Origin of the sequence: Streptomyces sp. NBC_01549, assembly GCF_026339955.1 — a bacterium.
In the GTDB taxonomy this organism is placed as follows: domain Bacteria; phylum Actinomycetota; class Actinomycetes; order Streptomycetales; family Streptomycetaceae; genus Streptomyces.
The window spans coordinates 2,105,907-2,161,616 of sequence record NZ_JAPEPW010000002.1 but is presented as its reverse complement, the minus strand read 5'-3'; the positions used below and the strand labels follow the sequence as shown (position 1 = coordinate 2,161,616).

At 70.0% G+C, this 55,710-nt stretch carries 55 protein-coding genes and 3 pseudogenes (2 of these 58 running past the window's edge); 30 read left to right on the top strand and 28 right to left on the bottom strand.

Features of this window, described 5'->3' with window-relative positions; genetic code table 11:
- The 6 genes from OG819_RS45060 to OG819_RS45035 all read left to right on the top strand — a co-directional run.
- Positions 1-174, top strand: the 3' end of a protein-coding gene (locus OG819_RS45060) for an aspartate aminotransferase family protein (protein WP_266587729.1). Its footprint begins 1,110 nt before the window's first position; only the last 174 of its 1,284 coding nucleotides appear in the window; the start codon falls outside the window, past its left edge; its stop codon occupies positions 172-174.
- A gap of 25 nt (positions 175-199) precedes the next feature.
- Entirely contained in the window at positions 200-1,762 is a 1,563-nt protein-coding gene (locus OG819_RS45055) for a PucR family transcriptional regulator (RefSeq protein ID WP_266630629.1), read from the top strand.
- Positions 1,763-1,907: 145 nt separating this feature from the next.
- Complete coding sequence (locus OG819_RS45050) at positions 1,908-2,750, top strand: nitrilase-related carbon-nitrogen hydrolase (RefSeq protein ID WP_266428731.1); 843 nt, start codon at positions 1,908-1,910, stop codon at positions 2,748-2,750.
- Between the two features lie 142 nt (positions 2,751-2,892).
- The gene (hydA, locus tag OG819_RS45045; protein WP_266428728.1) at positions 2,893-4,296 is read left to right on the top strand and encodes a dihydropyrimidinase; all 1,404 of its coding nucleotides are present in this window, start codon (positions 2,893-2,895) and stop codon (positions 4,294-4,296) included.
- A gap of 18 nt (positions 4,297-4,314) precedes the next feature.
- Positions 4,315-5,334, top strand: coding sequence for a TIGR03842 family LLM class F420-dependent oxidoreductase (locus OG819_RS45040; RefSeq protein WP_266587734.1), 1,020 nt, complete (start codon positions 4,315-4,317; stop codon positions 5,332-5,334).
- A 193-nt stretch (positions 5,335-5,527) separates the two neighbouring features.
- Positions 5,528-7,054, top strand: a complete 1,527-nt coding sequence (locus tag OG819_RS45035; protein ID WP_266630632.1) for an NCS1 family nucleobase:cation symporter-1 — start codon at positions 5,528-5,530, stop codon at positions 7,052-7,054.
- A 76-nt stretch (positions 7,055-7,130) separates the two neighbouring features.
- On the opposite strand, the gene OG819_RS45030 is transcribed toward OG819_RS45035, so the two are convergent.
- The 3 genes from OG819_RS45030 to OG819_RS45020 form a co-directional block, all read right to left on the bottom strand.
- Positions 7,131-7,799 (bottom strand): hypothetical protein, encoded by a 669-nt coding sequence (locus tag OG819_RS45030; RefSeq protein ID WP_266630634.1) that lies wholly within the window; start codon positions 7,797-7,799, stop codon positions 7,131-7,133.
- 122 nt (positions 7,800-7,921) lie between these two features.
- A complete protein-coding gene (locus OG819_RS45025; RefSeq protein WP_266630636.1) occupies positions 7,922-8,755 on the bottom strand; it encodes a class I SAM-dependent methyltransferase in 834 nt (277 codons plus the stop codon).
- Complete coding sequence (locus tag OG819_RS45020; protein WP_266630637.1) at positions 8,752-9,753, bottom strand: carboxymuconolactone decarboxylase family protein; 1,002 nt, start codon at positions 9,751-9,753, stop codon at positions 8,752-8,754. The genes OG819_RS45025 and OG819_RS45020 overlap by 4 nt, the downstream gene beginning before the upstream one ends.
- A 215-nt stretch (positions 9,754-9,968) precedes the next feature.
- On the opposite strand from OG819_RS45020, the gene OG819_RS45015 reads away from it, so the two are divergent.
- The 3 genes from OG819_RS45015 to OG819_RS45005 all read left to right on the top strand — a co-directional run bounded on the left by OG819_RS45015 (position 9,969) and on the right by OG819_RS45005 (position 12,369).
- Positions 9,969-11,081, top strand: a complete 1,113-nt coding sequence (locus OG819_RS45015) for a sensor histidine kinase (RefSeq protein ID WP_266630639.1) — start codon at positions 9,969-9,971, stop codon at positions 11,079-11,081.
- The gene (locus OG819_RS45010) at positions 11,078-11,746 is read left to right on the top strand and encodes a response regulator transcription factor (protein ID WP_266630641.1); all 669 of its coding nucleotides are present in this window, start codon (positions 11,078-11,080) and stop codon (positions 11,744-11,746) included. Before OG819_RS45015 ends, OG819_RS45010 begins: the two co-directional genes overlap by 4 nt.
- Positions 11,747-11,808: 62 nt before the next feature.
- On the top strand, positions 11,809-12,369 hold the full coding sequence (locus tag OG819_RS45005) for a DUF4232 domain-containing protein (RefSeq protein ID WP_266655167.1): 561 nt from the start codon (positions 11,809-11,811) through the stop codon (positions 12,367-12,369).
- A 2-nt stretch (positions 12,370-12,371) separates the two neighbouring features.
- On the opposite strand, the pseudogene OG819_RS45000 reads toward OG819_RS45005, so the two are convergent.
- The 12 genes and pseudogenes from OG819_RS45000 to OG819_RS44950 form a co-directional block, all read right to left on the bottom strand.
- Positions 12,372-12,515, bottom strand: a pseudogene (locus OG819_RS45000) (DUF4442 domain-containing protein); the annotation flags it as partial.
- Positions 12,515-12,893: pseudogene (locus tag OG819_RS44995) on the bottom strand (serine/threonine protein kinase); the annotation flags it as partial. The pseudogenes OG819_RS45000 and OG819_RS44995, both read right to left, overlap by 1 nt.
- Positions 12,893-13,153, bottom strand: a complete 261-nt coding sequence (locus OG819_RS44990) for a hypothetical protein (protein ID WP_266655637.1) — start codon at positions 13,151-13,153, stop codon at positions 12,893-12,895. The pseudogene OG819_RS44995 and the gene OG819_RS44990, both read right to left, overlap by 1 nt.
- Positions 13,154-13,901: 748 nt before the next feature.
- On the bottom strand, positions 13,902-15,305 hold the full coding sequence (locus OG819_RS44985; protein WP_266630645.1) for an FAD-binding oxidoreductase: 1,404 nt from the start codon (positions 15,303-15,305) through the stop codon (positions 13,902-13,904).
- A gap of 137 nt (positions 15,306-15,442) precedes the next feature.
- A complete protein-coding gene (locus OG819_RS44980; RefSeq protein WP_266630647.1) occupies positions 15,443-16,297 on the bottom strand; it encodes a hypothetical protein in 855 nt (284 codons plus the stop codon).
- 33 nt (positions 16,298-16,330) lie between these two features.
- Positions 16,331-17,749 carry an arylsulfotransferase family protein gene (locus OG819_RS44975; protein ID WP_266655165.1) on the bottom strand — a complete coding sequence of 473 codons (1,419 nt, stop codon included), beginning with the start codon at positions 17,747-17,749 and terminating at the stop codon, positions 16,331-16,333.
- A gap of 697 nt (positions 17,750-18,446) precedes the next feature.
- The gene (locus OG819_RS44970) at positions 18,447-19,406 is read right to left on the bottom strand and encodes a D-2-hydroxyacid dehydrogenase family protein (protein WP_266630651.1); all 960 of its coding nucleotides are present in this window, start codon (positions 19,404-19,406) and stop codon (positions 18,447-18,449) included.
- A gap of 484 nt (positions 19,407-19,890) precedes the next feature.
- Complete coding sequence (fmdA, locus tag OG819_RS44965; RefSeq protein ID WP_266630654.1) at positions 19,891-21,141, bottom strand: formamidase; 1,251 nt, start codon at positions 21,139-21,141, stop codon at positions 19,891-19,893.
- Positions 21,142-21,166: 25 nt separating this feature from the next.
- The gene (locus OG819_RS44960; protein ID WP_266630656.1) at positions 21,167-21,802 is read right to left on the bottom strand and encodes an AmiS/UreI family transporter; all 636 of its coding nucleotides are present in this window, start codon (positions 21,800-21,802) and stop codon (positions 21,167-21,169) included.
- Positions 21,803-21,994: 192 nt separating this feature from the next.
- Positions 21,995-22,273 (bottom strand): FmdB family zinc ribbon protein, encoded by a 279-nt coding sequence (locus OG819_RS59250; protein WP_353963264.1) that lies wholly within the window; start codon positions 22,271-22,273, stop codon positions 21,995-21,997.
- Positions 22,274-22,418: 145 nt separating this feature from the next.
- Positions 22,419-22,787 carry a fluoride efflux transporter CrcB gene (crcB, locus tag OG819_RS44955; RefSeq protein ID WP_266655163.1) on the bottom strand — a complete coding sequence of 123 codons (369 nt, stop codon included), beginning with the start codon at positions 22,785-22,787 and terminating at the stop codon, positions 22,419-22,421.
- Positions 22,784-23,215: a CrcB family protein gene (locus tag OG819_RS44950; protein WP_266634822.1), complete on the bottom strand. Its 432-nt coding sequence runs from the start codon at positions 23,213-23,215 to the stop codon at positions 22,784-22,786. The genes crcB and OG819_RS44950 overlap by 4 nt, the downstream gene beginning before the upstream one ends.
- Before the next feature lie 325 nt (positions 23,216-23,540).
- On the opposite strand from OG819_RS44950, the gene OG819_RS44945 reads away from it, so the two are divergent.
- Both OG819_RS44945 and OG819_RS44940 read left to right on the top strand, forming a co-directional pair.
- Positions 23,541-24,704: an NAD-dependent formate dehydrogenase gene (locus tag OG819_RS44945; protein ID WP_266630660.1), complete on the top strand. Its 1,164-nt coding sequence runs from the start codon at positions 23,541-23,543 to the stop codon at positions 24,702-24,704.
- 368 nt (positions 24,705-25,072) lie between these two features.
- The gene (locus OG819_RS44940) at positions 25,073-25,495 is read left to right on the top strand and encodes a hypothetical protein (RefSeq protein WP_266431847.1); all 423 of its coding nucleotides are present in this window, start codon (positions 25,073-25,075) and stop codon (positions 25,493-25,495) included.
- A 131-nt stretch (positions 25,496-25,626) separates the two neighbouring features.
- Here OG819_RS44940 and OG819_RS44935 read toward each other — a convergent pair whose 3' ends face one another.
- Positions 25,627-26,484 carry a hypothetical protein gene (locus OG819_RS44935; RefSeq protein WP_266655161.1) on the bottom strand — a complete coding sequence of 286 codons (858 nt, stop codon included), beginning with the start codon at positions 26,482-26,484 and terminating at the stop codon, positions 25,627-25,629.
- A 323-nt stretch (positions 26,485-26,807) separates the two neighbouring features.
- Here OG819_RS44935 and OG819_RS44930 point away from each other — a divergent pair, with 323 nt between their 5' ends.
- The 5 genes from OG819_RS44930 (at position 26,808) to OG819_RS44910 (ending at position 33,475) form a co-directional block, all read left to right on the top strand.
- Positions 26,808-28,628, top strand: coding sequence for a gamma-glutamyltransferase family protein (locus OG819_RS44930; protein ID WP_266630664.1), 1,821 nt, complete (start codon positions 26,808-26,810; stop codon positions 28,626-28,628).
- Between the two features lie 87 nt (positions 28,629-28,715).
- A complete protein-coding gene (locus OG819_RS44925; RefSeq protein ID WP_266630666.1) occupies positions 28,716-29,561 on the top strand; it encodes an inositol monophosphatase family protein in 846 nt (281 codons plus the stop codon).
- A gap of 265 nt (positions 29,562-29,826) precedes the next feature.
- Positions 29,827-31,236, top strand: a complete 1,410-nt coding sequence (locus OG819_RS44920; protein WP_266630668.1) for an NAD(P)/FAD-dependent oxidoreductase — start codon at positions 29,827-29,829, stop codon at positions 31,234-31,236.
- Positions 31,237-31,415: 179 nt separating this feature from the next.
- Positions 31,416-32,888 (top strand): beta-1,6-galactanase, encoded by a 1,473-nt coding sequence (locus tag OG819_RS44915; protein WP_266655159.1) that lies wholly within the window; start codon positions 31,416-31,418, stop codon positions 32,886-32,888.
- Positions 32,889-32,965: 77 nt separating this feature from the next.
- Complete coding sequence (locus OG819_RS44910; RefSeq protein ID WP_266630672.1) at positions 32,966-33,475, top strand: O-acetyl-ADP-ribose deacetylase; 510 nt, start codon at positions 32,966-32,968, stop codon at positions 33,473-33,475.
- A gap of 100 nt (positions 33,476-33,575) precedes the next feature.
- Here the strand turns inward: OG819_RS44910 and OG819_RS44905 are convergent, their stop codons facing one another.
- Positions 33,576-34,709 carry a DUF3103 family protein gene (locus OG819_RS44905; protein ID WP_266655157.1) on the bottom strand — a complete coding sequence of 378 codons (1,134 nt, stop codon included), beginning with the start codon at positions 34,707-34,709 and terminating at the stop codon, positions 33,576-33,578.
- Between the two features lie 303 nt (positions 34,710-35,012).
- On the opposite strand from OG819_RS44905, the pseudogene OG819_RS44900 reads away from it, so the two are divergent.
- Positions 35,013-35,150 (top strand): annotated as a pseudogene (locus OG819_RS44900) (macro domain-containing protein); the annotation flags it as partial.
- A gap of 19 nt (positions 35,151-35,169) precedes the next feature.
- Positions 35,170-35,688, top strand: coding sequence for an adenylate kinase (locus tag OG819_RS44895; protein WP_266655155.1), 519 nt, complete (start codon positions 35,170-35,172; stop codon positions 35,686-35,688).
- 38 nt (positions 35,689-35,726) lie between these two features.
- Here OG819_RS44895 and OG819_RS44890 read toward each other — a convergent pair whose 3' ends face one another.
- The 3 genes from OG819_RS44890 to OG819_RS44880 all read right to left on the bottom strand — a co-directional run bounded on the left by OG819_RS44890 (position 35,727) and on the right by OG819_RS44880 (position 37,982).
- Positions 35,727-36,098 (bottom strand): SgcJ/EcaC family oxidoreductase, encoded by a 372-nt coding sequence (locus tag OG819_RS44890; RefSeq protein ID WP_266630678.1) that lies wholly within the window; start codon positions 36,096-36,098, stop codon positions 35,727-35,729.
- A 38-nt stretch (positions 36,099-36,136) separates the two neighbouring features.
- The gene (locus OG819_RS44885) at positions 36,137-36,850 is read right to left on the bottom strand and encodes an SDR family oxidoreductase (RefSeq protein WP_266655153.1); all 714 of its coding nucleotides are present in this window, start codon (positions 36,848-36,850) and stop codon (positions 36,137-36,139) included.
- Between the two features lie 211 nt (positions 36,851-37,061).
- The gene (locus OG819_RS44880; RefSeq protein ID WP_323139431.1) at positions 37,062-37,982 is read right to left on the bottom strand and encodes a LysR family transcriptional regulator; all 921 of its coding nucleotides are present in this window, start codon (positions 37,980-37,982) and stop codon (positions 37,062-37,064) included.
- 258 nt (positions 37,983-38,240) lie between these two features.
- Between OG819_RS44880 and OG819_RS44875 the strand changes: the two genes are divergently transcribed.
- The 4 genes from OG819_RS44875 to OG819_RS44860 all read left to right on the top strand — a co-directional run bounded on the left by OG819_RS44875 (position 38,241) and on the right by OG819_RS44860 (position 41,785).
- Positions 38,241-38,543, top strand: coding sequence for a muconolactone Delta-isomerase family protein (locus OG819_RS44875; RefSeq protein WP_266428637.1), 303 nt, complete (start codon positions 38,241-38,243; stop codon positions 38,541-38,543).
- A 258-nt stretch (positions 38,544-38,801) separates the two neighbouring features.
- Positions 38,802-40,031: a YbfB/YjiJ family MFS transporter gene (locus OG819_RS44870; RefSeq protein ID WP_266655581.1), complete on the top strand. Its 1,230-nt coding sequence runs from the start codon at positions 38,802-38,804 to the stop codon at positions 40,029-40,031.
- A 19-nt stretch (positions 40,032-40,050) separates the two neighbouring features.
- Positions 40,051-40,665 carry a GPP34 family phosphoprotein gene (locus OG819_RS44865; RefSeq protein ID WP_266655151.1) on the top strand — a complete coding sequence of 205 codons (615 nt, stop codon included), beginning with the start codon at positions 40,051-40,053 and terminating at the stop codon, positions 40,663-40,665.
- 10 nt (positions 40,666-40,675) lie between these two features.
- Positions 40,676-41,785: an alpha/beta fold hydrolase gene (locus OG819_RS44860; protein ID WP_266655149.1), complete on the top strand. Its 1,110-nt coding sequence runs from the start codon at positions 40,676-40,678 to the stop codon at positions 41,783-41,785.
- An 18-nt stretch (positions 41,786-41,803) separates the two neighbouring features.
- Here OG819_RS44860 and OG819_RS44855 read toward each other — a convergent pair whose 3' ends face one another.
- On the bottom strand, positions 41,804-42,424 hold the full coding sequence (locus tag OG819_RS44855) for a TetR/AcrR family transcriptional regulator (RefSeq protein ID WP_266630686.1): 621 nt from the start codon (positions 42,422-42,424) through the stop codon (positions 41,804-41,806).
- A 225-nt stretch (positions 42,425-42,649) separates the two neighbouring features.
- On the opposite strand from OG819_RS44855, the gene OG819_RS44850 reads away from it, so the two are divergent.
- Positions 42,650-43,501, top strand: a complete 852-nt coding sequence (locus tag OG819_RS44850) for a hypothetical protein (RefSeq protein ID WP_266630688.1) — start codon at positions 42,650-42,652, stop codon at positions 43,499-43,501.
- Positions 43,502-43,518: 17 nt separating this feature from the next.
- On the opposite strand, the gene OG819_RS44845 is transcribed toward OG819_RS44850, so the two are convergent.
- Both OG819_RS44845 and OG819_RS44840 read right to left on the bottom strand, forming a co-directional pair.
- Positions 43,519-44,433 carry a M56 family metallopeptidase gene (locus OG819_RS44845; protein ID WP_266655147.1) on the bottom strand — a complete coding sequence of 305 codons (915 nt, stop codon included), beginning with the start codon at positions 44,431-44,433 and terminating at the stop codon, positions 43,519-43,521.
- On the bottom strand, positions 44,430-44,813 hold the full coding sequence (locus OG819_RS44840) for a BlaI/MecI/CopY family transcriptional regulator (protein ID WP_266630692.1): 384 nt from the start codon (positions 44,811-44,813) through the stop codon (positions 44,430-44,432). Before OG819_RS44840 ends, OG819_RS44845 begins: the two co-directional genes overlap by 4 nt.
- Positions 44,814-45,012: 199 nt before the next feature.
- Here OG819_RS44840 and OG819_RS44835 point away from each other — a divergent pair, with 199 nt between their 5' ends.
- The 3 genes from OG819_RS44835 (at position 45,013) to OG819_RS44825 (ending at position 48,370) form a co-directional block, all read left to right on the top strand.
- Positions 45,013-46,518 (top strand): hypothetical protein, encoded by a 1,506-nt coding sequence (locus OG819_RS44835; protein WP_266630694.1) that lies wholly within the window; start codon positions 45,013-45,015, stop codon positions 46,516-46,518.
- On the top strand, positions 46,515-47,453 hold the full coding sequence (locus OG819_RS44830) for a lysylphosphatidylglycerol synthase domain-containing protein (RefSeq protein WP_266630696.1): 939 nt from the start codon (positions 46,515-46,517) through the stop codon (positions 47,451-47,453). Before OG819_RS44835 ends, OG819_RS44830 begins: the two co-directional genes overlap by 4 nt.
- An 83-nt stretch (positions 47,454-47,536) precedes the next feature.
- Positions 47,537-48,370 (top strand): hypothetical protein, encoded by an 834-nt coding sequence (locus tag OG819_RS44825; protein WP_266655145.1) that lies wholly within the window; start codon positions 47,537-47,539, stop codon positions 48,368-48,370.
- Here the strand turns inward: OG819_RS44825 and OG819_RS44820 are convergent.
- From OG819_RS44820 to OG819_RS44805, 4 genes are all read right to left on the bottom strand, one after another.
- Positions 48,351-49,724: a HAMP domain-containing sensor histidine kinase gene (locus OG819_RS44820; protein WP_266630700.1), complete on the bottom strand. Its 1,374-nt coding sequence runs from the start codon at positions 49,722-49,724 to the stop codon at positions 48,351-48,353. The genes OG819_RS44825 and OG819_RS44820 overlap by 20 nt on opposite strands.
- Positions 49,725-49,800: 76 nt before the next feature.
- Entirely contained in the window at positions 49,801-50,463 is a 663-nt protein-coding gene (locus OG819_RS44815; RefSeq protein ID WP_266630702.1) for a response regulator transcription factor, read from the bottom strand.
- 61 nt (positions 50,464-50,524) lie between these two features.
- A complete protein-coding gene (locus OG819_RS44810; RefSeq protein ID WP_266630704.1) occupies positions 50,525-51,130 on the bottom strand; it encodes a phosphatase PAP2 family protein in 606 nt (201 codons plus the stop codon).
- Positions 51,127-51,828: a DedA family protein gene (locus OG819_RS44805; protein WP_266630706.1), complete on the bottom strand. Its 702-nt coding sequence runs from the start codon at positions 51,826-51,828 to the stop codon at positions 51,127-51,129. Before OG819_RS44805 ends, OG819_RS44810 begins: the two co-directional genes overlap by 4 nt.
- A gap of 116 nt (positions 51,829-51,944) precedes the next feature.
- On the opposite strand from OG819_RS44805, the gene OG819_RS44800 reads away from it, so the two are divergent.
- The 4 genes from OG819_RS44800 to OG819_RS44785 all read left to right on the top strand — a co-directional run bounded on the left by OG819_RS44800 (position 51,945) and on the right by OG819_RS44785 (position 55,374).
- Positions 51,945-52,334 (top strand): BlaI/MecI/CopY family transcriptional regulator, encoded by a 390-nt coding sequence (locus tag OG819_RS44800; RefSeq protein ID WP_266428600.1) that lies wholly within the window; start codon positions 51,945-51,947, stop codon positions 52,332-52,334.
- Complete coding sequence (locus OG819_RS44795) at positions 52,331-53,272, top strand: M48 family metalloprotease (protein WP_266630708.1); 942 nt, start codon at positions 52,331-52,333, stop codon at positions 53,270-53,272. The genes OG819_RS44800 and OG819_RS44795 overlap by 4 nt, the downstream gene beginning before the upstream one ends.
- 87 nt (positions 53,273-53,359) lie before the next feature.
- Complete coding sequence (locus OG819_RS44790) at positions 53,360-54,841, top strand: AlkA N-terminal domain-containing protein (protein WP_323138181.1); 1,482 nt, start codon at positions 53,360-53,362, stop codon at positions 54,839-54,841.
- 50 nt (positions 54,842-54,891) lie between these two features.
- Entirely contained in the window at positions 54,892-55,374 is a 483-nt protein-coding gene (locus OG819_RS44785; protein ID WP_266655143.1) for a methylated-DNA--[protein]-cysteine S-methyltransferase, read from the top strand.
- A 15-nt stretch (positions 55,375-55,389) separates the two neighbouring features.
- Here the strand turns inward: OG819_RS44785 and OG819_RS44780 are convergent, their stop codons facing one another.
- Positions 55,390-55,710, bottom strand: partial view of a Sir2 family NAD-dependent protein deacetylase gene (locus OG819_RS44780; protein ID WP_266630713.1) — the 3' portion only. 411 nt of this gene lie beyond the right edge of the window; only the last 321 of its 732 coding nucleotides appear in the window; its start codon lies beyond the right edge, outside the window; it ends in the stop codon at positions 55,390-55,392.

Below are 55,710 nucleotides of genomic sequence, written 5' to 3'. Positions count from 1 at the left end.
CCCGAAGGTGCCGCCGCCGTGCTCGAAGCGGCCCGCCAGGAAGGCCTGTTGATCGGCAAGGGCGGCGGTCACAACACCAGCGTGCTGCGCCTCGCACCGCCGCTCTCCCTCACCGTCGCGGAGGCGGAGGAGGGCGCGGCGATCCTCGAGCACGCGCTGAGGTGTCTCCAGTAAGAAGTTCTGAGCAAGGGAACGTGTCATGACCACCGCCACCGCCTTGGAACCCGCCCTGTCGGTACGCCAGGTCCTCGCCCTGGACCGGGTGCTCGCCGGAGAGCCCGAGGTGGTGGCCGGTGCGGGCCACCTCGACCGGTCCGTGCGCTGGGTGCACGTCGCCGAGGCCGCCGACGTGGGTGTGATGCTCAGCGGCGGCGAGATGGTGCTCACCACCGGGGTCCTGCTCGCCGGCGACCCGGACGCGCAGGCCGAGTACATCCGTTCGCTGCACCGCGCGGAGGCGGCGGCCGTGGTCCTCGGACTCGGCCGGGCCTTCCCGACCCCGCCGGACGTGATGCGCCGGGCCGCCGAGCGCTGCGGACTGCCCATGGTGGTGCTCCACCGGCCGTTCCCCTTCGCCGAGCTGACGGAGGAGGTCCAGTCCCGGCTGGTCAGCAGCAAGTTCGCGGCCGTGAGCCTCTCCGAGGCCGTACGGACCGCGCTCACCGGGCTCATCACCACGGGCGCGCCCCTGCAGCGGATGCTCGACGAGATCGCCGTGCACGCCGCCTGCCCGGTCGTCGTCACCAACCTCGCCCATCGCGTCCTCGCCACGGCGGGGGAGCGGTCCGCGGTCGACGACGTGCTGCGTGACTGGGAGCGCATCGCCCGGCAGGCGGGCGGCAGCGAGGGCGACGGCTGGATCCGCGCCGAACTGGGCGGGCGCGGCGAGCGATGGGGCCGCATCGTGCTGTGCGGCTACCGGGGCGACGCCGCCACCGGGCGGCTGCTCGCCGACCGCGCCGCCGAGGCCCTGGTCCTGCACCGGATGCTCGGCGGCTCGGTGCACACCTGGGAGGAGGAGTCCGCGCAGAGCCTGCTGACCGACCTGGTGAGCGGGGTCGTACCAGCGCGCCAGCTGCTCCCGCGGGCCAGGGCGGCCGGGCTGCCCGTCAACCGGCGGGCCTTCGTGCCGCTGGTGGTGCGGGACGGCGAACCGAGCCAACTCGATCGTGTACTACGTCTGTTGGGGCTCCCCGGACTGGTCGCCGAGCTCGCCGACGGGGCCACCGCCGTGCTGCTCAGCCTCGCCCGCGACCAGGACGCGGAGGCGCTGGCTGCCCACTTCGCCCTGCGGCTGCGCCATGAGACCGGCACCCGTGCGACCGTGGCCGCGGCCTCGCCCCGTACCGCCTGGGACGACGTCCCCGGCGGCCTGCGCGAGGCCCTGCACGTCGCCGAGGCCGCCGCCGACGCACCCGCCGACCAGGACCAGCCGGTGCTCGTACGGCTGCGTGACGTCCATCTGCGGGGCCTGATACGGCTGTTGCGCGACGACCCGAACGTCCAGTCCTTCGCCGAACGGGAGCTGGACGGACTGCTGTGCGGAGCCGACGCCGAGTCGGAGCTGCTGCCCGTGCTGCGGACCTATCTCGCGACCGGCCGCAACAAGTCCCGCACCGCACAGCTCCACCACGTCAGCAGGCCCGCGCTCTACCGCCGGCTGGAGGCCATAGAGGCCCGGCTCGGCGTCGACCTCGACGACTTCGAGCAGGCCGCCTCCGTACACATCGCACTGCTCGCACACGACGCGCAACAACGGTGAAACACGGGACGACTCAGGTGAAACATGCGACAACGCGGGGGTGACACCGTGGAACGGCACAGCGCCTCAGACGTGACACGGTGCAACTCAATGCGGCCGTCCGGGCTTCCTAGGCTCCTCGCACACCGAGCGACCGGAGGTCCCGATGAGCAGAGTGATCCGCGCCGCCGTCTTCCAGACTGCCTGGACCGGCGACAAGGAGTCGATGATCCAGGTGCACGAGCAGGCGGCCCGCGACGCGGCCGCGCAGGGCGCACAGGTGCTGTGCTTCCAGGAGCTCTTCTACGGGCCCTATTTCTGCCAGGTCCAGGACAAGGCGTTCTACGAGTACGCCGAGCAGATCCCCGAAGGTCCGATCGTCCGGCGCTTCCAGGCGCTCGCCAAGGAACTCGGCATCGTCCTCGTGCTGCCGATGTACGAGGAGGAGCAGCCCGGCGTCCTCTACAACACGGCCGCCGTGATCGACGCGGACGGCTCGTACCTCGGCAAGTACCGCAAGCACCACATCCCGCAGGTCGAGGGCTTCTGGGAGAAGTTCTACTTCCGTCCCGGCAACGCCGACTGGCCGGTCTTCGACACCGCCGTCGGCAAGATCGGCGTCTACATCTGCTACGACCGGCACTTCCCGGAGGGCTGGCGTGCGCTGGGCCTCGCGGGCGCCGAGATCGTGTTCAACCCGTCGGCCACCTCGCGCGGACTGTCCTCCTACATCTGGCAGTTGGAGCAGCCGGCGGCGGCCGTCGCCAACGAGTACTTCGTGGGCGCCATCAACCGCGTGGGCGTGGAGGAGCTGGGCGACAACGACTTCTACGGAACGTCGTACTTCGTCGACCCGGAGGCCCAGTTCGTCGGGGAGGTGGCCAGCGACAAGGAGACCGAACTCGTCGTCCGCGACCTCGACATGGCCAAGCTGCGAGAGGTACGCGACCGCTGGCAGTTCTACCGGGACCGCCGTCCCGACGCGTACGAGCCGCTGACCGCGCCGTAGCCCGGCGGCGCCCTGGGGTCCGCCGGGGTTCCCGCGCCCCCGAAGGGGCGCGGGGCCGTGGCATCGCGCCGCTTCGCCGCGTGGGCGCGACCGGCCACGAGTGACCCGCAGTTTTCAGCGCACGGCAGGAGAGAGAGGGAGCATGAGCAGCCGTACCGTCATCCGTAATGGCCTCGTCATCACCGCGTCCGACGAGATCCACGCCGACGTCCTGATCGAGGACGGCCGGGTCGTCGCCCTCGCCGCGACCGGCACCCCGGCGGCCGAGTCGTGGACGGCCGAGAAGACCATCGACGCCACCGGCAAGTACGTCATCCCGGGCGGCGTCGACGCCCACACCCACATGGAGCTGCCCTTCGGCGGCACCTTCGCCTCGGACACCTTCGAGACGGGCACCCGGGCCGCGGCCTGGGGCGGCACCACCACCATCGTCGACTTCGCGGTGCAGAGCGTCGGCCACTCGCTGCGCGAGGGCCTCGACACCTGGAACGCCAAGGCCGACGGCAACTGCGCCATCGACTACGCCTTTCACATGATCGTCTCCGACGTCAACCAGGAGACGCTCAAGGAGATGGATCTGCTGGTCCAGGAGGGCGTCACCTCCTTCAAGCAGTTCATGGCCTACCCCGGCGTCTTCTACAGCGACGACGGCCAGATCCTGCGCGCCATGCAGCGCTCCGCCGAGAACGGCGGCCTGATCATGATGCACGCGGAGAACGGCATCGCGATCGACGTCCTCGTGGAACAGGCGCTGGCGCGCGGCGAGACCGACCCGCGCTTCCACGGCGAGGTGCGCAAGGCGCTCCTGGAGGCCGAGGCCACCCACCGGGCCATCAAGCTCGCCCAGGTCGCGGGTGCCCCGCTGTACGTCGTGCACGTCTCGGCGCAGGAGGCGGTCGCCGAGATCGCACGGGCGCGTGACGAGGGCCTGAACGTCTTCGGCGAGACCTGCCCGCAGTACCTTTTCCTGTCGACCGACAACCTCGCGGAACCGGACTTCGAGGGCTCGAAGTACGTGTGCAGCACACCCCTTCGGCCCAAGGAGCACCAGGCCGCCCTGTGGCGGGGCCTGCGCACCAACGACCTCCAGGTCGTGTCGACGGACCACTGCCCCTTCTGCTTCGTGGGCCAGAAGGAGCTGGGCCGGGGCGACTTCTCGAAGATCCCCAACGGCCTCCCGGGCGTCGAGAACCGCATGGACCTGCTCCACCAGGCCGTCGTCGACGGGCACATCTCGCGTCGCCGCTGGATCGAGATCGCCTGCGCCACCCCGGCCCGGATGTTCGGCCTGTACCCGAAGAAGGGCACCATCGCGCCGGGCGCCGACGCCGACATCGTCATCTACGACCCGCACGCCGAGCAGGTCATGTCGGTCGAGACCCACCACATGAACGTCGACTACTCGGCGTACGAGGGCAAGCGCGTCACCGGGCAGGTCGAGACCGTGCTCTCGCGCGGCGAACCGGTCATCACCGAGCGGGAGTTCACCGGACGCGCGGGTCACGGCGTCTACACCCCCCGCTCCACCTGTCAGTACCTTCTCTGAGCGACTAGGAGTGGCGCCATGGACTTCGGACTCGTCCTGCAGACCGACCCCCCGGCCTCCCGCGTCATCGACCTGATGAAGCGCGCCGAGGGCAACGGCTTCACGTACGGCTGGACCTTCGACTCGGCCGTGCTGTGGCAGGAACCCTTCGTGATCTACAGTCAGATCCTCGCGAACACCGAGAAGTTGACGGTCGGACCGATGGTCACCAACCCGGGCACCCGCACCTGGGAGGTCACCGCCTCCACCTTCGCGACGCTCAACGACATGTACGGCAACCGCACGGTGTGCGGCATCGGGCGCGGCGACTCGGCGATGCGCGTCGCCGGGCGCAAGCCCAACACCCTCGCCCGGATCAGCGGTGCGATGAAGGTCATCCGCGCCCTCGGCCGTGGCGACGAGGCCGACCTCGGCGGCACCGTCGTCAAGTTCCCCTGGGTCAAGCCGGGCGCCGAACTCCCGGTCTGGATGGCCGCGTACGGCCCCAAGGCCCTGAAGATGACCGGTGAGGAGGCCGACGGGTTCATCCTCCAGCTCGCCGACCTCTACCTCACCGAGTACATGGTCAAAGCCGTGAAGGACGCGGCCGTCGAGGCGGGGCGCGACCCCTCCGAGGTGAAGATCTGCGTGGCCGCGCCCGCGTACATCACCGAGGACGACTCGCCGGAGGCGCTCGCCCACGCGCGCGAGCAGTGCCGCTGGTTCGGCGGCATGGTCGGCAACCACGTCGCCGACCTGGTCTCCAAGTACGGCGAGCACTCCGCCGCCGTGCCCGAGGAACTCACCGACTACATCAAGGCCCGCGAGGGCTACGACTACTCCCACCACGGGCGCAGCGACAACCCCGACACCAAGTTCGTGCCGGACGAGATCGTCGACCGGTTCTGTCTGATCGGCACGGCCGAGCGGCACATCGAGAAGCTGAAGGCGCTGCGCGCGCTGGGCGTGGACCAGTTCGCGGTGTACGACATGCACGACGCGCAGGAGGCCGTGATCGACGCGTACGGGTCGAAGGTCATCCCGGCCGTCAACGGCTGACAGCGCCGCCCCGGGCGGCCGACCCCCGGCCGCCCACCGCACCACCGGCCGCACCCAGGCCTCCGCTCCCCCTCCCCATACGTCCCCTTCCCCCCGTCCGGGGAGGGGGATCACCGCACCACCGCACCCGCACAACCCCCCACGGCGTCACCCGCACGGCCTCTCCGTCACTCCTCACTTGATTGGCCTGCCCATGACCGAGACCGTCCCCAGCGAGGGCCCGCCCGTCGCTCAAGTCACGCTCGCCGACGGCCGGGTGGAGATCGCGCCCGACACGCCCGCGCCCACTGGCCCCTACGCCAACGAGGACCTGCTGCCGGTCCCGGTCGAGAAGCGCACGTGGACCACGTACAACTTCTCGGCGCTCTGGGTCGGCATGGCCCACAACACCGCTTCCTGGACCCTGGCTTCCGGCCTGATAGCCGTCGGCATGGACTGGAAGCAGGCCGTGCTCACCATCGCCCTGGCCAACCTGATCGTGCTGGTCCCGATGCTGCTCACCGGGCACGCCGGACCCAAGTACGGCATACCCTTCCCGGTCTTCGCCCGCGCCTCCTTCGGTGTGCGCGGGGCCAACCTGCCCGCTGTCGTACGGGCGTTGGTGGCCTGCGGCTGGTTCGGCATCCAGACCTGGATCGGCGGCGAGGCGATCTACTTCCTCGCCGGGAAGCTCTTCGGTGACGGCTGGAAGGACGCCTCGCACATCGGCGGCTACGCGTGGACCATGTGGCTGTCGTTCGCGATCTTCTGGGTGCTCCAGGTCGCCATCATCTACCGGGGCATGGAGACGATCCGCCGCTTCGAGAACTGGGCGGCGCCCTTCGTGCTCCTGGGCGCCGGCGTGATGCTGTGGTGGATGAGCGGCAAGGCGGGCGGCTTCGGCCCGCTGCTCGACCAGCCTTCGAAGCTCGGCTGGGGCGGCGACTTCTGGAAGCTGTTCTGGCCCTCGCTCATGGGCATGATCGGCTTCTGGTCCACGCTGTCGCTGAACATCCCGGACTTCACCCGGTACGGCAAGAGCCAGAAGGCGCAGACCTGGGGTCAGGCGCTCGGTCTGCCCACCACGATGACGCTCTTCGCGTTCCTGTCCGTCATGGTCACCTCGGGCTCGCAGGCCGTGTACGGCGAGGCCATCTGGGACCCGGTCCAGCTGGCCGCCAAGACCGACAACGTCTTCGGCCTCCTCTACGCGCTGGTCACCGTGCTGGTCGCGACCCTGTCCGTGAACATCGCGGCCAACCTGGTCTCGCCGGCCTTCGACTTCTCCAACCTCGCACCACGGAAGATCAACTTCCGTACCGGCGCACTCGCCACCTGCGTCCTCGGCGTGCTGATCTTCCCCTGGAAGCTGTACTCCGACCCGCAGGGCTACATCTTCACCTGGCTCGGCCTCGTCGGCGGTCTGCTCGGCACCGTCGCCGGCATCCTCATCGCCGACTACTGGATCCTGCGCCGCACCAAGCTCGACCTCGCCGACCTGTACCGCACGGGCGGCCGCTACTGGTACGACGGCGGCTGGAACTGGCGGGCCGTCGTCGCCTTCCTCACCGGCGGCGTCCTGGCGGTCGGCGGCGCCGACTTCCACCCGCTGATCGACGGGCGGCCCATCCCGGCGCTGAAGTCGCTGGCCGACTACGGCTGGGCGGTCGGACTCGGTACGTCGATGGTGCTGTACCTGGTGCTGATGCTGCTGCGAGGCAAGGAGAAGACCGCCGTCTGACCCGTGCGGCAGGACAGCCGTCGGACAACGGCGGATCGACAGCGGCCGCCGGAGCGGCGCGGCGGTGGGAGAACGGTCAGCCCTTCTGGCCGTTCTCCAGCGTCGCCACCACGTCCTTGGCGGCCTTGATGGCGCCCTTGTTGATCTCGTCCGTACTGGGCGCCTTCTTCGTCTCGAAGTCGCTGCCGTTGTACGTGACGACCACCAGCGCGTTGGACGCGCGGACGATCACCACCCCCTCGCGGGTCTGCTGCTTGTCCGTGGTGGTGAGGTTCACGACGGAGTAGGCCGAGTCGCCGAGGCCGGGAACCACCCCTCCGCCGCTCTTGTCCGCGACGCGCCCTGTATAGGACTTCTGTGCCGCTTCGGCTGAATCCTTGATCTCGTACGAGACGTCCAGCCAGTGGTAGTCGAAGCCCTTGAGCGCGTTCCAGGAGCAGGTGCGGCGTACCGACTTGTCCGTCGACGGAATCTCCTGACCGGCCGTCTTGGCGCCCGGGACAAGGGCCTTGACCGTCTTCTCCGTCACGCCGGTGCAGGGCGCGGGAGCCACGGTGTACTTCCTCGCGACCGCCGTCGCCGAGGGTCCTGAGGTGGCCTCCTGCGTCTTCTGCGGCGACTTGGGGGCGGTGGCGGCCGGCGTCGTCGTCGAGGGACCGGACGACATGGCCCAGCCCGTGCAGGCGAGCACCGCGACCGGCAACAGGCGTGCGGTGAGAGCGAGTGGCAGAGGAAGAGAATGCACGGCGCACTTCTCGTGGGGGACGGTGGGGAGCGAGTCCACACTGTGGACGGAACGCCAGTGTCACATGACTCCCTGTGGGGCGGAAGTGCCAACTCGCTCCGTGGCTGTGCGGTGACAGTGGCTCACCGGTGAGGGCCCCCGCCCCACTTCGCCGTCACCAGCCACACCGCCGCCCGGAGCCGAACACCGCGATCCGTCTCATAAGGACGCAAGGTGTCCTCCAGGGCCGCGCGCGTGGCGGCGTCGGCCGTCCGGCCGGGCGTGCGGGAGAGGACGAAGCCGACGGCGTCCGCGGCGTCGCGCCCCCATGTCGTCTCCGCCGCGACCGCGGCCACCGTCACGTCGTCCCACCCGTGCAGCACCTCGCGGATGCGCGCCGGGTCGGACAGGGATGCCATGGCGGCCTGGACGGCGACCGTCGCGGCGTCGGGTTCGTCCAGGAGTTGTCCGAAAAGACTCAGGGCGCGTGACTCCTCCCCCTCGGGACCGGCGGGCTGCGGACAGACGAACGCGAGCCGCCCGCCCGGCCGCAGCGACCGTGCCAGGTTCCGGAACGCCGCCACGTGGTCCGCGAAGAACATCACCCCGCCGCGGCTGATCAGGACGTCGTATCCGGCGGGCGGGAAGGGGTGGGTCTGGGCGTCGGCGAACTCGTACGCGACGTTGGTGACCCCCTCCACGGTGGTCGTGGCCCGGGCCAGGTCGAGCAGGGGCGCCGAGATGTCGACCCCGACGGCGTGCCCGTGCGCCGCCAGTCGGCCCGCGATCCGGGTCGTCGCACCGGCCCCGCAACCGACGTCCAGGACCCGCTCGCCCGCGGTGATCGCCGCCGCGTCGAAGAGCGCGGCGTTCAGACCCGACACGAGCGTGTCATAGCGCTCGCGATGGCTCGCCCAGTGGTTGCCGACAGCGCCGTTCCAGGCCCGTGCCTGATCAAAGTTGGCGATCTGTGTCATGAGGTCTCCTCGGTCGTGCGGACGGGCAGCGCGCTCTCGATCCGGTCGACGGCGGCGAACGCGCCGTACGCCACGAGATGCACCAGGCAGTGATCGGTATGCATGGGTTTGCGCCAGGCCGTCACGTCCTCGTCCGTGATCCGGTACGGGGCCAGCGCGGCCAGCAGCGCGAGACGTGCCCCGGGCCGCGAATGGCCGGGGAGCCCGTCCCACGCGAGCGGCGGGTGCGAGCCGTCCCAGTCCCGGAGCGTCTCCCGTACGAGGAAGCGGTCGGCCTCGTCGAGAAGACCCTCCCCCTCGGTGGCGGCGGCCCGCAGCGCGGCGTAGGCCGGTCCGACGGTGGTCCCGCGCGCCCAGTGCGGACCGGGCCCGGCGTCGTCGAGGAGTTCCAGGCCCGCACCCGGCGCGGGGCGCCGGCGCACCGTCCGGGCGACGGACCGTCCGGCCAGACTTCGCACCGCCCGGAACCGTTGCATGTTGCCGGGCAGCAGATTCTCGGTGAGCAGCGCCGACACCACACGGTTGATGAAGTGGAAGGACAGGGCGGTGCCGATGTAGGCGGGGGCGTGCGCGACGGGGAAGGGGTACGGCGTCAACTCCGGCGCCCCCGGACTCCGGGTCGCCCCGCCCCACGCCAGCACGCGCGCGTGCTCCTCGTCGGCGGGCGTCTCACCGCGCGCCGCCGTCTCCGCGAGCCGGTGGTCCCCGGTCGCGTGCAGCAACATCGTGTGCGCGTCCACGCAGAACGGGCACCGATTGGCGACGGACACCCCGAGCGCCGCGAGTTCCTTCCCCGTCCGGCTTCCCTCGCCCGCGATCAGCGACTCGCGCATCAACGCCCAGGCGGAGGCCATGAGATCGGGTGCAGACGAGAGCACGACGAAGGTCACCGCGCGCTCGATGCCGAAGTCGTCGGCGAGCTGGGCGTAGACGCCCGCGACCCGGCCGGTGGCCGACTTGGGTGGAGAGGGGGTGGTGAAACGGAAGGGAGTGGGCATGGGACGCCTCCTCGTGGGGAATGTGCGCGGGGCCACCGCTCGGCCGCCGTCGCCACCCTCCTTCAGGAAGGCGTCCACGGACGTCGTCCACCCGAAGGCAATCCGAGCTACCCCCACCCGGCCCCCGCACGCCGCGGTCTACTCCAGCCGGAGTATGCCGGTCCCCCTCCACAGGTCTGACGCCACTGCCCGAACGGCCGTCTATCGTGCGGAACATGACGCTGGACCAGGTCACCCGCAGACACCTGGCCGACACCACCCTCGCGGTCGTCGTCGGCGCCCTCGTCATGACCGCGGCCGCGATCGACCACCGCGCGACCCCCGCCGACTACGCCCTGATCACCGTCGGCTCCCTCGCCCTGGCGGCCTACCGCCGCGCCCCGCGCCGGGTACTCGCGGTCAGTACGGTCGCCACGACGGCGTACGTCCTGCACGCCCACCCCGGCACCCTCGCCGCCCTCCCCGTGCTGAGCGCCGTCCACACGGCGGCCCGAGCGGGCCACCGAGGCGTGGCGGCCCTCGCGAGCGCCCTGTTCCTCGCGGGCTTCGTGACCACGGACCTCGCGGCGCGAGGAAGCGTCGAACGATCGCTCCTGCTCGCCGGGTGGTTCCTGTGCGCCCTGGTGACAGGTCTCGCCGACCGTAACTGGCAGGCCTATCTGCGCCAGACGGAACAACGCGCGATGGAGGCGGAACGCACCCGCGAGGAGGCCGCCCTGCGTCGCGCGGGCGAGGAACGGCTCAGGATCGCACGCGAGTTGCACGACTCACTCACCCACAGCATCTCGATCGTCAAGCTCCAGGCCGGCGTCGCCGTCCACCTCGCCCGCAAACGCGGTGAGGAGGTGTCGCCCGCGCTGCTCGCCATCCAGGAGGCGGGCGGCGAGGCGATGCGCGAACTGCGAGCCACCCTCGAGGTGTTGCGCACCGACGAGCCGACCGGAACCCCCGCGCTACTCGTGGAGCGGGCCCGCGCGGCCGGCCTCGCCGTGGAGTTGACGGTGAACGGCGACGAGCGGCCCCTCACGGCGACGGTGGACCGTGCCGCGTACCGCATCGTCCAGGAGGCCCTGACGAACGCCGCGCGCCACGCGGGCCCCGCCAAGGTGGCCGTCCAACTCCACTACAGTCCTGACGAGCTGACGATATCGGTGGACGACGACGGCGGCGCCGACCCGTCCTGTCCGCCCACCCCCGGAATCGGCCTCACCGGCATGCGTGAACGCGTCATGGCCCTCGGCGGCACCCTGCACGCCGCACCGCGTACGGAGGGCGGCTTCTCGGTGCGCGCCGAACTGCCGCTGGGCATACCGGAGGAGGTGTCGTGATCAGGATCGCGCTCGTCGACGACCAGGCACTGATGCGCGCCGGCTTCCGCGCTCTGCTCGACGCCGAGGACGGCATCGAGGTCGTGGGCGAGGCCCCCGACGGGAAGCAGGGCCTCGCGCTCGTGCGCGCCTGTGTGCCGGACATCGCCCTCGTCGACGTACAGATGCCGGTGATGTCGGGCATCGAGGCCACCCGCCGCATCGCCGCCGACCCGGAGCTGTCCGCCGTACGCGTCATCATGCTCACCAACTACGGCCTGGACGAGTACGTCTTCGAGGCGCTGCGCGCCGGGGCCAGCGGCTTCCTGCTCAAGGACACCGAGCCCGCCGACCTGCTCCAGGCCATCGAGGTCGTCGCGCACGGAGAGGCGCTGCTGTCCCCGTCCGTGACCCGCACCCTGATCAGCGAGTTCGTCGCCCGGCCACCGGACCGGGCCACAGCGCCCGGCCTGGAGTGCCTCACCCGCCGCGAACGCGAGGTCACCGCGCTCGCCGCGCGCGGTCTGACCAACGAGGAGATCGCCGCGCACATGGTCATCAGCCCGTTCACCGCCAAGACGCACATCAGCCGGGCGATGACGAAGCTCGGCGCCCGCGACCGGGCCCAACTGGTCGTGTTCGCCTACGAGTCGGGCTTGGTGACGGCGCGGGGGAGTGTGATCTGAGGGATGCGTCGGAGGTGGTCGCGGCGGCAGGAAGGGCGGAGGTGGCGTGGAATGATCAGCGGATGATCGTGTTACGTCCCAGGCCGTCCCGCAACGCCGTTCTCGCCGGTGTGCTGACGCTCGCCGTGAGCGGCTGCGGCTTGTTCACCGAACCGGAACACCGGCCCAGGGCGGCCCGCTCACCCGCCGTCACGGTCCAACAGGCGCGCGGCTGCCCGCCGTCCGGGGTGCGGCTCGCCACCGGCCCCGTTGACGGGGCCATGGGGCTGCGGGCCATGGCACTCACCCTCACCAACTGCTCCGAGCGACCGTACGAGGTGAACGGCTACCCGGCCGTCCGTGTCCTCGACGAGAAGGGCACCCCGCTCACGGGCGTACGCACCGTCGAGGGGACGGACGAGGTGCCCATGGCGCCGGACGACCCCGGCGCCGCGCCGCTCACCCTCGACCCGGGCGAGAGCGCGCGGGCGGGTCTGTACTGGCGCATGGCCACCGAGGACGGCACCTATCTCCGGGTCGTCCCGGAGCGGGGACGCAAGGCCCAGAACGTAAGACCGGCCGAGCCCCTCGATATCGGCCCGGAGAACACGCTCGGGACGACGGCGTGGGCGTCCGTGTCGTGAGGGCTCTGCTGGCCGTTGGCGACGAGCTTCCGCTCGCCTCCTTCCCGGACGCCGTACACCTCCAACTGGCACACGGTCAGGGTGCGTCCGGACTTCAGGACGGTGCCGATCGCTTCGAGGTGGTTGCCGGCGGCGGGCGCGAGAAGGCCAGGGCCCGCGCCAGCACCTTGCCCAGTATCCGCACCGCGCGCGTCGGCAGCGGCCCGCAGGCCACGACCGCCTCGGCCAGCGACGGACCCGGCACGAACGCCGTGGCCAGCCACGGTGCGCCGGCCTCGGTGTCGGCGCCCACCACCGGCACCACCCAGGGGCTGTCCACCCGTCGGGCGGAGACCACTTCCCGGTGGAACCGGGCCCGGAACTCCGCCTGGTCGGCGTACTCCGGCTGGATGACCTTCACCGCGGCCAGGTCCCCGGCCTCGGTACGGGCCAGGTAGACCACGCCCATGCCGCCCGGCACCCAGCCGTCCCAGCAGCCGGTGGCCGCCGAGGCGGGACGGATCGGAGGGAAGCAGCCGCTCCATCACGCACCCCACTCCGGGTCCGAGTTCGTCCACGGCGTCGACGCGCCCTCGCCGGCCGAGGTATCCGGCTCCGGCGAGGCGGATCCCGACCCGGCGGCGAAGGTCGGCGAGGCAGTCGGCGTGGCGCCCCCGCCTGTGCTCGCGTCCGCGGCTGCCCCGGTCTGCGTGTCGCCGCCGCTTTCGCCCTCTGCGCAGCCGACCAGGAGTAACCCGCACATCACCAGGGCCCCGCACATGTGCAGGCCTCTCGCATACCCCACGTTCCCGCCCCTTGTCCGGTGCTCGCCGTACCCCGCGACGCGGGGGAAACTGCCGAGTCGACGTGTGTCCCGCCCCTGTACCGATGCCACTTGGGCATCCGGTGGTTCCCGGACTTCCGTTTCCGGTTTCGTGGGCGACGACGACTTGTGGAGCCGATCGGATCGTAACCGGTTCACGAACGCGCACGGTTCAACTCACAATGAATGAAGGGTAGTTGGAGAGGACCGGAGGGAACCCGTGCCGTCTGCCCAACCGGGCCGGGCGTTGGCGCGAAGGGCAGGTGAGGCCTCGCCGGGTTCCCGGGCCCGCGGGTACTCCGGAGCCGCCGCCGCCCGGACCGCATCGGTTGTACTGGCTGGAATCGGTCAGCTGCGGCGAGGGGCTGCTGCGGCTGTCGGCACAGCCGGTCGACACCGCGGGGCCCACGCCGCCCTGGCGTGGCGGGACGAAGTAGCTCCCAGCCGCCATCGCCGAGGAAGACCAGCACGGCACCGCCCACACCACCGGTGACAAGCGGGCTGCGTCCCCATCCCCAGACAAACGCGAGAGCCAGACCCGGCACGGTGAGGCAGGCAACCACCGTCGGCACTGCCTCTCCGACGAGCGTCATCCGAAACACCGAGGCGGAGCGCTACGTGTCACAACCGTGCCAGACGCAGGGGTCAGCCACGGTCAGGAAGTGCTGTGGGTGCTCGCCGAGCGGCTCCTCCCACTCGCCCGCCCCGGGACCGTTGGTCTCCGCTCCGATCATTCGCTCGGGCCGGCGACCGGGCTTTCCTTGGTATCCGCGGCAGCGGCATCGGTACGCAGTTCAGGCCGACCCAGCCAGGACACGAACAGCCCGTCGGGGTCCCATCCGGCGCGGAGGGCGTCGAGCCTTAGGAGGTTCTCGTCGGTCACGAAGCGATACGGGCGGTTGACCAGGTTCTCGTCAGCCAGCTGGATGCCGCTGGCATACGGCTCCCACGCTCGCATGTGGTTGGTCACCCAGTTCGTGTAAGTCCGGCTGTCGACCGGATCGGTCCAGGCCGCATACAGCCCGTAGTACAGCTCGTCCTCCACCGAGTACGCCATCGACGGACGTTCGGGCTGTCTCTCGTATCCTCCCCAGTTGAACACCACCAGGTGCGACGGCGTCGGCGGCCAGGTCTTCAGCATGGCCTCGAAGTTGGGCCACAGGTCATCGAAGGAGGCATGGGTCCACATATTGTCGGCCAGGTAGCGCTTGGTCTCGTCGTAATGTGGATCAGTGCCGTATTGGCTGAGGGTTCCGGTGTCCGTCACCTCGTTGAGCCGAGTCGTGAGCACGTGAGGGCGTGCGGGACAGGACTCGAAGATCGACAGTTGTTCCCTGGCCTCCTCCTCCGTATCGGTGAAGGCCGTCGCATTGAGCGAGATGAGAGGCTCGCCGTCCGTCATCGGGTCGCGGCAGCACAAGAGATTGATCTCGGTCGGGGTCTGACGGCCGATCTCATGGACGAACCGGTAGACGTCTTGTGCGGCCGAGGCCGGCCAGAAGTAGCCGCTGTTCATCGTGACCCGCATGCGCGGATACAGCTTGACGTAGAACCTGGTCACCACGGCGAAGAAGCCGGGACCGGCGCCGCGGGCCGCCCAGAACAGGTCGGCGTTCCGCGTCTCGTCGGCGTGGATCCGTTCGCCGCTCGCCGTGACCACGTCGATACCGGTCACCGACATGCACGCCGGTCCGTAGTCCCGGCCGGCCCAGCCGAACCCGCCTTGCAGCAGGTACCCGCCGATGGAGACACCCGTGCAGTGGCCGGTAGGAAAGAACAGGTTCTGCTCGGCCAACATCGCGTTGAGTTCCGACCCCTTGATTCCGGGCTGGGCGGTGCCGGTCATCGCCTCCCTGTCGACCGCCACGTGCCGCAGGTTCGACAGGTCGATCAGCACCGTGCCGTCACGCAGGTGCGACCCGGACCAGCTGTGGCCACCGGACCGCACCGCGATCCGCAGGCCCTCCTCCCTGGCGAGCCGTACCGCCGCGACGACGTCGTCCTCGTTGTTGGCCAGCACGATCACCTCTGGGTAGCGGTCCGGTACGCCCGCGTGCCAGCACGCCTCACGGCGCCGACTCTCGTAACGGTAGTCACCGCGCCGCAACACCCTGCCTTCGGTCCGGGTCGACATGCCCTCTCCTTTCGGGAATCTTCGTGAACCGGCGCAACCGTGACGGACTGAATTCGGACGAGAATCAGATGCCGACGGTTTGAGGCACCCGACCGAACTGGCGCGAGCGGCAGAGCAGGCCCTGCCGGCCGGCGAGCCTATTCAGATCTTTGGAACTCGTCGAAAATATCCGGGAGAAACGCTGCGAGATGGTTCATCTCCCGTGAGCAATGCACGACCATGGCGCGGGCGTGTCCGTCCCCGAGACGCCGCAGACCCTCTGCGACTGTTTCGAGTTCGTCGGTCAGGGAGGCTCCCGTGCGGAGTGCGACATATTTCCCGCCCATCCAAAAGCGCGAACGCATCTCGGCGCCGCCCTTCACCCGGCGTACGTAGTGGACCAGGTGGCCCCAATCGAGCGGAACGCTGGACAACCCGACCGTGGCGCAGATCGCGGTGGCTTCGTCCGGATCGAGGCTGTCGTCGCTGAATCCCAGCCTGCCGGGATGGACGAACCGGATGGCGAGCTCGCCGAGCGAACTGCCGACGTACTCGTCGACGAACGATGTACCCCCGATATACCTGTCACGGTAGGGAGCACTCTGGTCCACCGTGCCTCCGGACCATTCCGCGTACAGGTGAGCACGCGGATGCCACAGCTTGTACCGTTGGGTCTCCGTGGCCTGCCACCAGAACCACCAGTCCACCATGACCGGAGACACTCTCGGCATGCGGGTCAGTGTGGCGACGTGCATGGATCCGTCGCTGAAGAGGCTGTATCCGTTCTCGAACTCCTGATAGCCGGTGTCGCTCAGCGTTGCCGCGTTGTCCGGACTCAGGCACAAGGGGGGCGCCTGAGGGCCGAGATCGATCGCCTCCTTGATGTGCTCCGGCAGTGGTGCCATCACCGGGTTCCAGTACTTGGCGTACCACTTGCCGTCGAGTTCGCCGGCGTGCATCCCCAGGTGGGGTCGGCGAGCGGGGTCCGGGCGCAGTTCTCTCACCTCCGTCATGCCGTGACTTCCCCATGGTCCCCCCGTCAAAGGTCAGCCGGAGAGTTTCACCACGCGGGATTCCCCGATGACCCTGCCCTTCGCATCCAGCGCCCTGACCTTGAAGTACGGTCCTGGTGTGGGCGTGGTGACGGCGGTCTCGAATCCGGACCGTGGGGCGTGTCCGACGACGACCGACAGGGATTTGGGGTCGGATCCGGCGAGTACTTGCCATGCTTCGGTCCGTGTCGAGCCGTTCCAGGAGGCGTAGACGACGCTGTGCCCGCCGGCGGACCGTGCCGCCGCACTCGGTGGGTAGTAGGGCGTGCCGATCCATTTGTCGCGGAAGGCTCGGTAAGAGATGTCGGAGCCCGGCAGTTTCGCGTCGTAGAGCAGGTTCCGCGAGCCGTTGCCCTCGGTGTTCCCCGCACCCGCGTACTCCGAGTAGTACGGGCTCTGACCCCACCCGATGAATTCGTTGCCGTTGGGGAGGGCCTGGGTATTTCCCTGGGTCGGTGACTCCAACGGCGGCTGGTGGTAGTAGGTCTTGTCCACCGTCGCTTTGTGGCCGCGGAAATCAAGGTTGAGGATCAGGCCGTGCGAACGCTGTTCGGGGGCGCCGTCGGGAAGGTCGCAGCAGCCGTCGTCGAACATGCTGATCCGGTTTCCTGGCCGGAATCGGGCATCATGCTGCCAGTAGAAGTCCGCGTTCGGACCGAAGGTGAAGTCGCTCTTCTTTCCCCCGATCTGATAGCGGACCTTCCCGGATTTCTTGGTGACGTCGTAGATCGCCCACATGTTCCGGGCCGAGATCAACAGCCGGCCGTCAGGGCCCTCGTCGACGGAGTTGATGTGAAAGGCATCCCACACTCCGCCGGACGACGAAGCGCTGGAGGCTGCCTCCTCGGAATCGGCGGGGTCGATATGCTCCAGCGCGTTCCATGAGTAGAGGAGTTTCCCCGTGGCGAGGTCGACCTCCTGGATCTCGCTGTTCTCGATGGCTCCGTTCTTCGGACCCCCAAAGGGTGTGAGGTCCATGGGCACCGGTTTGGAGGCGATGAACAGTGCGGTGCCCCTGCGGGTCAGGGTGAATTCATGCTCGTCCGGGTAGTAGCCGTGATGCGCGAAGACCGTTTTGAGCAGGCGGTAGTGGGTGTCGTAGATGTAGTAGCACCCGCCCGGTTCCGGCGCACCGGCCGGCAGGTTCGTATACGCCGGGGGAAGGGCGAGAGTCCCCTGCCACCAGGTCAGCACCGGTTGTCCGCGGCCTCCGCGACCGTCGTAATAGGTCTGGACCTTGAAGTCGGCGTTCTGGAGGTTCGCGGAAGGCAGTGGGCGGAACCAGACCGGATCCCCCGAGCCGTCGTTGACCAGCGCCCCCGTCTGGCCGACCATCTGGTCCGCGCTGAACGGGGCGACAAAGATGTCTCCGTGAGCCGTTCCCGGTTTGTTCGCGGTCACGGTCACCCGCATGGGGTGAAGGCTCGGTTCGGAGACGAAACTCCACACGTCGCTGCCCGACAGGATCGGGGGTGGAGTACTTTCCGATGGAGGGAAGGGTTTCGTCGCGCACCGGCGGGACGCGCCCCCTTGGGGACTCGCCGTGGCCGACGGCACGCAGTTCGCGAAGAGACACCCCGCAGCGAGCACGCAGGCTCCGACGGCGCGACGGGTCCTTCTCCGGGTCCGGCGGACCCCCGGCTCTCGCGTCACCATCGCCGACCTCCTTGGCACCCGGAACCCTTCTCCGATGGCGGTGCCGCTCGTCATCGAAATCTGTTCGGTCCACCCCTCCGACCCGGAACGATCAAGACCGGGAGTTGTTCCTCTGGCGACGGTATGCAGCAAGGGAGGCCCGCGCCTGCTGAAGGCCACTCAGGTAGGCCGTTCGGCAGGTGCGGCCTCACCCGGACATGCGGCAGCTCCAGTGCGGCGGGGTGATGACGAGCCGGCCTTCCGACAGCCCGGTCCGGTAGCCGTTGGGCATGTTCTTGCCCGAGTGTGATCCGCGTCCGCCACGCTCCGCCGCCGTCCTCCGGGGACCTGGGTCTGGTCCGAGCCGAGCAGGATGCGAGCCGCCGCGAGAATCTCCTTGTCCTCCTCCACCCCGGAGCCCGTGAGCACGTTGATCGGCCGACTCTGCCACACCGCCGGGGCTCACGACGGCACGTCAGCCGAGGACCCGGACCGGGGCGCCGTCGAGGTAGGCCTGGATGTCCTCCACGGCCTGGCCGTAGTAGCGCGCGTAGTTGGCGCGGGACACATAGCCGAGATGAGGGGTGGCGAGCAGCCGCGGTGCGGAGCGCATCGGGTGGTTGTCCGGCAGCGGTTCGACGTCGAAGACGTCGACGCCGGCGCCGGCGATACGGCCCTCGTGCAATGCCGCGAGCAGGGCGTCCTGGTCGACGATCGCGGCCCGCGAGGTGTTGATCAGGTAGGCGGTGGGCTTGAGCAGGGCGAGCTCGGCGGCGCCGAGCAGGCCCCGGGTGCGGTCGCTCAGCGCGAGGTGGACGGAGATGAAGTCGCTGTTCGCCAGCAACTCCTCCTGGGAGGAGGCGAGTTCGACGCCGACCTCGTCAGCGCGTTCCTTGGTGAGGTGCTGGCTCCAGGCGGTGACCTCCATGCCGAAGGCGAGTCCGACCTGGGCCACCCGGCTGCCGATTTTGCCGAGACCGAGCAGGCCGAGCGTGCGGCCGTGCAGGTCGGCGCCGACGGTGGACTGCCAGGGGCCGCCGTCGCGCAGGGCGTTGTTCTCCTGGACGATGCCGCGGGCGAGTCCGAGCAGCAGGGCCCAGGTGAGTTCGACCGGCGGCGTCGAGGAGCTCTGGGTGCCGCACACCGTGACGCCGCCCGCCTTCGCGGCCGCGTAGTCGATCACCGAGTTGCGCATGCCGGAGGCGATCAGCAGCTTCAGGCGGGGCAGCCGGTCCAGCAGTGAGTCCGGGAAAGGCACCCGCTCGCGCAGGGTGACCACGAAGTCGAAGTCGAGGAGGGCCGCGGCGAGTTCGTCCTCGGTGGCGAAGTGCTCGGCGAAGGAGACGACCTCGACCCGATCGCTCAGCGTCGACCAGTCGGCACATGTGCTCGCCACGTTCTGGAAGTCGTCGAGTACGGCGCATCGGAATCGCATGTCATTTCTCCCAGGTGTTCACGCTGTCGGGGCGCGGGCAGGCGCCCAGTCCGGGGGTCGCCCGGCAGCACGATCCTGCCCCGGTCGATCACGGCACCGGAGAACGGGTCGCCCACCGGGCCGAGATGGCCGCCATGCTGCGGGCCGCGGGACCACGAAGGAGTGACGGGATGAACAAGTTCGTCAACGACTCGAAGGACTACGGTGCGGAGATGCTGGAGGGGCTGGCCCTGGCCAACCCCTACACGCTGAAGTACGGGTCCCCGAGTACACCCTGATCATGCGCGGCGATGCCCCGCTACGTGGGCGAGTACCGCACCTCGCTCGACATGGCCGGCGTCTCCGCCAGACGACGATTTCCCGTTTCAGCGGCTCAGAGCGGACGTTTCAGCAGCTCAGAGCCGAGTGGAAGGGGCGTCACCGGAGGTTTCGATGACGCCCCTGATGTGTCGGTCGGCAGGGCCGCTTTCCCCCGTTCTCCGGTTCAGGCCGTGGACAGTGCGCACTTGCCCCGATCGGCCTTCATCGGGCCGGCGGCGGTCGGCCGGACGTCGAAGTCAAACATGGCGGTGGGTACGTACAGCGAGCAGCAGGCGTTGGGGATGTCGACGATGCCGCTGATGCGTCCCTCTATGGGGGAGGAGCCGAGCAGCAGGTAGGCCTGCTCTCCGCTGTAGCCGAACTTCTTGAAGTACTCGACGGCGTTGAGGCAGGCCCGTCGGTAGGCCAGCGTCGCGTCCAGGTAGTAGTTCGTGCCCGTGTCGTGGTCGACGGAGATCCCGATGAAGGTGAGGAACTCCGTGTACCTCGGCTCGACGTTGCCCGGAATGAACACGGGGTTGGTGGAGATGCCGTACGTCTCCATGCCGCCCTTGATCAGGTCGACGTGGAAGTCGATGAAGCCGCCCATCTCGATGGCGCCGCAGAAAGTGATCTCTCCGTCGCCCTGGCTGAAGTGCAGGTCGCCTCCGGACAGCTTCGCGTCCTTGACGTGTACGGGGTAGAAGACTCTCGATCCCCGCGTGAAGTTCTTGATGTCGTGGTTGCCTCCGTTCTCGCGGGCCGGCACGGTGCGTGCGCCTTCCTCGCCGATGCGCCGTGCGAGGTCTCCGGTGGCTGTGCCGGCGAGCGCGTTGGTGGCGTCCGGCGGTACGGCGAGCGGGGGGACCCGGTTCGGGTCGGTGTCGATCAGCGCCTGCTCGCGGGTGTTCCAGCGGGCGAGCAACTCGGCGGACGGGGCGGTTCCGAACAGCCCGGGGTGGGTGATTCCGGTGAAGCGGATCCCGGGAAGGTGGCGGGAGACGGCCTGCTGCCCGTGGAAGTCCCATACCGCCTTGTAGGCGTCCGGGAAGTAGTCGGTCAGGAAGCCTCCGCCGTTGGCCTTGGCGAAGATGCCGGTGTAGCCCCAGCCCTGTCCTGCCGCGTCCCCGGTCTGCTGCGGCACGGGGCCGAGGTCGAGGATGTCGACGACGAGCAGGTCACCGGGTTCGGCGCCCTCCACGCCTATCGGGCCGCTGAGCATGTGAGGGATGGTCAGGTCGATGTCGCGTACGTCGTTGGCGGAGTCGTTGTTGCCGACCTGACAGTCGGTCCAGTCACGGCACTCCATGCGGAACTCCGCTCCCGGCTTCACCATGGCGACGGTGGGGACGTCCGGGTGCCACCTGTTGTGGCCGGGCACGGCCTGGTCACGCATCGACTTGCTGTGGTCCACAGTGAAGAGAATTTCAGGCATGACAGCCTCTCATTTTTTGATCCGGTCAGGATGTTGTGCCTGTACTTCCGGCCGATTCCGTCGGGGCCGACTGCCGCGGTTTCCTGGTGAGCGGCCACAGCGCCGCGAACACGACGACACCGAGGGCTCCGAGGGCGATGGCGATCTCCGTGGTGTGCTTCCAGTAACCGGAAAGCAGCAGCGCCGCGGGAATGACACCCGTGACCCAGCCCTCGATCGCCGTCACCCAGCCCGTGTAGTCGGACAACCCCGTCTTCTTGAGACCGAGCAGCAGGAAGAACAGGAACCACAGGAAGGCCCAGTACAGCCAAATGACTCCGAACGGGTAGTCCTTGAAGAGGTGGAAGTTGACGAACGAATACCCAAGGGCCACGATCGCCACGAAGAGGGAGTAGTAGCCGACACAGATGTTGTCGATTCCGGCGAGCAGGACGATGCCTACATAGAGGTAGGTGAATCCGAACAGATAGATTCCGGATGCCGCCAGAATCTTCAGGTGGTCATCGCCGGCCGTGAAGATGAGGTAGGTCGGCGTCAGCACCTGCAGTCCGCCCACGAAGAGGTTGAACACTGCTGCGGACTTGGCGTCGACCTTCCCCAGCAGCAACAGCCCGTTCAAGAACAGCACAGCACCGACAAAGAGTAGTCCCACGTTTCCCACGGGGACACACCTCCTAAGTCCGCGTGGGGGACGTAATCGCGTGGCGCCCTGGCCGTCGATGAGTTGCCGAGCACACGGCTCGGCACCCGGCCCGCGTCGCGTGATTCCGCATTCCGCGCACCGCTACGGGAACGACGTCGTGTTCCGATGCCGAAACCCGCATGAGACGTTCTGCCTTGTCGACCACCGCCCTCAGAGACGCGGCAGCCGCGGGAGTGCGGGGTGCGGGTGCCGTGGCACCCCTCTGCGTGGCGGCACTTGGGAGACTACTGCCGGGGCTTCACGCGCCTGCTCCTCCCGGAAATGGAGGGCGGCGACCGCGTTCGGGGTCAGCGAGAGACCGGGCGAGGAATACACACGTCTCGCAGCGCCTGCGCAAACAGGGCAACCATAAGCTTTGGGCGCCGTCCCGATTTCCAACTTCACATCGAAGGGCCCACAGCGGCTGCATAGATATTCATAGATTGCCATCAACAGCCTCCGGATGTCGGTGGCTGGCCGACCCGAGCGCCTGTGGCGTGCCCGGATAGGCGTACGCCACAGCATGTTTCCTACATTCAAGGAGACGTCTCGTAGATCCACGTGTCAAGTCCCTGACGGCTGGGCCTGTCCTTTCTCAGAACGACCCGATGGCGAGCCCCGCCGCTGCCGCCGACAGACCCACCACGAGGCTCGAAGCGCCGTACAGAGGGGACTTTCTGACGTGTCCCTTCTCGCGCAGGTGGACCAACTCGTAACTGAATGTGGAGAACGTCGTATAGGCGCCGCAGAATCCGACCCCGGCAATGTGTACAGCCTGGTCCGACAGTCCGTGCCGGGCGCCGAGGCCCATCACGATGCCCAGCACGTACGAACCGGTGATGTTGATCAGCCACGTGCCGCGCGGGAACAGGCCCGGGCGTCGGTACTGCACGTACTGGTCGAGGACGTAACGTGTGACTGCCCCGACCGCGGCCGCGGCACCGACGGCGAGCAGGGTGATCACCGGACCCACCAGCCGTACCGGCGGGCGTGGCCGTGCCGCGCGGCGAGCCGCAACCGTCGGGCCAGGGCCACTCTGCCGATCGCCGGGCCCAGAACGGTGGCGGCCAGGCCGGCGGACAGACTGCCGAAGACGTTCAACGCCGCGACCGTGTAATGGCCGTGACCCAGAAGGCGATCGGTGTCGACCATCCATGTCGAGAAAGTGGTGAAGGCGCCGAGGAACCCGACGCCGGCGAACGGTCGTCGCACGTACCGGGTCGGCGGCCAGATCTCGAGTACGTACACGAGCAGCAGCGCCAACAGGAACGCACCGGACACGTTGATGGCGAACGTCGTCAACGGAAACGTCCCCCGAGGAGTGGGAAACGTCAGTCCCAGTACGTAACGGGCCGACCCGCCCAGAACGCCGCCGACCGCGACCGCCGCCAGGACGCCCTTGCGCAGACGTGAGCGGAACGGCTCGCGTGACGGTGTGGGACCGCCTCCCGGCTGGGGCTCGGCGAGGTGAGGCTTTCCCTCTCGGGCCCGGATTCGTTCGCCCGCATCAGAAGCCTACGTACAGAACACGGGTCGGTACACACTGCCGCCCGAACTCCTGCCGCAGGCCTCGCCGAATATCCGCATCCTTATCCACTGGCTCACCTCGATAATATCCGCGGGGATTGCCGCGGCAACGGGTGCTCAACTAAAATTCAAGATCATCGGTACCCGATCGGTTCAGCCGGAGCGACGGCCCCACCGATGGAGGACGGCCATGGCAAAGATCCTTGCGGTGCTCTATCCCGACCCCGTGGGCGGTTATCCTCCCGACTACGCCCGCGACGAGATTCCGGCCATCACCGGATATCCGGGCGGTCAGACAGCGCCGACCCCACAAACCAAAGATTTCACCCCGGGACAGCTCCTCGGCTGCGTCTCGGGAGAACTGGGACTACGCCGGTTCCTGGAGGACCGAGGCGACACCTATGTCGTCACCAGCGACAAGGAAGCGCCGGACTCCACCCTGGACCGCGAGCTGCCCGATGCGGACGTGGTGATCTCGCAGCCCTTCTGGCCCGCGTATCTGACCCCCGAGCGGATCGCCTTCGCCCCCCGGCTCAAACTCGCGATCACTGCTGGGATCGGGTCGGACCATGTCGACCTGCCGAGCGCCATCGCCCACGGCATGACAGTGGCGGAGGTGACCTACAGCAACAGCATCAGCGTGTCCGAGCACGCCGTCATGCAGATCCTCACCCTGGTGCACAACTACATGCCGGCCCACGACTGGGTGACCGCGAAGAAGGGGTGGAACATCGCCGACAGCGTCTCGCGCGCCTACGACCTCGAAGGCATGGACGTCGGCGTCCTCGGCTCCGGCCGTATCGGCCAGGCGGTACTGCGCCGCCTCAAGCCGTTCGACGTCAAGCTGCACTACTACGACGTGCACCGGCTGCCCAAGGAGGTCGAAGAGGAGCTGGAGCTGACCTGGCATCCCGACGTGCGTTCGCTGGCCTCCTCGGTCGACGTGCTCTCGATCCACACTCCGCTGCATCCCCAGACGCAGAACCTCTTCGACGACGACCTGATCGGCGCCATGAAGCGCGGCGCGTACATCGTCAACACCGCACGCGCGCTCATCGTCGACCGGGACGCCGTGGTGCGGGCCCTCAACAGCGGCCAACTGGCCGGTTACGCCGGTGACGTCTGGTATCCGCAGCCGCCGCCGCCCGACCATCCCTGGCGCACCATGCCGTACGAGGCGATGACGCCGCACGTGTCCGGTTCGACCCTCTCGGCGCAGGCCCGCTACGCGGCCGGTACCCGGGAGATCCTGGAATGCTGGTTCGACGGGCGCCCCATCCGCCCGGAGTACCTGATCGTCGACGGTGGTGGGCTTGCCGGGACAGGAGCGCGCTCCTACACGGTCGCCGGATAACGCATATTGAGCCGGAACGGAGCGGTTGCCGCCAGTAACAGCGACGCCTCTGATCAGGGCCTTACGGACAGGCAGCCTGTTAATTCCGGCTCAATAACAGACGGCGGTCAGGAAATCAGCAGAAGATCAATGGGAAGACGCGGCCGAAGATCCATCACTGAGTGGGCAATGGACCTTCGGCCGTGTCGTGCCTGTTGTGAGCCCATGACTCCTGTGAGCGGACTCACCCCGAATCTGCTGGCAGGACGCGACCGAGACCTTTAGTTTGCTAAATAGACAAATTTTTTCTATGCGGAGGCATCGGCGCCACGCATACTGTTTCGCAAGATAATCAAGGCGAACGCCGGAAAGGTGGATCAGTGAGCAGCATGGACGCCGTGTGGGTCCGGGGCGTGAACGGCATTCAGTTGCATCACGTGACCGATCTTCAGGATGCCGGCCGGTTTTTGGGCAACGCGGCGATGGCACTGCGGGCCGCACACGTAAGGACCGGCGCCGACCGGTACTCCAGCATCGCCACCGAGCTGAAGAGTCTGGTGGAGCGGGTGCGGAAGCTGGAGGACGAGGCGCGGTCGAGCATGCACGACCTGCACTCCACCGACCCCGAGCGGTTCGCCCGCTGCCGGGACGGTCACGAGCCGTGGCCCGGTGAGATCCCGGCGGGATTCATCCCGCGTCACACCTGCAAGGACGAATGCCTCTACCACGATCGCGACGTCCTCGAAGCCATCACGCAGTGCACCTGCGGCCGACCGCCGTGCCAGGCATGCGAGATCGGCGGGAAGCTCTGAGGAGCCCGAGCCCGAGTCCGAGACGGTGCGGAGGGAGCCTGCGGTCCCCGTGGGCTCCCTCCGCACTCGCGTATGCGCGGCGGCGCGTGTGTCTTCCTTCACGCGGCACCAGGTGGCGCGGCTCGACGCGCTCAGCCGAGGCACACCAGAAGCAGGCAGATGTGCGAGGGTGAAGTCGCTGTCGGCGAGGGGCTCGCCTGCGGTGTTCCCGGCGCCGTGTCATCCGCGCCAGTAGACGTGGACGTCTGGTTCGCCCCCGTACCGGCGTGGTGGGGCACCGCTGCGACGGAGGACGGGGAGACGGTCCGAGGTTGAGAGGTCACCGACGTCGTCGTTGGATCAGGAGAGGCGGCGGCGAACGGCCGAGCGCTCCGCGACGTGCTGTGGGGCAGGGTGGCGGCGGGCTGCCGGCGCGTGAGCTCGGCCACGGGCGACTGCGCGGGGGGAGTGGGCGAGGACCGGTGACGTTCGGGTTGTACCGACGACGCTGGGGGCTGCTCGGTCGCCTGTTCGTCCGCGGTGCCCATGGTCGTGATGTCCGGCGCGGTGGCCGCCTCTGCCCGGCCGGCGGAGTGCCGGTCCATCCCGGCGACGGTCAGGCCGCCTCCGACGAGTGCGACGGCGGTCGCGACCACCGCCCGGCGCTGGTTCTTCTTCCAGCGGGCCATCTGGCGACGCCGCGCCGCCCGCCCTCGCGGTGCGGGCGTCGCGCCCTCGAAGCCGTCGTACGGGTCGGTCTGCGGGGTCTCCTCCAGGTCGGCCTCGCCCGCTGCCTCGTCGCGAAAGCGGCCGTCGTGCCACATGTCCGAGGCCGTGGACTCCCACGGCACCGATGCGCTCACCGTCGTGCCCGTTGTCGCCATGCCGGCCCAGGTCGGGACGATGCCATCGTCGGCGGTGGCCGGTGCGATGTCCGGTGCGTAGGCACCGCACCCGGGACACACCAGAGCGCCATTGAGATGCCGGCGACACGAGGAGCAGTAGTCCATTTGCGGTCTTCCTGAGTTGGCATGCCGTCGCCCTGCGGGGGCAGGGTCACGTCCGTACGTGGGATCGAACAGCCAGCAACCTAACGAGGCTTTCGAAAGCCTGTGTGCAGCCCGTGTGGCACTCTTGTGCGGATTCTCCGGGCCCCTCGCGCGTGGGGGAGTTGAGGGAAGGTCACGCGAGAGGGGACGCGGGGCGATCGATAGCCTGCCGGGGGAGCGCAGGGAGGAGACTTCCGGCCCGAACTCCCCAGATTCACCCCAGGACCGGTCCCGAGCGCCGACCGATCCGTCCGATGAGCGGAAACAGTGAGGTGAGAGGCCGTATGTTCACGACCCGTCCCACCCTCCAGGGCACCTTCGGCATGGTGTCCTCCACGCACTGGCTCGCCTCGCAGTCGGCGATGGCCGTGCTGGAGGACGGCGGCAACGCCTACGACGCCGCCGTCGCCGCGGGCTTCGTGCTGCACGTGGTAGAGCCGCACCTCAACGGACCCGCCGGCGAGGTCCCGATCATCCTCGCCCCGGCGGTCGGCGAGGTGCGTGTGCTGTGCGGGCAGGGCGTCGCGCCCGCCGGGGCGACGATCGCCCACTACAGGGGACTCGGTTTGGATCTCGTACCCGGTACCGGGCCACTCGCCGCCGCCGTGCCCGGCGCCTTCGACGCGTGGATGCTGCTCCTGCGCGACCACGGCACGAGGTCCCTCGCCGACGTCATGAAGTACGCCATCGGATACGCGCAGGACGGGCACCCGCCCGTCGAGCGGGTCGGCGAGACCGTGGAGTCGGTGCGTGAACTCTTCGAGACCGAGTGGACCTCGTCGGCCGAGGTGTATCTGCCCGGCGGGAAGGCGCCGGGCCCCGGCGAACTGTTCCGCAACCCCGCCCTCGCCGCGACCTGGCGCCGGCTGCTCGACGAGGTCTCCAAAGAGGCCGGCCGCGTCGCGCAGATCGAGGCCGCGCGCCGCGTCTGGCGCTCGGGCTTCATCGCCGAGGCCCTGGTGCGGCAGGCCCGGCGGCCCACCATGGACACCAGCGGAAAGCACCACACCGGCACCCTGACGGCCACCGACCTGGCTTCCTGGTCCGCGAGCTACGAGGCTCCCGCTACGTACGACTGGCGCGGCTGGACCCTGTGCAAGGCCGGCCCCTGGAGCCAGGGCCCGGTCCTCCTCCAGCAGCTCGCCCTGCTCCCGCCTCAGCTGCCGCGGTACGGCTCCGCGGAGTACGTCCACCTGCTCGTCGAGGGCTGCAAGCTCGCCATGGCCGACCGGGAGGCCTGGTACGGCGACGCGGCCGAGGTGCCCCTCGACGAGCTGTTGTCGCCGGAGTACAACGCCGAGCGGCGCGCCCTCATCGGGCACAAGGCCTCCCGCGAGCTGCGCCCCGGCAGCCCCGGAGGGCGCACCCCCGCGATGAGCGGCCACGCGCGCGGGGTGGCCACCGGGGAGCCCGGATTCGACGCGCTGGCGGTGCCGGGCGCGGGCGAGCCCACCGTCGCCAGGACCGCCGGGGAACCCGAAGTGGCCCGGGACGGCGGCACCCGGGGCGACACCTGCCACCTCGACGTCGTCGACCGCTGGGGCAACATGGTCGCGGCCACCCCCAGCGGCGGCTGGCTGCAGTCCAACCCGGTCGTCCCCGAGCTGGGCTTCCCGCTCGGCACCCGGCTCCAGATGGCCTGGCTGGACGAGGGGCTGCCCAACTCCCTCACCCCCGGTCGGCGTCCCCGTACGACGCTGACACCCTCGCTGGCACTGCGTGACGGAGTGCCGGTCATGGCGTTCGGAACCCCGGGCGGCGACCAGCAGGACCAGTGGCAGACCCACTTCTTCCTCGCCGTGGCGTTGCGCGCCGAGGTACGCGGCGGGCTCGACCTCCAAGGCGCGATCGACGCCCCGAACTGGCACAACGACAGCTTCCCGGGCTCGTTCTACCCACGCGGCATGCGGCCCGGCAGCCTCACGGTCGAGTCCCGCACGGACGAGGCGGTCGTCGAGGAGCTGCGCCGTCGCGGCCATGACGTCCAGGTCGCCGAGGCCTGGTCCGAGGGCCGGCTGTGCGCGGTCGCCCGGGATCCGCAGACCGGTGTGCTGTCGGCGGCGGCGAACCCGCGAGGGATGCAGGGGTACGCGGTGGGACGCTGAGCAGCGCACTCCGGGAATTCACGGCGATTCCACCCGGAGTGCACCGGAGGGGTGGGGATTGTCAGTGGCGCGTGCTGTCATGGAGCCATGATCGAAGAATTCGAAACCATCGACGAGTTTCTCGCGCACCGCACGTCCGACGTCGAAGAAGCGGTCCGGCAGGCGGCCGCCGCCGAGATCATGCCGCGCTTCAGGCAGCTGACCGCGGACGAGATCGACGAGAAGAGCGGCCCGCACGACCTGGTCACGGACGCCGACCGCAAGGCCGAGGCGTACCTCACCGAGGCGCTCGCCAAGCTGCTGCCCGGCTCGGTCGTGGTCGGCGAGGAGGCGGTCCACGCCAATCCGGCGACGTACGAGGCGATCCAGGGCCAGGCCCCGGTCTGGATCGTCGACCCGGTCGACGGCACTCGCCAGTTCGTGCACGGCGACACCGGTTTCTGCACGCTCGTCGCGCTCGCGGTGGGCGGAGTCGTCCACGCGTCCTGGACCTATGCGCCGGCCCGCGACCAGCTCGCCGTCGCCGTCCGCGGCCGGGGCGCCCGCCTCGACGGCGAGCTGCTGCGCCCGGGTCCGCCCACGCCGGGCCGTGACCTCGAGATAGCCACCTCGCACCCGGACTACACCACCGACGAGCAGAAGCGCGCCCTCCTCGGCCTGCGCACCGAGGGCGTGCGGCCGCGCCCCTGCGGTTCGGCGGGCCTGGAGTATCTGGCCATCGCCCGCGGCGAGTTGGATGCCACGGCCTTCTCATGGGAGGCGGCCTGGGATCACGCGGCGGGCCTGCTCCTGGTCGAGGAGGCGGGCGGCGCCCACCTGACCCTCACGGGCGAACCCTTCCGCATCACGGGAGGCAACGCGCTGCCCTTCACTGCGGCCCGCGACGAGACCACGGCCCGACGGGTACGGGGACTGCTGACCGCCGGCCTCTGACCCCGCCGACGCCCGCATGAGCCGACCGGGGGCGCGGCCGGGGCGGGGTCCGCACGACCTCGCCGCCCCCGTGGTTCCAGGAACCCGGTGCGGGCCGCCACCGGCGAAGCCCGGTGCTGTCGGGCAACGGTGCCTTGGCAAAAGCCCCCGTCCGTCGGACGACTCCCCGGTTCCCAACCCCCCGCGCCATCAAGGCTGTCAGTCCCCCGGCATATCCTGATGTCCAGTGGCCGTCGGCTGACAAAGGAGTCCGAAGGTGCCGTCGATGCTCGATGCGGTCGTGGTGGGTGCGGGGCCGAACGGACTGACGGCTGCCGTGGAGCTGGCGCGCCGCGGCTTCTCCGTGGCCGTGTTCGAAGCACGGGACACCGTCGGCGGCGGCGCCCGCACCGAAGAGCTGACCCTCCCCGGCTTCCGGCACGACCCCTGTTCCGCGGCCCACCCCCTGGGCATCAATTCACCCGCCTTCCGAGCGATGCCCCTGGAGCGGTACGGCCTGGAGTGGCTGCACGCGAAGCTCCCGATGGCACACCCGTTCCCCGACGGCACCGCGGCGGTGCTCGCCCGTTCCGTGGCCGAGACGGCGGCCTCGTTCGGCCCCCGCGACGCCGGTGCGTACCGCAGGCTGATCGCCCCCTTCCTCCCCAAGTGGGACACGCTGGTCCACGACTTCATGTCGCTGCCCCTGACCGCGCTGCCCCGCGACCCCGTCACCCTGGCCCGCTTCGGCCTGACCGGGCTGCCGCCCTCGACCTGGCTGATGCGGCGCTTCCGCGACGAGCGGGCCCAGGCGCTGTTCTCCGGTCTCGTCGCGCACGTCATCGCCCCGCTCGACGGCGTCGCCACCGGCGCCGTCGGCCTGGTCTTCGCGCTGGCCGCGCACGCCCGCGGCTGGCCCGTACCCCGCGGCGGCTCCCAGTCCATCTCCGACGCGCTCACCGCGTACCTCAAGGACCTCGGCGGCACCGTCCACACCGACTACGAGGTCAAGCGTCTCGACGACCTGCCGCCCGCGCGCGCCTACGTCTTCGACACCTCACCCACCGCGCTGTCCCGGATCGCGGGCTTCGGGCGGTACTACGAGGACTATCGCTACGGGGCGGCGGTCTTCAAGGTCGACTACGCCCTGGACGGCCCCGTCCCCTGGACGGCCGAGGAGGCACGCACCGCCGGGACCGTGCAGGTGGGTGCGAGCCGCGCCGAGATCGCCACCGCCCTGCACGCGGCCTCGCGCGAGGGCCGGGCGCCGGACGCACCCTTCCTGATCACGGTGCAGCCCAGCGTCGTCGACCCCTCCCGCGCCCCCGAGGGCAAGCACGTCTTCTGGGCGTACGGACACGTGCCGAACGGCTGGACGGGTGACCTCACGGATGCGATCGAGCGGCAGTTGGAGCGGTTCGCGCCCGGCTTCCGCGACCGCGTGCTGGCCCGCGCCACCGCCGGCCCACGCGAACTCGCCGCGCGCAACGCCAATTACGTGGGCGGCGACATCGCCTGCGGCGCCGCCTCCGGACTCCAGCTCCTGCTGCGCCCCAAGCTCTCCCTGTTCCCGTACAGCACGCCGCATCCGGCCGTCTTCATCTGCTCCTCGGCCACCCCGCCGGGCCCCGGTGTGCACGGCATGTCGGGGCACAACGCGGCGAAGGCCGTGTGGCGGCGCCTGCGCCAGTCCTGAGCAGGGGCGGCCGCCAGTCGTGACCAAGGGTGGCCGCCATTCTGACCAGGGGCGACGCAAGCCCTCGCATCCGTACCTCTTTTCACAGGAAGAAAGCGCTGTCACGCGTCTCGACAACGTTCCGCCGCGGCCCGATCATGCGATGGGGCCGTGGCATGACCGTGACAGGAGACTTCCACATGATCAAGCGCAGATCGGTGCTGGCCGCGGCGGGTGGTGCGTTGCTCGGCAGTGCGCTGGCCACGGGCACCGCTCGGGCCGACGCGACGATCGGGGTCAACCCCGGTACCTCGTACGGCAGTTGGGAGGGTTGGGGCACCTCCCTCGCCTGGTGGGCCAACGTGTTCGGCGCCCGGGACGACTTCGCCGACATCTTCTTCACCACCAAGTCCGTCGCCTACGGCGGCAAGACGCTGCCGGGCCTCGGCCTCAACATCGCCCGTTACAACCTGGGCGCGTGCAGCTGGAACACCGTGAGCGGCGAGAGCATGGTCGCCTCCGCCAACATCCCGGCGTTCAAGCAGATCGAGGGGTACTGGCAGGACTGGAACAACGAGGACCCCACCTCCTCCGCCTGGGACTGGACGGCCGACGCCAACCAGCGGGCGGCCCTGGTCAAGGCGACCCAACGCGGCGCTGTCAGCGAGCTGTTCGCCAACTCGCCGATGTGGTGGATGTGCCTCAACCACAACCCGTCCGGCGCGTCCGGCGGCGGCAACAACCTCCAGTCCTGGAACTACCGTCAGCACGCCTCCCACCTGGCCGCGGTGGCGCTCTACGCGAAGAACAACTGGGGTGTGAACTTCAGCTCCGTCGACGCGTTCAACGAGCCCTCCTCCAGCTGGTGGACGGCGACGGGCACCCAGGAGGGCTGCCACATGGACGCCACCGTCCAGGCGGCCGTCCTCCCGTATCTGCGCAGCGAACTCGACAAGCGCGGCCTGACCGGCACCCTGATCTCCGCGTCCGACGAGACGAGCTACGACCTGGCCCGTACGACGTGGAGTTCCTTCAGCTCGACGACGAAGGCTCAGGTCAACCGGGTCAACGTGCACGGTTACCAGGGCTCCGGCGGCCGCCGCGACCTCCTTTACACCGATGTCGTCACCACGGCGGGCAAGCGGCTGTGGAACTCCGAGACCGGCGACGCCGACGCCACCGGCCTCACCCTGGCGAGCAACCTCTGCCTGGACTTCCGCTGGCTGCACCCGACCGCGTGGGTCTACTGGCAGGTGATGGACCCCAGCACCGGCTGGGCGATGATCGCCTACGACCAGAGCACCCTCCAGCCGACCACCGTCCAGACCAAGTACTACGTGATGGCCCAGTTCAGCCGGCACATCCGTCCCGGCATGACCATCATCGACACCGGTGTCGGATACGCCGCGGCGGCTTACGACGCGAGCGCGAAGCGCCTGGTCATCGTGGCCGTCAACACCGGCGCCGCGCAGAACCTCACCTTCGACCTGTCCAAGTTCAGCCAGGTCACCGGGGGCAGCGGCGGACTCGTACGACGCTGGAACACCGTCATCTCCGGCAGCGGCGACCTCTACACGGCCCACTCGGACACCTATCTGAGCGGCAAGACACTGACGGCGGCCTTCTCCGCCGCATCGGTGCAGACCTTCGAGATCGACGGAGTGGTCGTCTGACGGTCGGATATCGGCGTGGCGGCCGGAGCGCGATGCGGCGAAGATCGAAGACCGCACACGAGGAAGCCGAGGCCGTCATGACCGCCATCACCCTGGTCCAGGGAGACATCACCCGCCAGAGCGTCGACGCGATCGTCAACGCGGCGAACTCGTCGCTGCTCGGCGGGGGAGGTGTGGACGGGGCCATCCACCGTCGTGGTGGCCCCGCCATCCTCGCCGACTGCCGCAGGCTCCGCGCCTCCCACTACGGCAAGGGCCTGCCCACGGGCCGCGCGGTCTCCACCACCGCGGGCGAGTTGGACGCACGGTGGGTGATCCACACGGTCGGCCCGCGGTTCTCCCACGAGGAGGACCGGTCGGAGCTGCTGGCTTCGTGCTACCGGGAGTCGTTGCGGGTGGCGGATGAGCTGGGCGCCCGTACGGTCGCCTTTCCGGCGGTCTCAGCGGGCATCTACGGATGGCCGATGGACGACGCGGCGCGGATCGCGGTGGAGACGGTACGGGCGGCGAAGACGTCGGTCGAGGAGGTCAGGTTCGTCCTCTTCGACGAGCGGGCGTACGAGGCGTTCGCCCGGCAGATCCGCTGACGACGGTCGGGGCCCGTCTGCCCGCGTAGCGATACGGATCTCCGCCCCACTGGATTCCGTCCAGTGGGGCGGAGCCGTGAAGACGCGGCGCGGCCGAGGATCAGAACTGTTGGACGAAGTACGGGGACACCGTCATCCAGCCGTTGCCCCGGGCACCGTTCACGCGGCCGGACGAGGACTGCGCGAGGGTGTACCAGGAGTCCACGTAGTCCGCGTCGTTGGTGTACCAGGACGTGGGGAGCGCGGCGAGGATCGCGTCCACCAGTGGGATGTACGTACCTTGGTCGGTGATGGTCAGCAGCGCGTCGGCGAGGGCCTTCGCCAAGGTCGCGTAGTTGGTGTCGCCGTCGTCCTCCATCATGACGACGTCGGCTTCGTTGTACTTGTAGTTGGACCAGTTGACGAGGATCTGGTTCGGGTAATAGGTGGTGTGGTCGTCGTCCAGATACGGCATGGTGACCGTGTCGACGCGGACATTTCCGTCCAGGCCGAATCCGCTGACGATCGAGTAGATCTCGGCGTCCCCGAGGACCCAGGGCTCTTCGTCGTCGTTGAGGTAGACCGAATCGACCTTGGTGGTCCAGTACCCGGCATTGCCGGCCGCGGCCTTCATCGGCGCCCGCAGGCCCGCCTTCTCGAAGGCCTTGTTCACCTGCGCGAGGCCGAGGGACACGGCCTTCGACACGTCGATGTCGATGACGTACACCGGCTGCTTCGGCGTCTGCCCGGCGCTCAGTGTGTGGGCCCGGCCGGCACTGTCGTAGGCGGTGACGGCGGTCGCGGAGTCGTCGTTGGCGGCGACCGCCACCAGCGGTTTGACCTTCGTGGTCAGCGCGCCCCGCATGGAGTCCGCGCCCAGACGCAGGCGCAGGAGTGAACCGGTGGTCGCGGGCAGTCCCTTGGCGGTGGCGATGCGGCGGTCGGCCGTGCTGACCGCCGAGTTCAGTGCGGTGGGTGCCGAGGCCCGGGCGGTGAGCGTTGCGAGGTCCACCTGTCTCGAACCCAGCGCGGCGGTACGTATCTGTGCCCGCCAGTCGGCGTTGCCGAGTGAGCGGGCCACGGCGCGTGCGGTGGCGGCTTCGATGCCGCCCACCGTGGCGGAGTCGGAAGGCGCCGATGACGCCGCGGGGGTCGAAGCGTGGGCGGAGGGAAGGGCGAGGCCTTGGAGAGCGAGGGCGGATACCGCACTGAGGGCGACGGCGACAGCCGTACGCCGGGTGACGGTGAGCTGCACGGGGTTCCTCCTGGATGCGTTGCCACCGCTGTGGGGCGGTCGGGCGACGGATGGGGACGATCAGGATGGAGCCGAAATCTATGCGGGTAGATTTGCCGCACGACCGCAATGATGTCCGGGCCATGCCAATCACCGCAAGAGTCTCGTCCGCCTCGGCGAGAACCCGAGCGCTGGGCGTTGGCCGAGCCGGTGATCACCGCGTTGCGGCTCTCGTGCAGCGGCGCGTTGACGATCTCCCGCATCTCGTAGGTGCCCCGGCTGGCCTTCGGTTGCGGTGCGGAGCTGTGGCAGCCTCGGGCATCCGTTCACACCGTGAGCCCGGTCTTCAGCCAAGGGCGGGATCGCTCGGAACCGCTCGCCTCCTGCTACCGGGAGTCGCCGAGGGTGGCAGAAGAACTAGGCGCCCACACGGTCAGGGCCTGTCCGGCAGGATCCGCCGGACGGGGCCTAGGATGCCGGGATGCGGCGGATCTTGGTGGTGGGGAGCACAGGTGCGGGTAAGTCCACGCTCGCCCGGGGTCTGAGCGGTCGCCTCGGCCTGCCCTACCACGAGATGGACGCGCTGTACTTCACAGGTGCCGGGTGGGCCGTGAACGAGAAGTTGAGCGAGGACGTTCTCCGGATCACCGCCGAATCCCGCTGGGCCATCGACTCCATCGGCTATCCGGAGGTCCGTGACCTGATGTGGGAACAGGCCGACACGGTGATATGGCTGGACTATCCCAAACGCATCGTCCTGCCCCGGGTCCTGCGCCGTTCCGTTCGCCGCACTGTCACACGTGAGCCGCTGTTCGGCGGCAACAGGGAAACCTGGACCGGCTGGCTGAGCCGGGAACACCCCCTGTGGTGGTCCTGGTCCCAGCACGCGAACCGGCGCCGCGAGATCGCCCGCCGCACCGGCGACCCCCGCTTCGCGCATCTCGACACGCTTCGCTTCGGCCGCCCGGGCGACACCGCGGCTTGGGTGAACTCCCTGTAAGGAACTCCCTGTAAGGAACTTCCTGTAAGGGAGCCGGACTATTCGAGCCGGGACACCTGGTAGTGGCCGATGTGCCAGGTCCCCTGCACGCGCTGCACCAGTACGCCGAGTTTGACGTTGAGGGTGGGGCGGTCCGTGAAGGAGAAGTCGACGCTCAGATATCCGAGGACGAGGTCGTCGGTGAGGCGCCTGGTCTCGAGAATCTGGTACGCGGCGGCCATCCCGATGGGCTGGGAGGCGTAGTAGGCCGCGACGCCGGGCCTTCCGACGCTGTAGGGGTGCAGCCCCTGGAAGATGGCGTCCTCGGTGAACTGGGCGGCGACCTGCTCCGGTTCGTGCGCGTCGACCGCGGCCTTCCACCGGTCGAGGACGTCCCGCAGGGCCGCCTCGTTGTCCGTTGTACGGTTCATGGAAGTTCTCCGTCGTCGTGTTCTGTCGTCGTGCTCCGTCAGTGGCCGGCGCTCTGGCCGCCGTCGACGTGGAGGATCTCGCCGGTGACGAACGGGGCGTTCTCCAGGTAGATCACCGCGTCGGCGATGTCGCTGATCGCGCCCATCCGGCCGACCGGGTGCAGTCCGGCGAGCGCCTCGTGGGTCTCCACGGGGTGCATGGGGGTCTTGATGATGCCCGGCGAAACGGCGTTGACGCGGATGCCACGCGTGGCGTACTCGATCGCGAGGGACTTGGTGGCGGACTGCAGGCCGCCCTTGGTCAGCGAGGCGAGTACGGAGGGGACGTTGGCGTCGGCGTTGTCGACCAGGCTGGTGGTGATGTTGACGATGTGTCCGCCGCCCTGGGCGAGCATGCGCTCGACGGCCAGCTGGGTGATGCGGAAGAAGCCGACCAGGTTCACGCCGGTCGCCGCGGCGTAGTCCTCCTGGGTGTACAGGTGGAAGGGCTTGGCGAGGAAGATGCCCGCGTTGTTGACCAGGGTGTCGACACGGCCGAACCGCTCGACGGCGGCGGCGATGACGCGTTCGGCGGTGGCGGGGTCGGCGATGTCACCCTGGACGGTCACGATGCCCGCGTCGTTGCCGGGGGCGATCGTGCGCGAGGTGGCGACGACGGCGTACCCGAGCTTGCGGTAGCCCTCCACGATGCCTGCGCCGAGGCCCTGCGAGGCTCCGGTGACGACTGCGACCTTCTGGTTCTGAGAGCTCACGATGATCTTCTCCGTGTTCCGGGATTCTGAGGTTCGAGATGAAGCGGGGGCTTCTTCGCCGGCCGCCGTTTCCTACTAGCCGACTGGTCGACTATTTGAAGGTAGGCGGGATGGAGAGGAGAAGTCAAAGGACGGCGGGGTCCTGGCCAGGACCGAATTCCTCCCTGCTGGAAGGCGCAGCCTCCCAGTGCAGGTCAGTGGGCCGGCATCGCTATCGGTGCGGGTCCCCGTCGGGCAGCCAGGCGTCCGGGGCGTGGAGGCCGAGGTCGCCCACGCCGTGACAGAGGGCGTCGACGACGGCGAGGACGGCCGGGCGGTCCTCGCTCTCGCGCCAGACCAGCGACCAGGTCCAGTAGACCTCCGGTGCCGTGACCGGGCGCTGGACCAGGTCGGGCGGCAGGGGGGTGGTCTGGCCCTTGGGGGAGTTGACGACCGGGCGGCTGGAGTGGCGGACGTGATCGAAGAACGCCGGTCCGGTGATGCCGCCGTCGGAGATGCGTATCGCGCGGGCCCCGGTGTCCTCGGCCAGCTGCTCCGCGTAGACGTTCCAGGACGACCAGGAGGTGGTGTCGTTGTCGAGGAGTACGGCGGTCTCCCGGGCGGCCACATCGCTCGTGTCGCCGCCGGTGGTGACGGCGTAGAGCCGGTCGGCGCCGATGAGCCGGGCGCGCAGGCCGAGCTCTTCCAGGTCCTTGGTCCGCACCCAGCACACCGCGAGGTCCAGACCGCCTGCGGCGACCCGGGCGGCCTGGGTGTGCGAGGGTGCGACCCAGGCGTCGAGGTGGAGTTGGGCCACCGTGGCGGTGCGGGCGGTCAGGTCCGACGGGAGCCAGTTGACGTAGCCGAGCCGTACCGGTTCCGATCCGGACAGCCGACCGGCCCGCCGCTGGAGGTCGTCGGCCCGCTCGAGCAGGGCGCGGGTGTGGGGGAGCAGGGCCGAACCGGCCGGGGTGAGGGCCACCGAGCGGCGGTCGCGATCGAACAGGCGTACGCCAAGATCCCGTTCGAGTGCCTTGATCTGCTGGGACAGGGATGGTCCCGCGATCAGGAGGCGCTCGGCGGCCCGGCCGAAGTTCAGCTCCTCGGCGACCGCGACGAAATACCGTAGTTGGCGCAGCTCCACGCTGGTCATGCTACGTCGGTGCGAGGCCGCGCCTCTCAGCAGGGAGCAAGCCTGTCGTGGCGCCGACCCGTCGGCAGGCGGACGATGGAGGCCATGCAGGCCCCCGACGGCAGATGACCGCAGTGGTCCTCTCCGACAGTCGGCGGACGGTCGGGTTCGACACCCGGCAGACGTTCTGGCCGCGATCGAACGCCGGACCGACGGGCCACCGTCACCCCACCCGGCGTTCCGGTTCCCGCCGGACGTCCCAGCGAGCGGAGCAGGACCATGCGAGAGTTCCTCGTCGAGATCACCACCACGATCCCCGAGGGCACCACCCAGGACGAGGTCGACCGGCGACGCGCCGCCGAAGCCGTCCGCGCCCGGGAACTGGCATCCACCGGCAACCTGGCGCGGCTGTGGCGCCCGGTTGGCGAACTGCGCAGCATCGGCATCTGGCGGGCCGGTGACGAGGACGAGCTCCACGAGAAGGTGCTCGGCACGCTGCCGCTGCGCCCGTGGATGAGCCTCACCGTCACCGCCCTCGAGTCCCACCCCAACGACCCCGGCCGCACCGACGCCACGACGTGACGGCGGGCCTCGCTCGCACTGACAGCCGCCGAGCGGGCGGTGGGTCGGGCCCGCCCCCGACACCCGCACGACCCGACACCCGCACGACCTGACACGTGCCAGGGCCTCACATGGACCAGGACCTGGGAAGGATCACGAACGGACATGGACTTCGTCATACCCGTACGACCCCTGCGGGCCTCCCCGGTCCGAGACGGCGGCAGGCCGCACTCGCCCTGGGCGCACGTGGCCCAGGCCGCCGCGGCACTCGCCGCGGGCATGGGGGTCGGCCGGTTCGTCTACACCCCGATCCTCCCGCTGATGCACGCCGGGGCGGGGCTGTCGGCGGGCGCCGGTGCGAACCTGGCCACAGCCAACTACATCGGCTACCTCGTCGGCGCGCTCGCCGGCATCCTGGCGCCCGCGCTGGTTCGCTCGCGCGCCCTCCTGCGCACCTCCCTCGTCGTGCTGACCGGCACCCTGGCCGCGATGCCCGCCACGCACGACACCGCCGTGTGGTTCGCGCTGCGGCTGCTGGCCGGGGCGACCAGCGCTCTGATCTTCGTCATCGCGGTCAGCTCGCTCCTCAGCCACCTGCGGGAGTACCCGGCTCACCTTCCCGGATGGGCGTTCGGCGGAGTCGGCGCGGGCATCGCCCTGTCCGGTCTGCTCGTCCTGGTGCTGGGCCCCGTCGCGGACTGGCGGGCCGCCTGGTGGGCCTCGGCCGCACTCGCCGCGGTCCTCGCCGTGGCCGCGTGGAACCTCCGCCCCGAAGCTCCTCGCGCGACAACACCGGCCACCACGGCGACCACAGTCACCACGGCCACCACAGTCACCGAGGCCACCGCGGATTCCGGCCGCGGGTCGCACACGGGCGCGGGCACGCGCATCCGCACGCACCGCTGGTTCACCGCCCTGTTCGCCTCCTACACCCTGGAAGGCATCGGCTACATCATCGCGGGCACCTTCCTGGTCGCCGCGATCGAACAGAGCTCCCCGGGACCGCTCGGCGGCGGCGCCTGGGTGCTGGTCGGGCTGGCGGCCGTACCCTCCTCCGCGCTGTGGGCCCGGCTCGGGCGCCGTTGGTCCCGTCCCGACCTGCTGCTCGCCGCGCTCGTCGTCCAGGCGGTGGGCATCGCCCTGCCCGCCCTGATCGGCGGAGCCCCGGCCGCCCTGCTCTCCGCGGCGCTGTTCGGCGCGACGTTCATCGGTGTCAGCACCCTCGCCCTCGCCACCGGCGCTCACCTGGAGTTTCCCCGCTCCGTCGCACTGCTGACCGCCGGGTACTCCGTCGGGCAGATCCTCGGCCCGCTGGTGGTCGCGCCCCTGCTCCACCACGGCTACCAGCAGGCCCTGATCCTGGCCGCCTCCGTGGTTCTCGTGGCCGCCGCGGCCGCCGCCGTGCTGCGCGTCGGCTTTCCGCACCACATGGTGGTAGTGCGACCTACCGTCCCGGTACGACAGCCCGCACCGGCGGAATCCGCGCCGGACGCGGGCAGCCACCGATGACTCACACGTGGAGCCCGTCATGACCACACCGCGGGACCTGTTGATGATCGCCATGGACGTCCCGTCCAGCCGGCCCGTCGAGCAGGGCGACCTGTCGCTGGCCCTCGCGGGAGCCGAACTGGTCGACCTCATCGAGGCCCAGGTCATCACGCTGGAGGACGACCGCATCGTGCCCGGCGCGCAGTGGACCATGGGCGACCGCCTGTTGGACGGGGCCGTGTCGTCGCTGGTCCGGCAGACGCCGTACGAGTCCGTCGACGACTGGCTGTGGCGACGGGGCCGTGGGCTGTCCGCGGCCTATCGCGCGGACCTGGAGGCGGAAGGACGGCTCACCCGGCCACGCCACAGCTGGAACCCCTTCCGCGGCGGCCGCACGGAAGCGGCCGACTCGCCGGACCGCAACCACGCGGCCGAACGCTGGACCTCGGGCGAGCCCGTCCTGACCGTTCTCGCGGCCGCCGTGGGCATCCACGACGAGTCGACCGAGGAGGCCGCGGATCTCGTCGAAGACGCGGTCCTGACCGTGTTGGCCGCGGTCAACGACGCGGTGACGGAACTGGAAGCGGTACGGCAACGGCGAAGCATCGAGGACGCGGCCTTCGACAACATCTGGCGAGGCGCTGACGGCCCCTGACATCTGGGCCATGTTGATTTCCCTACCATCCGCGCACCGGTCGAGAAAGGGGAATGTCATCGACAGGCGCACGTTTTCCCGGATTCTCACCATAGGAACAGCCGGAGCCTCACTGCCGGCACTCCCGGTGTCCTCGGCATCTGCCTCGGCCCCGACATCGGCCTCCGCGGCCGAGGGGAAAAGGTCCGCGATTCCGCTCGCGGCCGAGCTCGGAACGCACACCTCTTTCGGCCCGCTGAAGCAGATTCGTGCCGGAGAGCTGAATGTGGGGTATGCGGAGGCCGGCCCCGCGCACGGCCCCGTGGTCGTCCTTCTGCACGGCTGGCCCTACGACATTCACAGCTATGTCGATGTGGCTCCCGGGCTCGCCGCGGCGGGCTATCGGGTGATCGTGCCGTATCTGCGCGGCCATGGCACCACACGGTTCCGTTCGGGCAAGACGTTCCGCAACGCCCAGCAGTCGGTGATCGCGCTCGACATCATCGCGCTCATGGACGCGCTGAAGATCGAGAAGGCGATCCTCGCCGGTTTCGACTGGGGAGCGCGGACGGCCGACATCATCGCGGTGCTCTGGCCGGAGCGCTGCAAGGCCCTGGTCTCCGTGACCGGCTATCTCATCACCAACCTCGAACGCAATAAGGCGCCCCTGCCGCCCCAGGCCGAATGGGCGTGGTGGTACCAGTACTATTTCGCCACCGAAAGGGGGCAACTGGGCCTCGAACAGTACAAGCACGATTTCGCGAAACTCATCTGGAAGAACGTCTCCCCGACATGGCACTTCGACGACGCCACATTCGACCGCACCGCGGCGGCCTTCGACAATCCGGACTGGGTCGCCATCGTGATCCACAACTACCGGTGGCGACTGAGTCTGGCCAAGGGGGACCCGCGATACGACCATCTGGAAAAGCGACTTGCCCAGAGTCCCGCCATCTCGCTGCCGACGATCACCCTTGACGGGGAGTTGGATCCCTTCACGCCGCCCGGAGACGGTGCCTCGTATCGCGGTCACTTCACGGGCGCGTACGACCACCGGACGCTGAAGGGCATCGGCCACAACTTGCCACAGGAAGCCCCTGAGGCATTCGCCCAGGCGGTCATCGACGTCAACGCCTTCTGAACGGTGTCGCGGCGGGGTTCAGACGCCTGCCACGGCCTCCTGTGGCGCGCGGGCACCGAGCAGGGCCAGGCAGTTCGCCCACAGGGGGCTGAGCCGACGGGTGTTGTTGTAGAGCTTGGCGAACAACACCTGCCCCTCCAGCTGGGCGACCACCGCCCGTGCGGCTTCCCGGGTGTCCAGCGCGGTGACCTCCTCGCGCTCACGGGCCTCGGTGATGACCGACTCGACCATCTCGACCTGTGCGTCGAAGATCTCCTGCAGGCGGGTGCGGACGAGCTCGGTGTGGTTGCTCATCTCCAGGGTGAGGTTCCCGAACAGGCAGCCCGACACGGTGCCGCAGCTCTGCTGGCCGGCGTGCAGCTCGTTCTCCGTCTCCTCGAACAGCCGGTACAGGCGCCGCAGGGGTTCCTCGCCGCTGTTCAGGACGCGTGCCCAGGCGCTCTTCTGGGCGGCCCAGTGCTCGTCGAGCACGGCCAGGGCGAGGGCCTCCTTGGACTCGAAGAAGTAGTAGAAACTGCCCTTGGGCACACCGGCCGTCTTGCAGATCTCGGCCACCCCCAGCGCCGAGTAGCCGCGCAGCTCGATGAGTGCTTGCGCGGCGCTGAGGATCTTCTCCCTGGCATCGCTGGTACGTCCCATGCCGTCATTGTACGACCAGTCGACTATCTCGGGCTATGGCCGCGCCCCTGACGCGTCCGCAGGGGCTGGAGGCATGATCGCGCGTTCAGGATGCGTTCAGGTTGGGACTGCCACGTCGACCGGCGTGGCGCGCGGGCATGCGCGACACTGAGCCGTCGGACACGCGCCCTCCTTGGGCCGTGGCCCTGGGGGGGGATGTCGACGCACCCCCCCCAGGAGCGAACGTTGGACAAGACGGAAGTCGTCGCCGGCCACGAAGTCGCCGACCGCGGCACCTTCGTGATGAAGAAGCTGCCAGAGGTGACCCTGGCCTTCTGGATCATGAAGATCGCCGCGACGACACTCGGCGAGACCGCGGGAGACCTCTTCGCACAGACCCTCAAGCTGGGCTACTTCCTCACCACGATCCTGCTGTTCGTGGTCTTCGTGGTCACGCTGGTCGTGCAGCTCAGGTCGCGCCGGTACAACCCCTTCTTCTACTGGACCGTGATCCTGTCCACCAGCATGGCGGGCACCACGCTGTCCGACTTCATGAACCGTGACGCCGGCCCCGAGTACCTCTCCGGCGGGGCCACCTCGCTGGGCTGGGGTCCGCAGGGCCTGGGACTCGGGTACCCCGCGGGCGCCGCGATCCTGGTCTCGCTGCTGGTCGTGATCTTCACTGTCTGGAAGTTCACCGGGATGACGTTCGTCATCCGCGACATCGTGACCTTCCGGGCCGAGGCCCTGTTCTGGTCGGCGATCCTGGTGTCGAACACCCTCGGCACCTCGATGGGCGATTTCCTGTCGGACAGCTCCGGGCTCGGTTACGCGGGCGGCGCGCTGCTCGTCACCGGGCTGCTCGCGGTCCTCGTCGCGTTGATGCCCGTCCCCGCGGTGCCGAACGTGGTGCTGTTCTGGATCGCCTTCGTCCTCACCCGCCCGCTGGGCGCGACCGCGGGCGACTTCCTCACCAAGCCGACCGCCAAGGGCGGTCTCGACCTCGGTACGGCGGGTTCGTCGGCCGTGCTGTTCGCGGTGCTTGTCGCACTCATGGGCTACGCACACCTGCGGGAGCGCAGGACGCTCGGCACCTGAGGCGCGCGACCCGGGCCTCACCCGAAAACAGGCCCCAACCCCGGCAGACTCTCGCCGAGCAGGCGGAGCAGATCGCCGGTGGCGTCCAGCGCGCCGAGCGCGGGCAGGGCGCCGAGGACGAGGACGGCCACGCCGATGGGCCACAGGTCCGGCGGCGGGGCCGTCTGCAGCGCGGCGATCCGGCGGGTGATCGCGTGTTCCGAGAAACTCAGAGCGCAGCCCGGCCGGGCGCGCTGGGCGACGAGGGCGGCCCGGGCGAGGGCGCGGGCGGTGGTACGACGGTCCCCGACACGCCGCGCGGCCTCCTCGTCGGCCCAGCGCTCCACCAGGAAGGTGACGGTGGTGCGCACCGGCGCGAGCACCGGGTTGGCGGCGGCGGCCAGGGTCACCGCGGTCGACAGCACGGAGTGGCGGTGGGCGAGATGGGCGCGCTCGTGGGCCAGCAGTACGCGTCGCTCCGCCGGTTCCAGCGCGCCGAGCATGGCGGCCGTGACCAGGATCCGGCCCGGCGGGCCGGGGATCGCGAAGGCCCGGGGCGTCGAGGAGGCGGCGACGATGAGTTCGCTGTCGGGCGGGTGTCCCTCGCACAGCCGCTTCAGGACGCGGCGGGTCGCGTAGTGGGCGCGCAGGGCGCGGACGAGCCGGAAGCCGATCAGCCACAGGAGCGTGATGGCGGCGAAGGCGATCGCCACCGGGACCGGTTCCGGCAGGCGCCTACCGTTCTCGCCGGCCTCCGTGGCCACGTGCGGCGCCTCGTTGACCAGGGTGGCGGCGAGCAGCAGCAGCGCCCAGGTGGAGGCGGCCGCGGTCAGTACGGCGGCGATGGTGAGGACCCGGGTGGCCACCGCCGGGGAGACCCGGAGACCCACCTGCGGCGCGACGGCCGTCAGCAGCAGCGGCAGGACGAGGGGGATGTAGACGTCGATCCTCACATCCCGCTCCCCCTGAGGAGATCCCGCAGGGCCTCTTCCTCTCGGGGGCTCAGGCCGGTGACGAACTGCTGGAGGGCCGCGATCGGGTCGGGCCCCCGGTCCAGCGCCTCGTGCATGGCCTCGGCGGTCAGTTCGGCGGCGTTCTTGGCGGGCCGGTACGCGCCGCGCCGGCCGTCGACGTCACGCAGGACCAGACCCTTGTCGTACAGGCGTTTGAGGATGGTGTGAACGGTGTTGTAGGCGAGGTTGCCGCCGATCTCGGCCTGGATGTCGGCGGGGGTGAGGGCCTGGTCGGTGGCCCAGAGGGCGGCGAGGACCTCGCTCTCCAACTCGCCGGCGCTGCGTCGTTCGGCTCTGCCGCGGGGGCCTGTGCCAGCCATGTCCGTCACCTTACAGCGCGTAGGGGTACGGGGGGTGGTGAGGGCGTACGAGTGCGCCCGGGGTGGTGCGAGGGTGTGCCCGCCGGACTGCAACACCGGTCGTTCCACTGTAATTTGGCCGTGTTTTGCGCAACTTTCTCCTTCACCCTACGTCTTGTAGGGTGACGAACCCTACGGAATGTAGGGCGAAGGGTAGGCGATGGCCAAAACTGTGAACCTTCCGCTCGTCGGCGCCGGTCGCCGCAGCCCGCCCCCGACGGGGCGCGCTTCCAGACGGCCGCACGGCCCGCAGTGGCTGGCGCTGGTCGCGGGAGCCTTTACTCTGGCCCAACTGATCCTGGTGCGGCCGGACATGGGGCTCGGCTGGGACGAGACCGTCTACGTCAGCCAGGTCGGCTCGCACGCCCCGGCCGCCTTCTTCAGCGCCCCGCGCGCCCGCGGAATCTCCCTGCTGGTGGCACCGATCGCGTCCTGGTCGTCGTCCACCGCCCTGCTGCGCGTCTATCTGGCCGTGCTCTCCGGAGTCGGCCTGTTCCTGGCGCTGCGCGTCTGGCGCGGACTGTTCCCCATACGGGTACTGGCGACGGCGGGCGCTCTGTTCTCCACGCTCTGGGTGACCCTCTTCTACGGCCCGCAGGCCATGCCCAACTACTGGGTCGCGATCGGTGCCCTGGCCTGCGTCGGCTGCTTCCTGCGTGGCCAGGCCGACCGCTTCGACCGGGCGGCGCCGTGGGGCGTGGGCCTGAGCGCCGCGCTGATGGCGTGGATGCGGCCCACCGACGCGGTCTACGCCACCCTGCCGCTGCTCTTCCTCGTTGTGTGCGTACGCCGCTGGCGGCGCCCGAGGCTGCTGGTCGCGCTCGTCACGGGCCTGGTCGCCGGCGCGGGCGAGTGGGTCGTCGAGGCGTACGTCAGTTACGGCGGCCTCGCCCAGCGGCTCTCCGACGGGTCCAGGATCCAGGGCGGCCTGGGCTGGAACTTGGCCTTCGGCGACCAGATGCGCAGCCTCGGCGGGCGCGCCCTGTGCCGCCCCTGCACCGGGGACATGCCCGCCCCGCCGGTGCTGCTGTGGTGGTTCGCGCTGCCCGTGGTGGCCGTCCTCGGAGCGGTGATCGCCGTCAGGGCCCGACGCGGGGTGGCCACCTTGCTGCTTCTGGCCTGCGCCGCGACGGTGGGCTTCCCGTACCTCTTCATGATCGGATACGCGGCGCCGCGCTTCCTGCTGCCCGTGTACATCCTGCTGGTCATCCCGGTCGCCGACGCCCTGATCCACCTGGTGACCGCGCCCGGCGGCGGTCGGCGACCGGTGGCCGTCACCCTGGTGGCGCTCGGCCTGGCCGGGCATCTCGTGGTGCAGTTCGCGGTGCTGGAGCACACCGTGCACGGCGCCACCGTCTCCCACCAGGGCTGGGCCGACACCGCGACCCGGCTGCACCGGCTGGGGGTGACGCCGCCCTGCATGCTGACCGGCTACGAGGACGTCCCGATCGCCTTCTACACCGGGTGCTCCTCCGTCGACACCGGCGGACACAACGCCAACACCACCGCCGATGCCCTAGTGCGGGCAGGACAGCGGATCCCGGTCGGCGTGCTGACCACACCGGGCGACAAGCCACCCGCGTACGCCCGCACGTGGGAAGCGCACCGCGTCGGCCGTCTGATGGTGTACGTGGCCCCCGCCGTCCAGGGAGGCGACGCGACATGACCATTCTTCCGCCCGGCGCACCGACGACGGCCGTGAGCAGGCGGGTCTCCCTGCATGCCGCGCTGACCCTCGCCGTGATGGTGTGCGCGGTCCATCTCGCCCAGCGCCACTGGCCGGTGATCGTCACCGGCGTCGACCGGCTGGCCGTCGCCGACCGCGGCTGGCTGCTCGTGGCGGCCGTCGCCACCGCGGCGACCTGGGTGTGCTCGGCGCTCGCCCAGCAAGGGGCGGTGACCCGGCCGTTGCCCGCCCGGCAGCTGGTCGCCGTCCAGTTCGCGGCCTCCGCCGCCAACCACGTACTGCCCGCGGGCCTCGGCGCCGGTGCGGTCAACCTCCGCTTCCTGACCCGGTGCGGTCTGCCGGTCGTCCGGTCGGCGACCGCGCTCGGTGTGAAGGCGACCGCCGGGGCCGTCTCGCGGGGCTTCCTGATCGCCGTGCTCGCGCTGGCGTGTCCCGGCCTGCTCCGCCTGCCGCACATCTCGGCGACGGTGATCGTGATCGCGTTCGCCGTGGTGGTCACCGCCGTCGTACTGCTGCGCGGACCTCTGCGGCGCGCGCTGCGGGCCGTGCTGGCCGACGTCCGCGCCGTGCACGAGGTCCCGGCGCGCGCGGCCGCGCTGTGGGGCGGCTCGCTGGCCTTCGCCGCGCTGCACGCCACGGTGGTCGTCGCGGTCGCCCAGGCCCTCGAACTGCCGCTGCCCCCGGCCCAGGTGGCGCTGGCCTACCTGGCAGCGAGCAGCGCCGCCGTACTCCTGCCCACGCCCGGTGGCATCGGTTCCCTGGACGCGGCGCTCGCCATGGCCCTCAGGCTGGCCGGAGCGCCGGGCAGCGCCGCGGCGTCGGCGGTCCTCGGCTACCGGCTGCTGACGGTGTGGCTGCCCCTGGTCCCAGGGCTGCTGGCGCTGGCCGTACTGGCCCGCCGCAAGGTCCTCTGAACGACGCTCGCGCTGTTCGTCCCTGTCGCCCCCCCATCGGTAGTCAGGATGTGTTCAGAGTCCCGCTGGCAGGGTCGGGCCCCATGACCGAGATTTCTGAGACGACCGGGGCTCATGTCCGCAGCGGGGCGGCCCCCGGCCACCACCTCCGCTGGAACAAGGTTCCCGAAGTCACCGCGTACTTCTGGATCATCAAGGTGCTGTGCACCACGGTCGGCGAGACCGCGGCGGACCTCCTGAACTCGAACCTGGGCATGGGCCTGACCGGTGTGTCGCTGCTGATGAGCGCGCTGCTGATCGTGGTCCTCGTTGCCCAGTTCCGCACGAAGGCCTACCGGCCCGGCGTGTACTGGCTCGCCGTGGCCCTCATCAGCGTCGTCGGCACCCTGATCAGCGACAACCTCACCGACAACCTGGGCGTGCCGCTGACGACCAGCACCTCCGTGTTCGCCGTCGCACTCGCCGTCGTCTTCGCCATCTGGTACCGCCGCGAGGGAACGCTGTCCATCCACAGCATCGACACGGTGTCCCGCGAGGCCTACTACTGGCTGGCCGTGCTGTTCACCTTCGCGCTGGGCACCGCGGCCGGTGACCTCGTCGCGGAGAAGATGGCCCTCGGATACTGGGTGTCCGCCGTCCTCTTCGGCCTCGCCATCGCCGCGGTCGCGGTCGCGCACTTCGCCCTCGGCCTGAACGCCGTGCTGAGCTTCTGGATCGCGTACATCCTGACCCGTCCTCTGGGTGCCTCGATGGGCGACTACCTCTCGCAACCGACCGGCGACGGCGGCCTGGGCTTCGGCACCGTGGTCACCAGCGTGCTGTTCCTGACGGTCATCCTCGCGCTGGTGGTGTACCTCACGCTGACCCGCAAGGACGTCACCGACAAGGAAGGCGTGCTCAACCCGCGGGAAGCGTGACCACGAACGTCGCGCCGGAGGTGCACCGACCGTCGAGGTCCACCTCCCCGCCGACGGAGCGGGCCAGGCGTCGTGCCAGCGGCAGCCCGAGGCCCGCTCCGCCGTGTCCGTCGCCGGGATCGGCGCGCCGGCCCGGCTGGAAGAGCTGCGCCACGAACGACGCCGGTACGCCGGGGCCGTCGTCCCGGACCTCGACGCGTACGCCGCCGGGCTGAGCGCGGGCAAGGATCTCGACCCGGGTGCGCGCGTGCCTCACCGCGTTGTCGAGCAGCGGGCTGACGATGCGCTCCAGGAGGGCGTCGGGCACCCCTGCCGACAACCGCGCGTCCCGGGCGGTGACGACGACCTCCACCCCCTTCTTCGCCGGGTCGAGGCGGTCCACCAGACGGTCCGCCAGGCGGCCCAGCACCGGCAGCACGTCGGCCGTGCCGGGCGCGGTGGCCGCGCTGTCGCGGGCTTCGTCGAGCAGGGTGTCGCAGATCGTGCGCATGGACAGGGCCGCGTCGGCGATCGCCGCGTGGGTGGCCTCGGTGTCGGCGTCGGAGCGGGGGCGGGCCCCCCACCAGTCGAGCTCGGCGATGATCCGGGCGAGCGGGTTGCGCAGCTCGTGCGACAGCTCCCGGGTGAGCTGCCGCTCGTGTCGCAACAGGGCGCGGATGCGGTCGAGGAGGGCGTCCAGCGAACCGCCCAGCTGGGCGAGTTCGGTGGGGCGGGTCACTGAGCCGAAGCGCTCCGGGGACGCTATCGCGCTCCACCGGGTGGCGTGTTCGGTCATCGAGTGCACGGGACGCAGGGCGCGGCCCACCGCCAGCCGCGTCAGCGCGTAGGTGCAGGCGAGCATCGCGGCGTCGAGGGCGAGGGACGCGAAGAGCATCGTGTCGGCCGAGCCGCGGTAGGGCGAGAGGTCCAGCGCGGTGACGACGGCGGCGCCCTTGCCGCCGGGCACCGGGCGCGAGCACAGCCGGACCTCGTCGTGACCGTGCGCGGTGACGCAGTGCCGGCCGTCGCGCGCCACGAGCCGGGCGGCGGCGCGGGTCAGCGGGCCGTCGGCGGTGGCGGACGAGGGCTTCTCGAGCAGCCGGTCGCCGGAGTAGATCCACGCGTTCGTGTCGAGCAGTTCCTCACCCGGCGTCTCCAGGACCCGCACACGGGAGCCGTCGGTGACGACGGTCGCGGCGACGGCGGCGGCCCGGGTGCGCAGCTCGTCGTCCGCCTGGTGCTGGAGGTGCCGGCGTACGACGGTGTTGAACGCGACCGTGAGGATCACCATGAGGATCGTCGCCGTGGTGAGCGCGACCAGGGAGAGCCTGCCCCGCAGGGTGCGCGGCCACCAGCGGGAGGCGAACGCCCTCATGACCGTGCCCTCCGTGCCCTCGCGCCGGCTGACACGGCCGTCATGGCACCGGCTGACGCGCCGGCTGACAGGGCCCTCATGACAGGCGGTGGCCTATGCCGCGTGCCGTGGTGATGGTCAGCGCGCTGCCGCTGTCCCGGAGCTTGCGGCGCAGCCGGGTCAGATACTGGTCCAGCGTGTTGTCGCTGACCCGGGCGCCTTCCGGCCATCCGGCCCTGATCAGCTCGTGTCTGCGGACGATGTCCCCGGACCCCGCCATGAGCACCGCCAGCAGCCGGAACTCCGTCGGGGTGAGGCCGACCCGGGTGTCCTGGACGGTGAGGCCGTGCCCGACCGGGTCCAGGACCAGGTCCCCGGACGTGGTGGCCGGGAGCGGTCCGCTGCGTTTGAGTGCCGCCCGCAGCCGGGCGGCCAGCTCCGTCAGGTGGAACGGCTTGGGCAGATAGTCGTCGCCGCCGGCCGAGAAGCCCGCCAGCCGGTCCGTGAGGTGGTGATGAGCGGTCAGGAAGATGACGGGATAGAGGAATCCATTGGCTCTGATCGCCTGGCACACGTCCCGTCCGTCCGCGTCGGGCAGCCCGACATCCAGCACGGCCGCGTCGACGTCGTCCCCGGCCAGCCGCAGCGCGGTCGCCCCGTCCCGGGCGGGCACGGTGTCGAAGCCCTCGTCACGCAGCCCCCGCAGCAGGACGTCACGCAGGGCGTGATCGTCCTCGACGACCAGGATCGTGTGCCGCATGGTCCTCCTTCAGCCGCTCCGGAAGAGTGTTTGCCGGCTTCCCGTGGCGGTCGCCGCCGGTCTACGCCGAGATCAGCAACGGCCGCAGCCGCGAGTCCGTCAGCCGGCTCGCCAGCGGGTCGGAGAGTCTGCGCAGGACGGTCGTCAGCAGCATCGCGATCAGCGTGCCGACCAGGACACCGGCGACCACGTCGTGCGGATAGTGCGCGCCGACCCAGACCCGGGAGACGGCCATCAGGCAGGCGGCCAGCAGGGCGATGGTGCCGAGGCGGCGGGAGACGTAGAGCAGGGCCACGGCGGCCGCGGCGGCGATGACCGTGTGATTGCTGGGGAACGACCAGTCGCCCGGCGCGGGACACGCCTCCAGCGTCTTCACGCGCAGGCTCTGACAGGGGCGGTCCTCGCGGACGAGCATCTTGAACACGGAGTTCACCCCGAAGGCCACGACGACGATCACCGGCACCGCGAGCGAGACCATCGCCGCCTGGGCGCTGCTGCGACGGGCCTGCCACCAGCCCACGAGCATGAGAAGGGCGAACAGTGCCAGCCCGTACGTGGACCAGGCGGACACCAGGCTGTCCAGCCAGGACGGGGCGTGTTGGGCGAGATCCACCACGTAGGTGTAGGCGGAGCCGTCGATCGACGACCCGTCGAACGCGAGGATCATCCCTGGGCACCCTTCTCCGTGGTCGCGGTCGCGGCCTTGCGGGAGCGGCGGAGCTCGGCGGCCAGAGGCGTCAGCGACACGATGACGATCACGGCGATGATCGGGAGCAGATAGCGGTCGACGTTCGGGATCGAGGAGCCCAGTGCGTAGCCCGCGAGGGTGAGGCCGACACTCCAGACGAGACCGCCGACGACCTGCCACACGGTGAACGTGCGGGCGGGGACCTGGAGGGCGCCCGCCATCGGGTTGAGCACCGTGCGCACCACCGGGACGAAGCGGGCCAGCAAGATCGCCTTCGCATGGCCGTAGCGCTCCAGCAGCTCCTCGGCGCGCTTGGCTCCCTCGTGCAGCCGGGGTGAGCCGCTGCGGGCGAGCAGGGCGCCGCCCGCCTTGCGCCCGATGAGATAGCCGCACTGTGAGCCGGCCAGCGCGCCCACCGCGGCGCAGACCAGGAGCGGTCCCAGGGAGAGCTTCAGACTGCCGTGGCCCGACCCCGTGCACAGCAGGCCCGCCGTGAACAGCAGCGAGTCACCGGGCAGGAAGAAGCCGATCAGCAGCCCCGTCTCCGCGAACATCACCACGCCGACGCCCAGCACGCCGAAGGCGGCGAGCAGGGACTGGGCGCTGAGGACGTTCACCGCCAGCTCCGACCCGAGCTGTGACCCGAGCTGTGACGCTGCGAACAAAGGTGCGGCCATCGCCGGGAGCCCTCTCATACTGGACGGGCGGGCGCAGCCGTGACGGCACCCGAGTGACTACAATCCTGTAGACGGTCTACTGAACTGTAGACGATACCGGGGTGAGGATCGTTCCCATGACCAGCGCGAAGGACGAACGCCGACCGGCGGGTGAGCTCGAGGCCTCCGTCATGGCCGCCCTCTGGGCCGCCGACGCACCCCTCACGCCGGGCCGCGTCCAGACGGAACTCGGCTCGGGCCTCGCCCGTACGACGGTGACGACGATCCTGTCGAGGCTGCACGAGAAGGGGATCGTCGGCCGGGAGCGGCAGGGCCGCGGCTTCGCCTACTTCCCCGTCCAGGACCCGCACGGCCTCACCGCCCGCCGTATGCACACCGAACTCGACCGGGACGAGGACCGGGAGACGGCGCTGGCCCGGTTCGTCGCCCAGCTCAGCCCCGACGACGAGCGCCTCCTGCGTGATCTGCTGGAATCGGGTGAGCAACTGGAATCGGGTGAGCAATGACCACTCCGCTAATCATCTTGCTGCTCATCCCGATTCTGCTGCCCTTCGCCGTACCGACGCTGGCCCGCCGCTGCCTCGACCACCTCGCACCGGTCACCGCACTGTGGGCACTCACCCTCACGGTCCTCGTGCTGGCCGGCGCCTCCGTGGCCGCACTCGGTGCGCTGCTGCTCACCGGCCTGCTCAAGCTGCCGGTCCTGGCGGGCCTGGGTGAACTCGTCCACCCCCTGCGCACCCCGCCCAACCTGGTCGTCGTGCCCCTGGCGACAGCGGCCACCGGCCTCCTGACCGTCGGTGCCGCGACCCTCGTACGCTCCGCCCTGCGCCAGCTGCGCGCCTTTCGCGTCGCCCGCACCCAGGCCGACCGCCGACCCGCCGCGGGCGACCTGTGTGTGATCGAGTCGCCGCATCCGGACGCCTACGCGCTGCCGGGCCGTCCGCACCGCATCGTCGTCACCACCGCGATGCTCCGCAGTCTCGGCCCCGACGAGCGCGAGGCGCTCTTCGCCCACGAGCGGGCCCACAACGCGGGCGGCCACCACCGCTTCCTCGTCGCGGCGGAGATCGCCGCGCACTGCCATCCGGGGCTGCGCCCGGTCCGCGCCAGCATCGCGCTGGCCGCCGAGCGTGCCGCGGACGAGGCCGCCGCCACCGCGGTGGGGGACCGGCGGCTGACCGCGCGCGCCATCGCCCGCGCCGCCCTCGCCATCACGTCCGCCCGCTCCACCCGCCCCGACTTCGCCGCCGCCGCGACCACCGGACCCGTACCCCAGCGGGTCGCGGCCCTCCTCGCGGCTCCCGGGCACCGCCCCCGCGCCGCCTCCTGGATCGCCCTCCTCCTCGTCGCCTGCGCGACCGTCTCGGCCTCCGCGGCGGCGACCGGCGTCCTCACCTTCCATCACGAGGTGGAGATCGCCCAGGGCGAGGAGACCCGCTGACTGCGCGGCCCGCCGCCTGTCCGCAGCCGTGAGGTTGATGTCGGATTCTCGCCAGCCCCGACCCCGCGCGTGCCCGATGCTTGAGGCATGCGGAACGGGATGCACACCGACATGGCGCGCTGTGTGCGCGCCGTCCAGTCGAAGGACGCACGCTTCGACGGATGGTTCTTCACGGCGGTCCTGACCACACGGATCTACTGCCGGCCGAGCTGCCCGGTGGTGCCGCCGAAACCCGAGAACATGACGTTCTACCCGAGCGCGGCGGCCTGCCAGCAGGCCGGGTTCCGGGCCTGCAAGCGCTGCCGTCCGGACACCAGCCCCGGTTCGCCCGAGTGGAACCAGCGAGCCGACCTCGTCGCCCGCGCGATGCGCCTGATCGGCGACGGGGTCGTGGACCGCGAGGGCGTTCCGGGCCTGGCCGTCCGACTCGGCTACAGCATCCGTCAGGTCGAGCGGCAGCTGCTGGCCGAGCTGGGCGCGGGACCACTCGCGCTCGCCCGGGCCCAGCGCGCCCAGACCGCCCGGCTGCTCATCGAGACCACCGCGCTCCCGATGGCGGAGATCGCCTTCGCGGCCGGGTTCTCCTCCATCCGCACCTTCAACGACACCGTGCGCGAGGTCTTCGCCCTCGCCCCGAGCGAGCTGCGCGACCGGGTGCCGAAGAAACGCGCCCCGGCCACACCGGGCGTCCTGAGCCTTCGGCTCCCCTTCCGCGCCCCGCTCAACCCCGACAACCTCTTCGGCCACCTCGCGGCGACCGCCGTACCCGGGGTCGAGGAGTGGCGCGACGGCGCCTACCGGCGCACCCTGCGCCTGCCCTACGGCCACGGGATCGTCGGGCTCACCCCGCACGTCGACCACATCGCCTGCCGTCTCACCCTCAGCGACCTGCGCGACCTGCCCGTGGCGATCAGCCGCTGCCGCCGCATGCTCGACCTGGACGCCGACCCGGTCGCGGTCGACGACCAGCTGCGGACGGATCCCGTGCTGGCGCCCCTGGTGGAGAAGGCCCCCGGCCGCCGGGTGCCGCGCACGGTCGACGAGGCCGAGTTCGCCGTACGGGCCGTCCTGGGCCAGCAGGTCTCCACGGCCGCCGCCCGTACGCACGCGGCCCGCCTGGTCACCGCGCACGGCGAACCCGTCGAGGACCCCGAGGGCGGCCTCACCCACCTCTTCCCCTCCCCTCAGGCGCTCGCGGCGCTGGACCCGTCGTCACTCGCCATGCCGAGCACCCGCCGCACCACCTTCACCACCCTCGTAGGTCAACTCGCGGACGGCACACTTCACTTGGGGGTGGAGAGCGACTGGTCCGAGGCACGCGCCCGACTCCTCGCCCTCCCCGGCTTCGGCCCCTGGACGGTCGACGTCATCGGCATGCGCGCCCTCGGCGACCCCGACGCCTTCCTCCCCACCGACCTCGGAATACGGCGCGCGGCCCAGGAGCTGGGCCTGCCGTCGACCCCCGCCGCCCTCACGGCGCGCGCGTCGGCGTGGCGCCCATGGCGGGCTTACGCGGTCCAGTACCTGTGGGCGACGGACAGTCACCCGATCAACTTCCTCCCCGTATAAGCGACTTCAAGCAAACGCGCATGGATTCAAGCGACTCGAAGGTACGAACTGTGAAACAGCACACGGTCATCGACAGCCCGTACGGCCCCCTCACCCTCGTCGCCGAGGAAGGCGTCCTGTGCGGCCTCTACATGGTCGGCCAACGCCACCGTCCGCCGGAGGAGACCTTCGGCGAACGCGACGAGGCGCCCTTCGGCGAGGTCACCGACCAGTTGAAGGCCTATTTCGGGGGCGAGTTGAAGGAGTTCACCCTCCAACTGCGGATGTCCGGCACCCCCTTCCAGCGCGGCGTCTGGGATCAGCTGCGCCGGATCCCCTACGGCGAGACCCGCTCCTACGGCGAACTGGCCGAAGCCCTGGGCAACGCGGGCGCCTCCCGCGCGGTCGGCCTGGCCAACGGCAAGAACCCCATCGGCATCATCGTGCCCTGTCACCGCGTGGTCGGCGCGAACGGAAGTCTCACCGGATACGGCGGCGGCCTGGACCGCAAGCAGCGCCTGCTGGACTTCGAGAGCGGTACGGCTCTCTTCTAGCCCACTGCCCAGGCCCTAACTCTCCTCGCCCAGCGTTCGCAGCAGCTTCGGCAGGGCGGTACCGATCGGTTCCCGTACGACCTCGTCGGCCCGCTCGTCGTACGGCGTCGGCTCGGCGTTGACGATGATCAACTGCGCCCCGTGGTCGGCGGCGAGGCCCGCGAGCCCGGCGGCGGGCTGCACCTGAAGGCTGCTGCCGACCGCGATGAACACCTGGCACGCCTTGGTGATCGCCATCGCCTCACCGAGCACCACCGGATCGAGGCGCTGCCCGAACATCACCGTCGCCGACTTCAGGATCCCGCCGCACTCCAGGCACGGCGGGTCCTCTTCGCC

Bases quoted from the DNA above. Each gene is read 5' to 3' on its own strand.
- OG819_RS44795 (WP_266630708.1), top strand. From the start codon at position 52,331: ATGACCACTCCGCTAATCATCTTGCTGCTCATCCCGATTCTGCTGCCC.
- OG819_RS44985 (WP_266630645.1), bottom strand. From the start codon at position 15,305: ATGTCGACCCGGACCGAAGGCAGGGTGTTGCGGCGCGGTGACTACCGT.
- OG819_RS44890 (WP_266630678.1), bottom strand. From the start codon at position 36,098: ATGAACCGTACAACGGACAACGAGGCGGCCCTGCGGGACGTCCTCGAC.
- OG819_RS44870 (WP_266655581.1), top strand. From the start codon at position 38,802: ATGGGGGTCGGCCGGTTCGTCTACACCCCGATCCTCCCGCTGATGCAC.
- OG819_RS44830 (WP_266630696.1), top strand. From the start codon at position 46,515: ATGACCATTCTTCCGCCCGGCGCACCGACGACGGCCGTGAGCAGGCGG.
- OG819_RS45055 (WP_266630629.1), top strand. From the start codon at position 200: ATGACCACCGCCACCGCCTTGGAACCCGCCCTGTCGGTACGCCAGGTC.
- OG819_RS44865 (WP_266655151.1), top strand. From the start codon at position 40,051: ATGACCACACCGCGGGACCTGTTGATGATCGCCATGGACGTCCCGTCC.
- OG819_RS44800 (WP_266428600.1), top strand. From the start codon at position 51,945: ATGACCAGCGCGAAGGACGAACGCCGACCGGCGGGTGAGCTCGAGGCC.
- OG819_RS44970 (WP_266630651.1), bottom strand. From the start codon at position 19,406: ATGCGATTCCGATGCGCCGTACTCGACGACTTCCAGAACGTGGCGAGC.
- OG819_RS44935 (WP_266655161.1), bottom strand. From the start codon at position 26,484: ATGGACTACTGCTCCTCGTGTCGCCGGCATCTCAATGGCGCTCTGGTG.
- OG819_RS44930 (WP_266630664.1), top strand. From the start codon at position 26,808: ATGTTCACGACCCGTCCCACCCTCCAGGGCACCTTCGGCATGGTGTCC.
- OG819_RS44860 (WP_266655149.1), top strand. From the start codon at position 40,676: ATGTTGATTTCCCTACCATCCGCGCACCGGTCGAGAAAGGGGAATGTC.
- OG819_RS45020 (WP_266630637.1), bottom strand. From the start codon at position 9,753: ATGCCCACTCCCTTCCGTTTCACCACCCCCTCTCCACCCAAGTCGGCC.
- OG819_RS44980 (WP_266630647.1), bottom strand. From the start codon at position 16,297: ATGACGGAGGTGAGAGAACTGCGCCCGGACCCCGCTCGCCGACCCCAC.
- hydA (WP_266428728.1), top strand. From the start codon at position 2,893: ATGAGCAGCCGTACCGTCATCCGTAATGGCCTCGTCATCACCGCGTCC.
- OG819_RS44815 (WP_266630702.1), bottom strand. From the start codon at position 50,463: ATGCGGCACACGATCCTGGTCGTCGAGGACGATCACGCCCTGCGTGAC.
- OG819_RS44825 (WP_266655145.1), top strand. From the start codon at position 47,537: ATGACCGAGATTTCTGAGACGACCGGGGCTCATGTCCGCAGCGGGGCG.
- OG819_RS45040 (WP_266587734.1), top strand. From the start codon at position 4,315: ATGGACTTCGGACTCGTCCTGCAGACCGACCCCCCGGCCTCCCGCGTC.
- OG819_RS44925 (WP_266630666.1), top strand. From the start codon at position 28,716: ATGATCGAAGAATTCGAAACCATCGACGAGTTTCTCGCGCACCGCACG.
- OG819_RS44880 (WP_323139431.1), bottom strand. From the start codon at position 37,982: ATGACCAGCGTGGAGCTGCGCCAACTACGGTATTTCGTCGCGGTCGCC.
- OG819_RS45025 (WP_266630636.1), bottom strand. From the start codon at position 8,755: ATGACACAGATCGCCAACTTTGATCAGGCACGGGCCTGGAACGGCGCT.
- OG819_RS45035 (WP_266630632.1), top strand. From the start codon at position 5,528: ATGACCGAGACCGTCCCCAGCGAGGGCCCGCCCGTCGCTCAAGTCACG.
- OG819_RS44840 (WP_266630692.1), bottom strand. From the start codon at position 44,813: ATGGCTGGCACAGGCCCCCGCGGCAGAGCCGAACGACGCAGCGCCGGC.
- OG819_RS44875 (WP_266428637.1), top strand. From the start codon at position 38,241: ATGCGAGAGTTCCTCGTCGAGATCACCACCACGATCCCCGAGGGCACC.
- OG819_RS45050 (WP_266428731.1), top strand. From the start codon at position 1,908: ATGAGCAGAGTGATCCGCGCCGCCGTCTTCCAGACTGCCTGGACCGGC.
- OG819_RS45015 (WP_266630639.1), top strand. From the start codon at position 9,969: ATGACGCTGGACCAGGTCACCCGCAGACACCTGGCCGACACCACCCTC.
- OG819_RS44835 (WP_266630694.1), top strand. From the start codon at position 45,013: ATGGCCAAAACTGTGAACCTTCCGCTCGTCGGCGCCGGTCGCCGCAGC.
- OG819_RS44855 (WP_266630686.1), bottom strand. From the start codon at position 42,424: ATGGGACGTACCAGCGATGCCAGGGAGAAGATCCTCAGCGCCGCGCAA.
- OG819_RS44940 (WP_266431847.1), top strand. From the start codon at position 25,073: ATGGACGCCGTGTGGGTCCGGGGCGTGAACGGCATTCAGTTGCATCAC.
- OG819_RS44790 (WP_323138181.1), top strand. From the start codon at position 53,360: ATGCGGAACGGGATGCACACCGACATGGCGCGCTGTGTGCGCGCCGTC.
- OG819_RS45005 (WP_266655167.1), top strand. From the start codon at position 11,809: ATGATCGTGTTACGTCCCAGGCCGTCCCGCAACGCCGTTCTCGCCGGT.
- OG819_RS44915 (WP_266655159.1), top strand. From the start codon at position 31,416: ATGATCAAGCGCAGATCGGTGCTGGCCGCGGCGGGTGGTGCGTTGCTC.
- OG819_RS44820 (WP_266630700.1), bottom strand. From the start codon at position 49,724: ATGAGGGCGTTCGCCTCCCGCTGGTGGCCGCGCACCCTGCGGGGCAGG.
- OG819_RS44805 (WP_266630706.1), bottom strand. From the start codon at position 51,828: ATGGCCGCACCTTTGTTCGCAGCGTCACAGCTCGGGTCACAGCTCGGG.
- OG819_RS44975 (WP_266655165.1), bottom strand. From the start codon at position 17,749: ATGCGGGTGACCGTGACCGCGAACAAACCGGGAACGGCTCACGGAGAC.
- OG819_RS44895 (WP_266655155.1), top strand. From the start codon at position 35,170: ATGCGGCGGATCTTGGTGGTGGGGAGCACAGGTGCGGGTAAGTCCACG.
- OG819_RS44910 (WP_266630672.1), top strand. From the start codon at position 32,966: ATGACCGCCATCACCCTGGTCCAGGGAGACATCACCCGCCAGAGCGTC.
- fmdA (WP_266630654.1), bottom strand. From the start codon at position 21,141: ATGCCTGAAATTCTCTTCACTGTGGACCACAGCAAGTCGATGCGTGAC.
- OG819_RS44810 (WP_266630704.1), bottom strand. From the start codon at position 51,130: ATGATCCTCGCGTTCGACGGGTCGTCGATCGACGGCTCCGCCTACACC.
- OG819_RS44945 (WP_266630660.1), top strand. From the start codon at position 23,541: ATGGCAAAGATCCTTGCGGTGCTCTATCCCGACCCCGTGGGCGGTTAT.
- OG819_RS44920 (WP_266630668.1), top strand. From the start codon at position 29,827: ATGCTCGATGCGGTCGTGGTGGGTGCGGGGCCGAACGGACTGACGGCT.
- OG819_RS59250 (WP_353963264.1), bottom strand. From the start codon at position 22,273: ATGGCAATCTATGAATATCTATGCAGCCGCTGTGGGCCCTTCGATGTG.